Here is a 56,562-nt window from a genome sequence, read left to right as displayed (position 1 = left end):
AGCGCGATGAAGCATGCTGCGCCAGTGCGCAAGGAACTCGGCGTGCGCACGCTGTTCAATATTCTGGGACCGCTCACCAATCCGGCGGGCGCTAAAAACCAGTTACTGGGCGTGTTTCACCACGACCTGGTCGGCATCCAGGCGCGCGTACTGCAAGCCTTGGGCAGCCGGCACGCGCTGGTGGTGCACGGCTTAGACGGCCTCGACGAGATATCCATCAGCGGCGGAACCGAAGTAGCGGAACTTAAAAACGACGCGATAAGTGAATACACTGTCCATCCCGACCGCTTTGGCATCAAGCTTGCGCCGCTGGAAGCAATTCAGGCAAAAAACGCCGACGAATCGAAAAAAATGCTGCTCGCCGTGCTCGACAACCAGCCCAGCCCAGCGCGCGACATTGTGACGCTCAACGCCGGCGCGGCGATTTACGTTTCAGGCTTGGCCTCGAGCATCGAACAAGGCATGCGCAAGGCCGCCGAGGTCATTGCCAGCGGCGCGGCGCGCGCCAAGCTTAATCAACTCATTGAATTTTCCAACCGGTTTAAAACCTCAAAATCCTGAACCGCGGAGGACGCGGAGGACGCAGAGGAAAACCAAATGAATGAGAATAAAATCGGCGACATCGTACTCGGCGGTGCTATGAAGGTTCATTCTGCGCTGGGGCCGGGTTTGTTGGAAAGCGCGTATGAAATCTGCCTGGCTCATGAAATCATCAAGCAAGGACTAAGCATTAAACAGCAGGTTTTACTACCGGTTCACTACGACGGGCTCAAGCTGGATGCAGGTTACCGATTGGATTTGCTTGTCCACAACAAGGTGATTGTGGAACTGAAGGCCGTGGAGAAATTGCTGCCTATTCATACCGCCCAGCTTTTGAGTTACTTGAAGCTCAGTCAGCTAGCTTTGGGCTACCTGCTTAACTGTGGTTCACATGCGCGACGGCATCAAGCGTGTGGTTAATAAATTATAGCTTGTTTTTCCTCTGCGTCCTCTGCGGTGAAAACGATGTCTGACATCCTGCAAAAAATCCTTTTTTTCCTCTGCGTCCTCCGCGTCCTCTGCGGTGAATTAAATGTCTGATATTCTGCAAAAAATCCTGACTGCGAAACGCGAGGAAATCGCCGCCGCTAAAACTGCGAAACCGCTTGCCGCAATCCGCGCTGAAGCGGAAGCGGCAGCACCACCGCGGGATTTTGTCGGGGCCCTACGCGCCAAAATCAAGGCCGGAAAACCTGCGGTGATTGCCGAAATCAAGAAAGCGAGCCCCAGCCAGGGCGTGCTGCGGAAGAATTTCGATCCGGCGGCAATTGCGCGGAGCTACGCCAAACACGGCGCGGCGTGTCTTTCGGTGCTGACCGACCGCGAGTTTTTCCAGGGGAGCGCGGAATTTCTAAAGCAGGCGCGCGCCGCCTGCACGCTACCGGTCCTGCGCAAGGATTTCACACTCGACCTCTATCAGGTTTATGAGGCGCGGGCGATGGGCGCCGACTGCATTTTGCTGATTGTCGCCGCGCTTGATATGCCGCGCATGCAGAAGCTGGAACAACTGGCGCAAAGCCTCAAGATGGTGGTGCTGACTGAAGTGCATGATGCCAAAGAACTTGAGCTCGCCCTGCAACTCAAGACACCGCTTATCGGCATCAACAACCGCAATTTGCGCACGTTTGAAACGCGCCTTGAAACCACTTTGCAATTGCTGAAGAAAATTCCTCAAGACCGTATCGTTATCACCGAAAGCGGGATACTGAAACCGCAAGACGTGCAATTGATGCGCGCGCACGGGACTGATTGTTTTCTGGTCGGCGAGGCGTTCATGCGCGCCCAAGACCCGGGCGCCGAACTGGCCAGGCTGTTTGCTTAAGGAACCTCTGATTAAGTCCCACGCGGTTGCGACGGCGGCTTTCCGGGATGGGATGCGCGAAGCGAGGCGCAGCCAATGGCCAGCCCCCTTGGCAAGCCGAGCGACAAAGCAGACCGCCCGGACAAGCCTCGTCCCATCCGGGTTGCGGTAAAATGCGGCGTCTGCGTCGTGCGCTCCTCGGTGTCGTACTTCGAGTACGACCTTCGTCGCGCGCCTTGCATCCATCCGCATTTTGCCAGCAACGCAATCCGCGGAGGACTTAATCAGAGGTTCCCTACCCTCTGGTTTTGCAATCCCAAACGCTTTATTGTTTGATTACCAGTGCTTAGCGAGCGCTTGGCCAGTTCAACGTGCTTCGGGCAGGATGGCATCAAGAGGCTGGTATAGGCATGACAGTTGCTGACTCGAAGGCCACGCTAAGCCAAAGCACTATAAGCAGTATTAGGATTTAGTGTTTCTTTTTTACAACACTCGCTTGAATATGTCGTTTTTCTTCTTGACACTCTGGCTGCACGTATAGCAGGATTAAACCGTTTTGGAGCTGTGGTTTGTCTGGTGAATTTTTTCAGAGGGATGAGGTAGCGCTCCCTCTCACTTCAGTTCAAGAAGAATGCTCATTTTTCGAGGAGGAATAATGAATAAAACCCTACTTTCTGTAATTACTGCTGCCGGGCTTATGGCGTCCGGCTCCGCGCTCGCCGACACCAGCCTGGTGGAAGTTTACGGTACGTTGAATGTTGATTTCGAGAATGTCCAAGCCAAGTCGGCCACCGTGCCGCTGCCGGCGGCGGGTATAGGGCAATTGGGTTCGGCGGGGGCAGGGGCGGCGGCGCCCAGCCGCAACCGGGTGACCTCGAACTCCTCGAATATCGGGTTCCGAGGCAAGGAAGATTTAGGTATGGGCTGGAATGCGATTTTCCAGATTGAGACAGGCATAGCCATGGACTCGGCCAGTGGTGTCGCGGCCACCAATACCCAGTCCACTGGTTTCCTTGGGACACGCAATACCAATGTCGGCCTCTCGTCACAGAAATTCGGCACGGTCTTCTACGGCAACTGGGATACGCCTTATAAAGCCTTGACGAATACGCTCGCGTTCGATCCCTTCTACGCCACTGGTATCGCGAGTGGTAACGCGATCATCGGCACGCCGGGCTTTGCGGTGGCCACCACCACCGCTGGCGGCCGGGCTACCGTACTCGGCGCCGCCGCCGCCGTCTCCAACGACGCCTCGTTTGACCGGCGTCAGGGCAACAGCGTGCAGTACTGGACCCCGAATATTTTTGGCTTCAGTGGCAGATTGGTCTACTCCGCCAATGAGCAGAGGAGCCCCGAAACGCCGGCTGTGCCTACCGTGAATATCAACCCCGCCATCTACGGCGCGTCTTTGATATACGAATATGGACCGTTCCGCGCCACTGGTGCTTGGGAGCAACACCGCGATTACTTCGGGCTTGCGGTGATGGGTGGTGCCGCGTCCCTGCCAGTTGCCGCGGACAACACTTCCCGCGACAACGGCTACAAGGCCACGCTGAGCTACAAGCTGTTTGGCACCACTACCGCCAACGTGATGTGGGAGCGGCTTTCCTATAACAACAGCGACACCGTAGCGGGCCATTTGATCCACTACCACCGCGACGCGATTTACTTCTCGCTGCTGCATCAGATCGGCGCGGGCACCATCCGCTTGGGCTTCGGTGATGCCCACCAAGGCAGTTGCGACCGCGCGGGCGGCGCAATACCGGCGCCCTGCTCGACTACCGGGCTGGATGCGCGCCAGTACAGCGTAGGCTACAGCTATAGCTTCTCCAAGCGCACCGATTTGTATGCTTTTTGGACCGCGATCAACAACGGCAGCTTCGCCACTTACCAATTGGGCAATGGCGCCGGCATCGGTACTGCACAAAGTGGTGCCACGGGCGCGGGAGGTGGCGCGGGCGGCGGTTCGCACAACCAGGGCTTCGGCTTGGGCATCCGCCACGTATTCTAGAAAAACTCCTCATTATTAATTGTTACGGGCGCTTCGGCGCCCGTTTTTATTTTGAGCGGCGAGAAGGTATGCTTGTATTATGAAACCCGATGATCTGCCGCAACGGGCGCGGGAACTGGCTGATCTCGCCGATCGCTGTGTCGCTTGCGGGCTGTGCCTGCCGCATTGCCCGACCTACCTCAAAACGCTTTCTGAAGCGGATTCGCCGCGCGGGCGCATTCAACTCATGAAAGGTGTGCTGGAAGCGCGCATTCCGCTTAACGCGCGCTTCATTGAGCACATTGACTTATGCCTGACCTGCCGTGCTTGTGAGAACGTTTGCCCCAACAATGTCGCTTACGGTGAGCTGGTGGATGGTACTCGCGTGATAATCGAAGCGCAGCGGCCGCGTAGCAAGCTGCACCAATGGTTGCGCGGTTTCGCCATGAGCGAACTGGCAGCGAAGCCCTGGCGCCTGGAGAAACTCGCCTCGCTTTTGCGTTTTTACCGGCAAAGCGGCTTGCAACGGCTGGCGCGTGGTTTGGGCATATTGCGCGTGCTCGGGCTTAATGAAATGGAGCAACACCTGCCGCCGGTTGCGCGCCATCCGGGCTGGAATGAAATTTATCCGGCAAGTGGTGAGGTGCGCGGTGAGGTCGGACTGTTTCTGGGTTGTGTGGCGCGCGTTGCCGACGCCGCCACGCTGAACGCCGCGATTTTCGTGCTGAATCGGTTGGGTTACATGGTGCATGTGCCGCGCTCGCAAACCTGTTGCGGCGCGCTCTATCAGCATTCAGGCGATTTGGAAGCGGCAAAACAGTTGGCGCGGGAAAATCTCAGGGCTTTTGCTGCGCCAAATCTCGGCGCCGTCATCAGCACGGCATCCGGCTGCGGCGCGACGCTCGCCGAATACAAGCGCATTCTCGGCGATGAGGCGCGCGCGTTTTCCGCGAGAATAACGGACTTGAGCAGCTTTCTCTCGCAAGATGGACAAATGCATAAAATAGATATATTGCAACTTAATGCTAAAATCGCGGTGCAAGATCCTTGCACTCTGCGCAATGTGATGCGCAGTGAAAAATCGCCTTATGCTTTGCTCAAGCTGATACCGCAAGCTGAAGTCGTCGCGCTTACCGGAAATGACCAGTGCTGCGGCGCGGCGGGCACGTATTTCCTGTCGCAGCCGGAAATGGCGGGAACACTCCGTGATGATAAAATCAGAGCATTGCAGCAAAGCGGCGCAAGCTGGCTCGCGACTTCCAACGTCGGCTGCGCCATGCATCTTGCCGAAGGGGTTCGTGCAGCGGGGCTCGCCGTTAAAATCGTTCACCCCGTGACTTTGCTGGCGCGGCAAATGGGATTTGAATGCAATGACGCTTGATGATTTAATCGTTCAGTTTGATAAGGCCTTGCGCACGTTGACGCAGCCTGCGAAAAGTGTACGCGCCATCCCAGGTGAAGGTTTGCAGGAAGCGTCCTTGACTGTGAGCGCTGCGCGTCTGTCCGCGGCGCTGATGCGGGTTAATCACAGCGGCGAGATCTGCGCTCAAGCACTCTACGACGGCCAGGCGCTCACCGCGCGCGACGGTTCGGTGCAGCAGGCGCTGCAAAAAGCGGCGACAGAAGAAACCGAGCATCTGGCCTGGACCGAACAACGCATAGAAGAGCTGGGCGGGCGCAAGAGCCTGCTAAATCTGCTTTGGTATGGCGGTTCTTTCGCCATCGGCGCGCTGGCGGGATTGCTCGGCGACAAATGGAACCTCGGTTTTCTGGCGGAAACGGAACGACAGGTCGAGCGGCATCTGGAAGAACACTTGCAACGATTGCCGAGCGAGGATTTAAAAAGCCACGCGATTCTCGAGCAAATGAAAAACGACGAAGCGCAGCATGCGACCACCGCGATTGCTCAAGGCGCCGCCGAACTGCCGCCGCCGATGAAGCTGGCGATGCAGCTCGCCTCCAAAGTGATGACGCGCACTGCGTTCTGGATTTAGCAGATTGTTGCAAAACTACTCGGAGCCGGTCTGTTGCTCGTCGCTCAAAAGCTCGCCGTACTGCTTTTATGTACTGTCTCGCCTTCTCGCTCCTCGCGTCGCGTATCCCGGCTTCCTCGTGACGTTTTGCAGCAACCTGCTGGGTACCCTTAGCTTACATACCTGAGAACTTGTTTAATCAGCCCTCGACGATTTCTAAATCGTAGGTGATGTTCGCTGTTTTTCCCAGCATGATTGAAGCAGGCAGTATTTTTCCGCGGAAAGGTGAACCGCGCACCCCACCTGGCTCCGATCAAGCCTTTGCGGTGAGTATCGCACCGGTCGCGGCAAGGGGATGCGACCGCTGCATACTGGATCGAGTTTGGTAGCCTGACTAAAACTCTGCCCTGACCAAAGTGGACTGGTTGACCTCCACGTTGACCATGAACGTATATGTGTAGTAGGGACGGATTCTGCTTTTCACCTCAACCAGGTGCTTGCCGGGTGTCACCGCCAGCTTTTTGAGCGGCGGCGAATTGCCCACTTTGTTGCCATCCACATAAATCTCGCCTTTTGGGGTGATATCGAAATTCAGGTAGCCTACCTTACCGACCACTGGTGGTGCTTTGGTTTTTTTACCGCTTTGCCCGGTTTCCGGTGTTTTCTTCCCGGGCTGAGTGGTCGAAGGGAGCAAGGGCTTGGTGTCGCCGCTGTCCGTTTGCACCTCGCCTTTGACAGCGGATGACACATCCGGGTGGACAGTGGCATCTTTCTCGTTGGCTGGTCCCGGTTTGCCGAGGAATACTAATAAGGCCACCGCGATTGTGGCAAGCGAACCTGCTCCGACCCAAACCGTCTTGTTCCTGGAAAGCTTTTTCGGTGCTGGCGTAAGTTTTGGCTGACTTTCCTTGCCCGTCGCGCCCGGCAATTCAATAATGGGATAAGCGCGATCGGCCCGGTTGGCAGCGCTTGTTATTGGAGTCGCCGATAGAGGTTTATTGCCGGCATCAGCCGGTAATTCAAGAGTTGTTTCAAGCGCATCTGTTCTGCGGGCCACTCTTCGCTCTAGGGTTTTCTGGGGGGGCCACTTAATGGCTGCGAGCTGTGCGGGTGCGGGCAGCGGCAGCGTTTTGTAATGCCTGAGATCATGCGCAAGTTCGCTTGCGTTCTGGTATCTATCTACGGGAAGCTTGGCCAGTGCCTTGTGAATTATATAATCGAACGCCACGGGGCACTGTTTGTTGATTGCCCTTATATCGGCCGGGATTTCGTTTAAGATGCGGTACATTATGGTGCTGATGGTTTCCCCGTCGAACGGCGCTTTCCCGGTCACCATTTCATACAGCATCACACCCAGCGAAAAAATGTCGGAACGGCCATCCACCGGCTTGCCTACGATCTGCTCCGGCGACATGTACTTGGGCGAACCGAGGATCGTCCCGGTTGCGGTTTTTGAGCCGGAAGGCAAATGGGCAATGCCGAAATCGGTGATTTTCACCTGGCCGGCGTTCGTGATCATGATATTGGCAGGCTTGATATCACGGTGCACGATGCCATGCTGCTGCGCATAAGCCAGGCCATCCGCGATCTGGGCTGCAATCTCGCTGATTCGGTCATGCGACAGGCTTGCGCCGGATTTGAGAATTTCCCGCAGGGACTCTCCCTCCAGGAATTCCATCGCGATGTAGGCTATGTTATCGGTCTCGCCGACATCATAAATGGTGACGATGTTAGGATGATTCAGGCGGCCGGCGGACTTGGCTTCGCGATAGAAACGTTCTTCAAAGTCTTCGAATTCGTCTTTTGGCAGATCAAGGTTAATAGCCTTGATGGCTACGGTGCGCTCGATGACGGGGTCAACTGCCTTGTATACGGTACCCATGGTGCCGCGCCCCAGTTTCAACACAATCTCGTAGCGCCCTAATTTTTGAATTACCACAGAGATTTCACCACTACTTTTTGTGAAAAATCGGGATTGGGAGAAATTGCAAATGCGAGTTCTAGCAGTATTTATTACACAGCATAATGTCAGGTTGGTTATCGCGCAAGCAAGGCTAATATGAGGAGTCGAGCTAATATAAGGAGTCGGAGTCGAATTTTTTTGAATAAAGTGTCATACCCGGATTGAGCAAAGCCCGAATCGCCGGTTCGGTCAGCCGGCCTCCACGATTTCGAAATCGTGGGTGATGTTCGCTGTTTTTCCCAGCATGATCGAAGCCGAGCAGTATTTTTCCGCGGAAAGGCGAATGGCCTGTTCCACCCGCTTCGGGTTCAGGGCCTTGCCGGTGACGATGTAATGAAAATGAATGCGGGTGAAAACCTTCGGGTCTTGCTGCGCGCGCTCGGCCTCGATGTCCACCACACAGTCGGTCACCGTTTCGCGGCTTTTCTTGAGGATGAGCACCACGTCGTAGGCGGTGCAGCCACCGGTGCCGATCAGCACGGTTTCCATCGGCCGCGGGCCGAGATTGCGTCCGCCGCCTTCCGGCGCCCCGTCCATCAATAGCGCATGCCCGCTTTCCGATTCGCCGAGGAAGCTCACCTGTTCGACCCATTTGATGCGCGTTTTCATGCTTTTCCTCTCAAATGCCGTTGTAGTAATTATCTCAAATTATATTCGCGGCAGAAATATTGATTTGATACCACAGCCATCCGAATACTTCATGCATGAAGACATAACTTGCGAACAATCCTTGCGGATTGGGCAAATAAAGTTCAAGCGGATCCGAGGGCAGGCTGGCAAAACCGGTGGACGCGGGAATCACGCTGAAGCCCGCGGCTTCAAATGCGAGCATGGCCCGGCGCATATGCCAGGCGTGGGTTACCAGATAAATGCGCCCGACACCGGCAGGCTTAAGCATTGCCCGGCTGAGTTTGGCGCTTTCATAAGTGGTGTTGGATGCCGCTTCTTCCCATGTCACCGGAACGTTGAATTCATTGACCAGTACCGCTTGCATTTGCACCGCTTCGGAATGCCGGCCCCCCTGCGGTTTGCCGCCGGAAACCAGAATCGGTTTCTGCGTGGCGCGGTAAAGGCGTGCCGCATAGCGCAACCGCTCAAGCTCCAGACGGTTCACAGTATCGCTGCCATAGTCCGGCGCTTGCAAATAAGTTCCTCCGCCCAGCACCACAATCGCCTGTGCCTTGTCGCGATTTAGTTCTGTGAGTGGCGGCATTTCAATCAGCTTGAGCGCGTGTAAAGCAAACCAGGGTGCGGAGAGGAGATAGAGTAAAACCATAGTCAGGGTAATAAGAAATTTGCCCAAGCGTAGGTGGTTTTTAATGCAGATAAGTCCGATGACGCCTAGCAGCAAAAGATTCAGCGGCGGGAGCAAAAAGGCACTCAGGAATTTAGTAATGGACCAAGCCATTTATTAATAAATAATTGTTTATGGATATATTTTTTTAAACTTAGAAAATTTAGTTGCAACGCACAAAAATACTTGCAAAACCGCTTAAAAATGGGATAATGTGTTGGCGTAAACGCTTACTCTTTAAGCGTTTATGTGTTGTCTCCTCCTCCTTTGGTGGAACTTAGCGCAATCCTTGGGGATTGCGCTTTTTTTCGTGGGGGACAGCTTTTACGTTGTTTCATGCTGCTCGGAAGGACGCCAGTGGTGCAGTGCAATAAAAGATTTCAAACGTGTTGCATAGGGCGCCCAAGCATCACAGTCTGCAACGGCAGGATTTAATTCCGCATTTTCCCTTCGCCGCCCGCCGCCTTGGTTTGACAGTGGCGGTCAATCTAGCATAGAATTCGCGACTTTCTTTGGGTTTTTAAGCAAACAATTCAACTCTGGCCCATGAAAACTTTTTCAGCGAAAGCGCATGAAGTAAAGCGCGGTTGGTACGTGGTGGATGCCAACGGCAAGGTATTGGGGCGTTTGGCGAGCGAGCTTGCACGGCGTCTGCGTGGCAAGCACAAGCCCGAATTCACTCCGCATGTGGATACTGGCGATTACATCGTGGTCATCAATGCCGACAAGCTGCGCGTCACCGGCAACAAGGCGCAAACCAAAATCTATTACCGCCACAGCGGCTATCCGGGCGGTGTCTACAGCGCCAATTTTGCTAAGCTGCACGCGCGTTTCCCCGCCCGCGTTCTGGAGCAAGCGGTGAAAGGCATGCTGCCGAAGGGACCGCTTGGTTACGCCATGCTGAAGAAACTCAAGGTCTACAGCGGTGAACGGCACCCGCACACCGCGCAGCAACCCCGGATACTGGAAATTTAGGGAAGACTCATGATCGGAGAACACAACTATGGCACCGGCCGGCGCAAAAGCGCGGTGGCCCGCGTGTTTCTCAAGCCCGGCAAGGGAGTGATTATCGTGAACGGCAAGCCGGTGGACGAGTTTTTCTCGCGCCAGACCGGACGCATGGTGGTGCGCCAGCCGCTCGCCATCACCAATCATTTGTCGAGCTTCGACATCAAGGTCAACGTGCATGGGGGCGGTGAATCCGGTCAGGCCGGCGCGGTGCGCCACGGTATTACCCGCGCGTTGATCGAGTACGATGCCGCGCTCAAACCCGCCTTACGCAAGGCGGGCCTGGTGACGCGCGATGCGCGCGAAGTTGAGCGCAAGAAAGTGGGCTTGCACAAGGCGCGGCGACGCAAACAGTACTCCAAGCGCTGATTGTGCAGTTTTTTCATCATGAAAAAGCCGCCCACCTGGGCGGCTTTTTCATTGCCTAATCGGGTCAGGCTGATTACCATCAACACCTATGTCAGTGGAAGTGACGGGGAAATTATGCTGAAAGTCGGAGTTGTCGGCGGCACCGGGTACACCGGCGTGGAACTTTTGCGCATTCTTGCTCACCATCCGAAAGTGAGCGTGAGCGCGATTACTTCGCGCGGCGAAGCGGGGATGGAGGTGGCCGAGCTTTTCCCCAGCCTGCGCGGCATTGTGGATTTGAAATTTTCCGACCCGGCCAAGGCCGAGCTCGATTCCTGCGATGTGGTGTTCTTTGCCACGCCCAACGGCATCGCCATGCGGCAGACGAAAGCGCTGCTGGATGCCGGCGTGCGGGTGATTGATCTCGCCGCGGATTTCCGCCTCAAGGACGCAGCTGTCTGGGAAAAATGGCACGGAATGCCGCATGCTTGCCCGGAGCTGCTGAAAGAGGCGGTGTATGGTCTTCCGGAAGTCAATCGCGACAAGATCCGGCAGGCGCGGCTGGTCGCCAACCCCGGCTGTTACCCCACTGCGGTGCAGCTGGGTTTTCTGCCGCTCATCGAAGCTGGCGTGATCGATATCGAGCGCCTGATTGCGGACGCCAAATCCGGCGTCTCGGGTGCCGGGCGCAAGGCGGAGCTGGATACGCTGTTTTCCGAAGCGTCCGACAATTTCAAGGCTTATGGCGTGCCGGGCCACCGCCACCTTCCTGAAATCATTCAGGGCCTCGCGGCAGCGGCGGGCAAGAAAGTCGGGCTGACTTTCGTTGCACATCTCACCCCGATGATACGTGGCATTCACGCCACGCTTTACGCTCGGCTTACGCGCGAAACCGACCTGCAGGCGCTCTATGAGAAACGCTATGCCGCGGAAGAATTCGTGGATGTGCTGCCGGCGGGCAGCCACCCCGACACGCGCTCGGTGCGCGGAGCGAACATGTGCCGCATTGCGGTGCACCGTCCGCAGGGCGGCGACACCGTAGTGGCGCTGTCGGTCATCGACAATCTAGTCAAAGGCGCGGCCGGACAGGCGGTGCAGAACATGAACATCATGTTTGAACTTCCCGAATCGGCCGGTCTGCATCATGCTGCGCTATTACCTTAGAAAATGTACAAAGCGCTGAAACGAAAATTCGGCATTTCGGCACCGCGGATGACGGTGCACACGCATATTCCTTGGTACTGGCGCTGGCTGATGCTGACTGTATTGATCGCGTTGGTCCTTAGCTTGGCCTGGTGGATGTATGACTCGGGCCAAAAATTCGCCGGTTTTGACCGCGTCCAGGTGGAGACTGCCCTTGACCACCAGACCGAACTTAATTCCAGGCTGCAAAAAGAGAACGCTGTGTTGCGTGACCAGGTTGCTATTAGTGAGCGCCAACTTCAAATTGAACGCTCGACCTACGGCGACCTCGCGAAGCAGGTAAAAGCCTTAAGCGATGAAAACAACAGCCTCAAGGAAGATCTCGCGTTTTTTCAGAGCCTGCTCTCCGCTGGCAGCAAGCAGGAGGTGAGCATTTACCGCTTCAACGTCGAACGCGATGCGCTGCCTGGTGAATACCGCTACCGCCTGCTGCTCCTGCAGATGGGGCCGCGACAGAAGGAGTTTCAGGGCAAGCTGCAGTTCATCGTTGACGTGGAGCATGACGGCAAAAGAAGTGTCATCACCATCCCTGCTGAAAACGAAGCCCATCTTCAGGCGTATAATGTGAGCTTCAAGTACTATCAGCGGGTTGAAGGCAGCTTCCAGATGGAGCCCGGCGCCGTGGCGAAAAGCGTGCAGGTGCGCGTGTTCGAAAAAGGCGCGAGCGAAGCCAAGCTCACGCAGAGCGTCGACCTGTCTTGAAATGGAGAATAGCGCATGTTTGGCAAGAAACCGAGTAAACCGCAAAATCGAATCGATTGTCTGATCGGCGTCGGTACCAGCATCGAAGGCAATATCAATTTCAGCGGCGGCCTGCGTGTGGACGGCCATGTCCGCGGCAACGTGGTGGCGAACGGCGAAAACTCCAGCACCCTGGTGTTGAGCGAGCAGGCGCGCATCGAAGGCGAAATCCGCGTTTCGCACGTGGTCATCAACGGCAGCGTAATCGGGCCGGTATACGCCGGTGAATACATTGAATTGCAGTCAAAATCCAATGTCACCGGCGATGTGTATTACAAGACGCTGGAAATTCAGCTCGGCGCGGTGGTGCAGGGACGGCTGGTATATCAGGACGGCGAGAATGCCGAGAAAGTCCTGGTGTTCAAGCCCGCCACCGGCGCTTGACCCGCCCTGGAACGGAAGAGGATAATACGGGTCTTAAAGAATGATGATTAGGAGCAGGTAATGAACACCATGACGGAAATCCCGGCGCCTTTGGTCTTTACCGACAGCGCCGCAAGCAAAGTCAAGCAACTGCTGGAAGAAGAAGGCAATCCCGACCTCAAACTGCGCGTGTTTGTGACGGGCGGCGGCTGCTCGGGCTTCCAGTACGGGTTCACTTTTGACGAAGTAGTGAACGAGGAGGATACCTCGATGCAGAAAAACGGCGTGACGCTGCTGATTGACCCGATGAGCTACCAATATCTGGCCGGCGCTGAAGTCGACTACCAGGAAGGCGCGGAAGGCGCGCAATTCGTCATCAAGAATCCCAACGCCACCTCCACCTGCGGCTGCGGTTCGTCCTTCTCGGCGTAAGAATTTTTTAATGAGTAAACGGGAGCCTTAACGGCTCCCGTTTATTTCTTGTAAATTGCGCCGAGCAGGCGCAGGCCTAGAGCGCCGGTCGCTTGCGGCAGGTTTCCCGGTTTCCCCTGCAGTGTTTGCCAGGCGAGCCAGGCAAACGCATAAGCTTCGAGCGTTTGCGCATTAATCCCCAGTGCGTCGGTGACGTCGGTCCTTACCCCGGGCAGAGCCACGCGCAGATTTTTCACCAGCGCTTTATTGCGCGCGCCGCCGCCGCAAAAATAAATTTCATGCGCTCCCTGGCAGTGTTTTTTAATGGCCTGCGCGATACCTTGCACCGTAAGCGCAAGCAGCGTCGCCTGCACGTCTTGCGGCGCCTCTTTTCCCGACAGGAATCCGTTCAGCCACTGCAAATTGAATTGCTCGCGTCCGCCGCTTTTGGGTGGGGACTCGCCAAAAAAGGGATGAGCCAGCAAGCGCCGCAGCAGTTCTGGAATAATTTTTCCGCTCATCGCCCAGGTACCGTCCGCATCGTAGCGCTGGCCGGTGTGCTTTTGGCACCAGGCGTCGAGCAGCATATTGCCCGGACCGCAGTCGAAACCGGAAGCCGGGCTTTCAGACGGAAGATCGGTGAGATTGGCCATGCCGCCGATATTGACGATGACGCGATGAGCATTCGAACCCAGGCTGAGCGCCGCATGAAACGCCGGCACCAGCGGCGCGCCCTGGCCTGCGGCGGCGATATCGCGGCTGCGGAAATCGCAGACCACGGTAATCGCGGTGAGCTCCGCCAGCAACGCCCCGTTGCAAAGCTGCAAGGTATAACCCAATTGCGGCGCATGACGCACCGTCTGGCCATGACAGCCGATGGCAGTAATCTGTTGCGCCTTCACTCCGGCTTGTGTAAGCAACTCGGCAACCGCCGCCGCATAGCAGCGCGTCAATTCGTTGGCGGCGAGCATGGCTTCATGCAATTCGTTGGTCTGCGGCCGGTGCAGCAGGAGCAGGCGGTTGCGCAAATCGTCGGGATACGAGCGATAGACATGCTCTCTGAGTTGCCAGGGTATGTTGCCGAAATCGGCGAGGACGGCGTCAATGCCGTCCAGGCTGGTGCCGGACATGAGTCCGGCATAAAGTTGCCGGGCGCTCAAGAGCGAAGATGGAAGGACAAATTAATCCAGCTTGGCAAAGTTGACGCCGCGCGCCAGGTTAAGCTGTATCTGCAAGGGCTCGACTGTGCGGTAGAACGCCGGCTTGAGTTGAGCGGTGATCGGCGGTCCTTCGGGGACGGCGATATGCGTCGGGTTGTGCTGCACGCCGTTGATGCGGAATTCATAGTGCACGTGCGGCCCGGTGGCGAGGCCGGTCATGCCGACGTAGCCGATTACATCGCCTTGACTCGCTTTTTGCCCGTGATGCAGGCCCTTGGCGAAAGCCGAAAGATGGCCGTACACCGTGCTGAACACGCCCTGGTGCCGCAAAACCACCATGTTGCCGTAGCCGCCCTGCTTGCCGAAGAAAACCACCGTGCCGCTGGCAGTGGCTTTGATTTTGGTGCCGACCGGCGCGGCATAATCAATCCCCTTGTGCGCACGCCATTCCTTCAGCAGCGGGTGGAAGCGCGAGAAACTAAAGCTCGAAGTGACGCGGGAAAATTCCAGCGGAGAGCGCAAAAACGCTTTGCGCATGTTTTTGCCATCCGGCGTGTAATAACCGCCGTGGCCTTGTTCGTCGTTGAAATATAACGCCTGGTAGGCTTTGCCCTGGTTTACAAATTCCGCCGCAATCACGCGCCCGCTTCCTACCGCCGTGCTCTGGTCGTAGAACATTTCGTAAACCACACTGAAGCGATCGCTCTTGCGTAGGTCGCGATAAAAATCAATGTCGGAGGAAAAAATGTCGGCGATCTGCGTGGCGATGCTGTCGGGAAGGTCCACGGCATCGGTGGCGGCAAACAGCGAGCTCACGATTTCGCCGGATTTGATTAAAACCCGCTTTTCCAGGGCGAGCGGCTCTACGCCGAAAGCGAAACGGTCGCCGGCTTTTTTTGCGACGAAAACGCCGCCGTTGGCGTTGAAATAGCGCAGTAGAAGCAGGTCGCCCTCATCGCTGACTTGGGCTTGCACGGTTTTGCCGGGCTTGAGCTGTTTCAACGGTTTCAGTTCTTTGGGATGGCGCAAGAGCTTGAGTGTTTCCTGCTCGTCCACCTTAAGCCGCGCCAATAGGCTCGCGATGGTGTCGCCGCGTTGGATATACTCTTCGCGCCAGTATTCCCCGGTTTGCGCCTCGTCCTGCGGAAATTCGGGCAGCTGCAGCTCCTCGATCACAGTTTGCTGGGGGATTTTGCTTACCTCGGTTTGCGGCACAATGCCGAACGCCGCCACGCCGAACAGCGGCAAAGTAAGCAGGGCCACCAGCCAGCGCAGCCTGAAACCGGGTGTGAGCCGCGCCGCCTTTTGCGCTAGAATCACGTTTTTATCAAGCATTTGTGCCTTGGGTAGTAAAATCCACGCGCCAGTGTAGCAAAAAACTGGTAGTTGGCAAATGAACTATTCCCGATTTGAGGGCGGAATGAGCACGATCAAGCAAGCCCTGGCAATCATCAAACGCGGCTGCGATGAATTGCTGATCGAAGAAGAGCTGGAGCAGAAGCTCAAGACCGGCAAACCTTTGCGGGTCAAGGCGGGCTTTGATCCCACCGCGCCGGATTTGCATCTGGGGCACACGGTGCTCCTCAACAAGCTGCGCCAGTTGCAGGACCTCGGGCACCACGCGCTGTTTCTGATCGGCGATTTTACCGGCATGATCGGCGATCCCACCGGCAAGAACGCGACCCGACCGCCGCTTTCGCGCGGGGGAATCGCTCAAAACGCCAAGACCTATTCTGCGCAGGTGTTCAAAATCCTCAAGCGCGAGCAAACCGAAGTGGTGTTCAACTCGAGCTGGATGGACAAGCTCAAGGCCGCCGACATGGTCAAGCTCGCGGCGACGTATACGGTGGCGCGCATGCTTGAGCGCGACGATTTTGCGAAGCGTTACAAAGCCAACCAGGCCATTGCCATCCACGAATTCCTTTATCCGCTGGTGCAGGGCTACGATTCGGTGGCGCTGAAGGCGGATCTGGAATTGGGCGGCACCGACCAGAAGTTCAACCTGCTGATGGGGCGCGAACTGCAAAAGCACTTCGGGCAGCCGCCGCAATGCATTCTCACCATGCCGCTCCTAGAGGGACTCGACGGCGTCAACAAGATGTCGAAATCCCTGGGCAACACTGTCGGCATCACCGAGCCGCCGCGGGAAATTTTCGGCAAACTAATGTCGATCTCCGATGAGCTCATGTGGCGTTACATCGAGTTGCTCTCGTTCGAGCCGTTCGAAGCCGTCGCGCGCTGGAAAAAGGAAGTCAGGGAAGGCCGCAACCCGCGCGATATCAAGGTGATCTTCGCCCAGGAAATCGTGGCGCGCTTCCACGGCAAAAAAGCGGCGCAGGATGCGCTCGCCGATTTCGAGGCGCGCTTCAAGCAGGGAGCCATTCCCGATGATGTTCCCGAAACCCGGCTGCACGCCGGAAGCGGCGGGATGCCAATCGTGCAAATCCTGAAACAGACGGGTCTCACCGCCAGTACTTCCGAAGCGCTGCGCCTGATCGAGCAGGGCGGGGTGAAACTCAATGGCGAAAAAGTGGCCGACAAATCGCTTAATCTCCACCAAGGCGAAACCGCGGTGCTGCAAGTGGGCAAACGCAAATTCGCCCGAGTCACTCTAACCTGAAGCGCATTCTTTGCCCGCTGTCCCGCCAGGGCATTCATGAAACCCTTGACCTTTGCCGTGTTACGCTTGCTTGCCGACGGCGAGTTCCATTCCGGCGAGGATTTGGCGCGCGGGCTTGGCATGTCGCGCGCGAGCGTCTGGAACGCATTAAAGGAAGCGGATCAGTTGGGCGTGGCGCTATACAAAATCCGTGGGCGCGGCTATCGCCTGGCACAGCCCCCGCAATGGCTGGATCAAGAAAAAATAGCGGCTGCGCTGGGCGCGCAGGCAAACAGATTCAGCCTGGAAATCATCGACCACACCGATTCCACCAACACGCTGCTGCTGCAAAAAGCCGCGCGGGGCGCGCCGAAGGGCAGCGTGGTGGCGGCGGAATGGCAGACTCACGGCCGCGGCAGGCGCGGGCGCAGCTGGCACATGAACCTGGGCGGCGGGCTGACTTTTTCCGTGCTGTGGCGTTTTGAACAAGGCGCGGGTTTTCTTTCGGGTTTGAGCCTCGCCGTGGGGGTGGCGCTGGCGCGGGCGCTGAAGTCCATGGGCGTGGAAGAAATCGCGTTGAAATGGCCGAATGATGTTCTACATCATTACCGGAAGCTTGCCGGCATTCTCATCGAAGTGCAGGGTGATGTGCTGGGGCCGAGCCTTGCGGTTATCGGCATCGGCATAAACTTGAGGCTTTCCGAAACGGCGAGGAGCAGCATTGACCAGGCGGTGACGGATGTTTATTCCACAACCCGGATTGCGCCCGACAGCAATCGGGTATTGGGAAGCGTGCTTGCGCATCTGGCGCAAGTGCTGGATTTTTTCGAGGCGCGGGGATTTGCCGGGGTGCGCGAAGAGTGGTCAAGCCTGCACGCCTATCATCGCAAGAACGTGCTGGTCATGTTGCCTGATGGCGGCGTCGAGGAAGGCAAGGTGATAGGCGTTGACGACAATGGCTCGCTGCTGCTTTTGGCTGGCGGCGGCGAGCGCCGCTATAACAGCGGCGAAATCAGCCTGCGGGGAAAACGAGCCGCATGATACTCGCAATCGACGCTGGTAACAGCCGCATCAAATGGGGTTGGCACGATGGCCGCGCCTGGCTTAAATCGGGCGCTGCCGCGCATACGGAAATCCTGAGCCTGCGCAAGGCCTGGCAAGCGCTGCCTCCGCCCCAAACCGTCGTGATTGCCAATGTCGCCGGAGAAAAAATCCGTTCGCTGCTGGAACCGGTCCTGTCGGGTTTCAACGCCAAAACACACTGGATTGAATCGCGTGCCGTTCAGTGCGGCGTGCGCAATGGTTACGAGGCACCTGCGCAATTGGGCGCTGACCGCTGGGCGGCCGCCATTGCTGCGTGGCACCTGTGCCGGCAAGCCTGCATTATCGTCAATGCCGGCACGGCGGTGACTGTCGACGCCTTGTCTCATGACGGCGTATTTTTGGGCGGGTTGATTCTTCCCGGGACTTCGCTGATGCGGGAAGCTTTGGCGCAGAACACCGCGCTCAACTTTCCGCGCGGGCGGTTCCGCAGGTTCCCGGCCAATACCGCGGACGCGATTGAGAGCGGCATCCTGCAGGCGCTTTTAGGCGCAGTGGAGCGCATGGGCGCGGCATTGGGCGATGCAGCTTCGTGCTTGTTAAGCGGCGGCGCAGCACTTGAGCTCGCCCCGCATCTTAACCCGCCGCCCAAGGTGGTGGATAATCTAGTACTGGAAGGTTTGGTCCTCATCGCCGGGGAGCTCGATAAAAAATGAAATGGCTGTTTTACCTGTTGCTGGTCGCCAATATCCTCATTTTTACCTACGTCCGGTTGGGCGCAGGCAATGGCGACGCGCAGTCGGCGCACCAGTCGTTCAATGCCGACAAGATCAAGCTGCTCCGGGAAGTGCCGGCCGCGCCGGCTTTGAAGCCCGTCGCGAAGCTGGAAACGGCGATTACCACGATGGCAGCCAAGCCCGCCGTTTGCTTGGAATGGGGAAGCTTTGCCGGCGAGGAACAGGCGCGCGCACAGCAGGCGCTGGAGCAACTGCAGCTGGGAGAAAAACTGGGAAGCCGCAGCGTGGAAGAAGGCGCCACCTACTGGGTGTATATCCCGCCGTTAAAGACCAGAAAGGACGCGGAGAAAAAAATCGCCGAGCTGAAAGCACGCGGCGTGACCGAATATTTCCTGGTGCAGGACGGCCCATCGAAGAACGCCATTTCACTCAATATATTCAAAAATGAGGAATTAGCCAAAAACTACCTCGCCAATTTGCAGACCAAGGGGGTGCTCACGGCCATTATCAGCGAACGCACCCATGCCACGAAGCGCATCCTGTTTCAGATTAGCGATGCGGGCGAGCAGGTCGCAATCAAGCTCGGCGAGTTGCAGCGCGATTTTCCGGGAAGCGAAGTCAGGACTGTCGAATGCCCCAGGCTCGAAGCGGCTGCAGCGGCACGCTAGTTCTAAGGGAAGAGTTTTCCCGGGTTGAGAATATTGTTGGGATCGAACACGCGCTTGATGCTTTTCATCAGCGCGAGCGTCGCCGCATCGATTTCCTTCGCCACGAACGCACGCTTTTCGCTGCCCACGCCATGCTCGCCGGAAAGCGTGCCGTTGAGGCTCAGCACCAGGTCAAAGACTTCGTTCAGGCAGGTTTCGGCACGCCGCATTTGCTCGCGGTCTCCCGGTTCGACCAAAAGGTTCACATGGATGTTGCCGTTGCCGGCGTGGCCGAAATTGACGTTGGCGACTTGATATTTTGTGCTTAGCAGTGATAGACCCTGCAGCAATTCCGGCAATCGGGAAACCGGCACTACAATATCCTCGTTGATTTTCTTCGGCGCGATGTTGCGCAAAAGCGGCGCCAGCGCCTTGCGCGCCGCCCATAATGACGAAGTATCGTTCACGGCCTGCGCTTTAAGCAGGCCGGAGTTTTGGCAAGCCGGCAGCAGGGCTTCCCGCGCCGCGGCGGTTTCCTGCACCGAGCCGTCCACTTCTATCATCAGCATGGCGCGAGTGTCATCCGGCACCAGTTGTGGATGATGCGCGCGAATCAGCTCGAGCGAGCCCGCGTCGAGAAACTCCAGGGCGCTGGGTACCTGCGGCTGCGCCATGATGGCGGTAATCGCCTGCGCGCAGCTTGCGGCATCGCGGTAGTGAGCGGTGAGACCGCCGGTGGCCTGCGGCAGCGGCGTGAGCTTGAGCGTCGCTTCGGTGATGACGGCGAGCGTGCCTTCGGAACCGATGATGAGCCGGGTGAGGTCGTAGCCCACCACGCCCTTGGTGGTGTAGCAGCCGGTTTTGATGATTTCTCCGGTGCCGGTCACCGCCTTGAGGCCGAGCACGTGATCGCGGGTGGTACCGTATTTCACCGCGTGCGGCCCGCCGGCGCCGGTGGCGAGATTGCCGCCCACGCTGCAATAGGCGGCGCTGGAAGGATCCGGCGGCCAGAAGAAACCGTGCGCTTTGACTGCATCCTGCACTTCCTGATTCAGCACGCCGGGCTCAACCACAATGACGCGATTTGCCGGGTCGAGGGAAAGAATGCGGCGCATGCGTTCCAGCGACAGCGCGACCCCCCCTTTTTCCGGCAGGCTGCCGCCGGCGGTGCCGGTGCCGCGCCCGCGCGCCGTCACCGGGATTTTATGTTGATTGCAGAGTTGAATGATTTCCCGGACCTGCGCCGTCTCGCTGGGAAAAGCCACTGCCTCGGGCGGGAAAATCTTACGCGTGTTGTCGTAGGAATAGGCGTAGCAATCCACCGGGTCGGTGTAAAGGCTTTCCGCGGGAAGCAGCGCCTTCAGGCGGCGCAGGAATTCGTCGGGGAGCATCCGGTCTGCCAGCTCAGGAGTCAAGAGAAAATTATAGCAACCACGACAGTGTTTGACCGCCGGAAACGCCCCGCGAAGGTATTATTTTTTGGCATATCTTTTGAAAGGAAAAGGATTTATACTTCGCCTGGCGGAAACCGTAAGGGGGGCTTATGCTGCTTGCTGCGTTCTATGTTTTGGCAATTACGCTGGTTATCCTGCATTACACCGGCTGGCTCGCCAAGCATAACCTGGAATGGTTTCTCTATGTTCTGGCGCTTAGCGTTTTTCCCGCCGTGATTTATCTTTAACCGCGGACGGCCGGCTGCCGCGGATTTTTTCAAGCACAGCGGTAGTGGAAGTTTGGTAGAGAAAAGAAATTGAATGAACTTTCCCGCCCCAGCCTGAAACTTCCCTCGCCCCGACGATATTTTCGGCTTTCCAGTCCCCGCCTTTTACCAGCACATCCGGCTTGCACGCGCGTATCAGCTCGAGCGGTGTGTCTTCATCGAACCAGGTGACCAGGTTTACCGATTCCAGCGCCGCCAGCACCGCCATGCGCTCATGCAGCGTGTTGACCGGGCGTTCGGCTCCTTTGCTCAGGCGTTTTACCGAGGCGTCGGAATTGACGCCGACCACAAGGCCTGCGCCCAAAGCGCGCGCCTGGGCGAGGTAGGTGACATGGCCGCGATGCAGAAGATCGAAGCAGCCGTTGGTGAACACCAGTGGCCGCGGCAGAAGCTTGAGTCGTGAAGCGAGCAACTTAGGCTCGCAAATCTTCTTTTCAAAATCAGGAGCGGGATACATGGCTTAGGGCGTTTTTGGAGCTCTAAGTGTATCATGCCTCTCTGGCGAATTCCTTGCGGCAACGGTTGAGTTCCTGCACCGTGTTGAAGGTCTGGTTAAACAGGATCAAAAGGTTGCGCAAGATCGCGCCCACCGTCTTCCCGTTCCTTCGGCCGCGTTAACTATCACCGCGGCGATTACTGGGACGCAGCAGAAGAGCTGTATGAAAAACTGCTGCTCATTGGCAGCCTGATGCGCTGGCTTAAACGACAGGCGGGCTAGTCGGTATATTCGAATACCTTGACCACTTTTTCCACACCGCTGGTGGTGCTGGCGATGTCGGCGGCGTCGGCCGCTTCCTTGTGATTCACAATGCCCATGAGATATACCACCTTGTTTTCCGTCACTACCTTGACCCAGTTCGGCTGGAATTTTCTCGCTTCAATATACCGCGTTTTCACCTTGGAGGTAATCAGGGTATCATTGCTGCGCGAGCCGAAAGAAGCGGGTTCGCCCACGACAAGTTCGTTGGTGACGTTGCGCACGTTCGGAACTTCCCTGGCGATTTTTTCGGCGCCGGCCTTGACCTCATCGGAAGGCACTTCGCCGGTAATCAGCACGTTGCGGTTGTAGCTCGTGACATTGAGGTGGAGTTTGTCGCGCTGGCTGTTGTATTTTTCGATAATGCGTCCGCCCACCTTGAATTCGAGGCTTTCGTCTTCGAACATCGCGGGGTTGGTGCGGCGGTCTTCGGCGACCAGCACGCCGCCGCCGGCGGCGGTGGCGATTACCGCAACACAGCCTTGCAAAGCGGGAATAATCAAAACCAGAGAAATAAATGGTAAGTAGCGCATCATTCAACTCCCATGAGTAAACAATCGATCGCATCGCACAGGCAATGCAAGGTTAAAAGGTGAACTTCCTGAATGCGCGCCGTGTTGTTGGCCGGCACGCAGACATGGATGTCGTCGGATCTAAGTATTTCCGCCACCTGGCCTCCGGATTTTCCGGTGAGGGCGACCACGTGCATCTGCCGCTCGTGCGCGGCGCGCACCGCTTCAATCACGTTGCGTGAATTGCCGGAGGTGGAGATGGCGAGCAGGATGTCGTTGGCCTGCCCCAGCGCCAGTACCTGCTTGGAGAACACCAGGTCGTAGCTGTAATCATTGGCAATCGAGGTGAGCGTGGAGGTATCAGTGGTCAGCGCCAGGGCGGCCAGCCCCGGCCGCTCCATTTCGAAGCGGTTCAGCATTTCCGCCGCGAAGTGCTGCGCATCCGCCGCCGAACCGCCGTTGCCGCAACTCAGGATTTTCCCGTCGTGCATGAGACATTGCGCCATGCGCTCCGCCGCACTGGCAATCGGCGCCGCCAACGCGTCCATCGCCTGAAGTTTCAAGTGGGCGCTGTCGGAGAAGTGGCCGTTGATTCTGGCGATTAAATCCATTTATTTTCCGTTATCGGCAAGTTTCAAAGTCCGAAACAGCGTCTATTGTGCGGCATATCACGGTTATTCTTCAAATGCGTTTTTAATCCATTCGATCTCGCGCCCGCCGGTCCCGCTCAACAGGACCGCATCGAAACGGCAGGCCGGGGGCGTTTTCAGCGACGACAAGTAATGCCGCGCTGCCTTGACCAGCCGCGCCTGCTTTTGCGCCGTAATGCTCGCCGCGGCGCCACCGAAATTCTGGCTCTTGCGCAGCCTGACTTCGGCAAACACCAGCGTGTCACCATCGCGCATTATCAGATCGATTTCGCCGAAGCGGCAGCGGTAATTGGTTTCAAGAAGCTTGAGACCTTGTTTTTGCAGAAAGGTTGCGGCATGTTTTTCCGCCGCGACACCCTCAGCGCTTCGGTTCATAGAGGACGACCGCCTGGCCTTGATAGAACATGGCGGGGAGGAGTTCGCGCACGAATTGATTCTCGGCGTTCAAGGTGATTTGTCCCGTTACTCCGTCGAGAGTATAACCCAGGCCCGGGCGTGCATTGAGCAGATCCTGCGTGATGCGGTAAGCATCAATCCCCAGTGCGTAGAGGCGCTCGAGGTCCACAATCACCGGACTATTCGGGCGCGGGTAAATCATGACGGCCGGATGGTCGGATTGCAAAACCCAGGGCATGTCCACGAAGCGGATGCCGTTCAAATCGAAATTGAGCGGCCCCTGGGTGTTGCCGCTGAAAATCTGTGACGTGGCGTAGATATTGGCGTTGGCGTCAAGATACGGTCGCACCAGCCGCGCGCGTCTGGCGTCCAGCGCCAGAAAAATCGTATCCGCCCCGCTGATGGTCACGGCCTGCCTGAGTGTTTGCAGGCCTCCCGGGTCGCTGATATACACCAATTGCCGCAGGATCACGCCGCCAAGTTTTTGCCACGCATCGGCGAAAGCTTGCTGCATGCGTTGGCTTAATGGCGTATCAGTGGTGATGATAAGCGCCTTGCGCCGGCCTTCCTGAGCGGCGAGCGACGCAGCCTGCTGCGCTTCATTTTCCACATGCAGACTGAGGGTGAACAGATTTGCGGGCAGCGCCGTGAAGTCATCGGGAAGATTGAGGGCAAGCGTGGGCACGCGCACCATGCCGCTTCTGGCCAGCGCGGACACGCCGTCGCGCGTGAGCGGCCCTACCACGACTTGCGCTCCCGCCGCCAGCGCCAGCTGGTAGGCGGAGAGAATTTCATCGATTTGCTCGGTGGTCGCGTAGGTTTTGATGGGCAGCGTCGTATTGCCCTGATGGCCGGCGGCGGCGAGAAAACCCTGGCGCGTAAGCTCCGCGGCATTGCCGAACCCTTCGGATTTGAGCGGCAGAATCAGCGCGATGTGCGGCTTGGGCGGATTGGTCTGGAGATTGGCTTCCGGTTTTGCCGCGGTCGCGGCTTGTGCCGGCAGCGGCCTGGCTGCGACCGGGGGTGCAATGCTTTGCGCGCGGGTGGCAAAGGTGACGGTGGCACCGTATAGTAGCGCCAACAGCGTCAGCAGAAAGGCCGGGAAACGTTGCATCGAGGACAAAATGACAAAGGGGAGCCCCTATTATATGTAGTCGCCACCCCGATTGGAAATTTGCAGGACATCAGCCTGCGCGCGCTGGACGTGCTGAAGCGGGTCGACGTGGTGGCGGCCGAAGATACGCGCAACACTTCGCGCCTGCTCAAACGTTTTGCGATTGCCGTGAAGCTCATCGCGCTTCATCAGCACAATGAGAAAAGCGCGGCGGCCAGGATCGTTGCGCTTTTGCGATCGGGTAAATCCGTGGCGGTGGTGAGCGATGCCGGGACGCCGGCAATCAGCGATCCCGGAGCGCTGGTGGTGGAGCGAGTGCGACTCGCGGGTTTTCGCGTGGTGCCCGTGCCGGGTGCGAATGCCGCCGTCACCGCGCTTTCCGCAGCGGGGCTCGAATCGCCGCATTTCCTGTTCTACGGGTTCCTGCCGAGCAAACCTTCTGCGCGTTTGCGAGTGTTGCAGAATATCAAAACGCTGCCCTATACGCTGGTGTTTTATGAGGCGCCGCATCGCATCATTGAATGTGTAAGCGACATGCAACAGGCATTGGGCGGCGAGCGGCGTGTCGTCATCGCGCGCGAGCTTACCAAGCTCTTCGAGACCATCCACAGCTGTACGCTTGGCGAGGCGGCAGAGTGGCTCAACGCTGACCCAAACCGGCTCAAAGGCGAATTCGTGCTTTTGGTTTCCGGCGTCGAGCTTGTTCCTGCCAGTACAAATACCACGGGCGCAGAGCGGATCTTGAAGCTATTGCTTGCCGAATTGCCGCTCAAGCAGGCAGTGAAGCTCACCGCCGAAATCAGTGGCGCAAACAAAAAAACACTCTACGCACATGCGCTGCGAATTAAGGGCGCAGCCAAGCAGGTATAATGGCGCGAAGATGGCCTTGCAAAAAATAACCATCACCCGCCCCGACGACTGGCACGTGCATTTGCGCGATGGCGCACAAATGCGTGCGGTGCTTGCCGATACCGCGCGGCGTTTCGGGCGTGCTATTGTCATGCCCAACCTCAAGCCGCCGGTCACCACGACTAAGGCTGCGCTGGCGTATCGCAAGCGGATTCTCACCGCGTTGCCCAAGGGCGTAAAGTTTGAGCCGCTGATGACCTTGTATCTCACCGACAAAACCTCTCCGCAGCAAATCATCAAGGCCGGACACAGCAGCATCGTTCATGCCGCGAAATATTATCCTGCCGGAGCCACTACGCATTCCGATGCGGGTGTGACCGATATCAATAAATGTTCTGCCGCGCTGGAGGAGATGCAAAAGCAGGATCTGCCGTTGTTGGTACATGGCGAAGTAGTGGATTCCGAGGTGGACGTGTTTGACCGCGAGAGGGTTTTTATCGAGCGCGTGCTGACGCCGCTGCTCCTGCGCTTTCCAAAATTGCGCATTGTGTTCGAGCACATCACGACTCGCGAAGCGGTCGAGTTTGTCAGAAGCACTCCCGCGAATATCGGAGCCACGATCACCGCCCACCATTTGCTTTTAAACCGCGGCGGAATCTTTTCCGGCGGCATCCGCCCGCATCACTATTGCCTGCCGGTGTTAAAGCGTGAAACCCACCGTCTTGCGCTGGTTGAAGCCGCAATCGGCGGCAGCCCGAAATTTTTTCTCGGCACCGACAGTGCCCCGCATGCCCAAAGCGCCAAGGAATCCGCCTGTGGTTGCGCGGGAATCTACACCGCGCATACGGCGATCGAGCTTTATGCGGAAGTGTTTGAGCAGGCGAACGCTCTCGACAAACTGGAAGGGTTCGCCAGTTTCCACGGCGCGGATTTTTACCGGCTGCCGCGAAACACCGGCACGATTACGCTGGTAAAACGAGAGTGGCGTATACCTAAAACACTGCGCTTCGGCAGACAAACGCTAGTCCCGCTGCGCGCAGGTGAAAAAATGACTTGGAAAATGCTATAGGCCAACCTATCCGTACCCACAGTAATGTCCTAAATTTCTTCCTGTAACCTCTGCAGCATAGATCGATGATTATCACTGGATGTTTTAATGCAATACCTTATAAAAATATTTAGACTTAATATAAATAATTAATATAATCCAATTTCAAGTCATGGCAAGGAATCGGGGCTCATTTCTATCAACGCGGTATTGCTTAATTATTGAAGACAGACTATGGAAGGCAAAAAATCAGGGACGACATTCCAAGAGTTCCGGAGCTTTGGACGGACATCAGCCAAATTAAAGACGCTGTCGCTGTGTAAAAATCAAAGCCCCGCCTCAGCGGGGCTTTTCCTTTTCGGTTTGGAGAGTCACACGCCTGCGGCGCAATCAGGACTCTGTCCACTTTGAGTTTATGGAAATGCAGGTATCGTCGGTTCCACACCTCCCGGCGCCGCTTCAGGATGGCGTCTTTCAACGAGTTGACGAATCTGCTCCACCTTGCGCGCGGGTACATCCACCATCATCAGGATTTTGCCTTCCTCGACGTCCTTGGCGAAAATCAAGAGCTTCGAATTCGGCACTGCGCTTGCAACCAAGCTCGACACCCAGGCGCCGAGCAGCGCGCCTATCAGCGCGGTGAACAGGATGGTCACGAGTTGCAGGGTAATTCCCTCCGGCGGCGACATCACGGCGATGACGCCGAGCACCGCGCCGCCGACGCCGCCCAGGATTAATCCCAGTTCCGCGCCGTGCACGATGTCGGTCTTTTGCAAGACGTTGGCTTCATGGAGATCCCCCAGCGGCGTACCGCGCCGGGCGAGGAAGTAGATGTGGCGTTCTTCAATGCGCGCCAGCAAGAGATCATCCATGGTCTGCCGGGCGCTAGCGAGGTCGGGCAGCACGAAATACAGTCTTCGCCTCATTTCAACCTCCTTTCAATCAGAAGGCAATGCCCAAGACTTGTGTGGTTGGAGCGCTTTAGACGGACGGAAGTTGCAGACTCGAGAGCTCCTTAATTTGGCTTTAGTCCACACCAGAGTACAAGTCAAGTGCTACAATTAATCCCTAGAGAAGCTGGCCAGACAGTCGCTATGCACTTCTGTGTATAGAGGAAAGTCCGGGCTCCAGAGAGCAGGATGCCGGCTAACCGCCGGACGCCGTGAGGCGATGAACAGGGCCACAGAGACGAGTCGCAGTAGACGCGCAAACACGCGCACCGCTGTGGGTGAAACGCGGTAACCTCCATCCGGAGCAAGACCAAGTAGGCAAGCGTTGACGTTGCTCGCCGAGCTTGCGGGTAGGTCGCTTGAGCGTGTGAGCAATCGCACGCCCAGAGGAATGGCTGTCATGGGGTGCAAGCCCTAAACAGAACCCGGCTTATCGGCCAGCTTCTTTACCTTCCATTTCTTTACCTTCCATGTTACGCGCGCAAAAGTTTTTCTTGCGCTGCAATGCCATTAGGCTGTTCCCCAGTCTTTTTAAAGCCCTATCCCGTTATTTTTAAAAGAATAATTTACGCTGTTGCAGGCGTCGTCGTCATAATGAGACTTAAGTCTTTGTCACAAATAAAGAAAAGTCCCGTTTTAGGCTTGACCCGCTGATTTTTTTTATCTATAGTGGGGGTTAGTGGTAAAAAGTGGGAAAAATTTCCCAACTAAAAAGGGGACAGCGCTTGTTTCGCGGCGTAGCACAACTCAGTCTTGATAACAAAGGACGGCTCGCGATTCCCACCAAATACCGGGAGGGACTGGCTACGCGCGGCAACGGGCGTTTGGTGATTACCGCCGATCCGGATGCGTGCCTGCTCCTCTACGCCCAGCCCGACTGGGAACCCATCCAGCAAAAACTCAACAGCCTTTCCAGTTTCAATCCCAAGCTCAGGAATCTGCAGCGCGTCATCGTGGGTTATGCCGAAGACATCGAAATGGATGGAACGGGGCGCATCCTGATTTCACCATCGCTCAGGGAATTCGCCGCGCTCGACAAGCGCGTGGTGCTGGTAGGCCAGGGCATGAAATTCGAATTATGGGACGCGAAGAAATGGAACGAGCAGCGCAATCTGGCGCAATCGTTCCGCAACCAGCCGTTGCCGCCGGAGCTGGAAGGATTTTCGCTGTAAGCGTGAGCTCACAGCACGCAATCGTTCTGTTGAACGAGGCAGTTGAAGCGTTGAAGGTGCGGCCAAACGGCGTGTACGTGGATTGCACGTTCGGGCGCGGCGGCCACAGCCGCCTGTTGTTGGAGAAGCTGGGGAAAAACGGCCGTCTGGTCGCGCTGGATAAGGACCCGGCGGCGGTTGAGGCGGCGCGCACGCTGAAAGATGCACGTTTTTGCATATTGCATCGGCGCTTTGGTGCGCTGCGCGAGGCGCTGTACGAGCTGGGCGTCAAGCGTACGGACGGTGTGCTGATGGATTTGGGCGTGTCTTCACCGCAGCTAGAAGACGCGGCACGGGGTTTCAGCTTTCGGCGCGACGGGCCGCTTGATATGCGCATGGACGTAAGCCGCGGCGAAACGGCGGCGGAGTGGCTTGAGCGGGCGAATGAAGAGGAGATCGGGGAGGTCATAAAAAAATATGGCGAAGAACGGTTTGCTAAACAGATTGCAAGAGCGATTGTTGCGGCTCGAAAGGCAGGACCTGTTGACACCACACGGCAACTTGCCCAGATCGTGGCAGCGGCCGTGCGCACGCGCGAGCCAAACCAGGACCCGGCGACGCGCACGTTTCAGGCTTTACGGATTTACCTCAATCAGGAGCTTGAGGAATTGTCGCTAGTGCTGCCGCAAACGATGGACGCGCTCAAGCCCGGCGGACGGCTGGTGGTAATCAGCTTCCACTCGCTGGAAGACCGGATGGTGAAGCGCTTTATGCGCGATGAGACGCGCGCGGACGATTTGCCGGCCAGGTTGCCGCTGCGGGCGAGCGAGATGCGCAGGCCGAAATTGCGTGTGATCGGCAAGGCTGTGCGGCCGGGCGCGCGAGAAATCGCGGCCAATCCGCGTGCACGAAGCGCAGTGATGCGGGTGGCGGAACGTACCGAGGAGGTATGAGAAAAAAGCGGGCGAGATGCAGGTGTGACTTACGAACGATCAAGGGTATGCCATGACGCGGCTCAACCTGATTTTGGTGCTGATTTTGATTGGCTGCGCGCTGGGTGTTGTGACCTCACAGCATAGGGCGCGCAAGCTGTTTGTGGAACTGCAGAAAGAACAGGAATGGGCACAGCAGCTGGAAGTGGAATGGGGGCAATTGCAGCTCGAGCAAAGCACCTGGGCGACGCAGGCGCGCATCGAAAGAATCGCGGGGAAAAGCCTGCAAATGCGTGTGCCCGACGCCGCGCGCACCCAGCTGGTGACCCCGCTAGTGGAGAAAGCGCATGAATAGTCGTGTCAATCCCGCGCTCACGCTGCGGCTGCCGGTGTGGCGCTCGCGGGTGGTGCTGCTCGCGCTCCTGCTGTGGTTTATCGGGCTGGGGGCGCGCGCCGTGTATCTGCAGGGTATGCACAACGATTTCCTGCAGCAGAAGGGCGATGCGCGCTACAGCCGAGTGATTGAAATCAGCGCGCACCGCGGCATGATTACCGATAGGAACGGCGAGCCGTTCGCCATCAGCACGCCGGTGGAATCGGTGTGGGCGAGCCCCGCCGACTTGGAAATCACTCCGGAGAAACAGAAGCAGCTCGCCGGTCTTTTGGAATTGGACAAGGTGGAAGTGGGCAAGCGGTTCAAGGAGAGCAACAAGGAGTTTGTCTACCTTAAACGGCAGATTTCTCCGGAACTTGCAGCCAGGGTGGTGCAACTCGGCATACCCGGAGTATTTTTGCAGCGCGAATACCGTCGCTATTATCCGGCGGGCGAAGTGATGGCGCATCTTTTAGGCTTCACCGGCATGGACGACAACGGCCAGGAAGGCCTGGAACTCGCCTACCAGGATTGGCTTGCCGGCAAACCCGGCAGCCGGCGCGTCATCAAGGACCGCCTCGGACGCATCGTCGAGGACGTGGAGAGTATCAGTGTGCCACAGGAAGGGCGCACGCTCACTTTGAGCATCGACAGCAAGATCCAGTATCTCGCCTATCGCGAACTCAAGCAGGCAGTGGAAGCAAACCACGCCAAGGCCGGCGGCATCGTGGTGCTGGATGCGAAGAGCGGCGAAGTGCTGGCGCTCGCCAATGTGCCTTCGTACAACCCCAACAACCGCACCAGGCTCAATCTTCAGCGCACGCGCAACCGCGCAATTACTGATTTGTTTGAGCCCGGCTCCACATTGAAACCCTTTACCATCGCCGCGGCGCTGGAAAGCGGGCGGTACACGCCGGAGAGCGTGATCGAAATCGCACCGGGACAATTTTCAGTCGGCAACGCCACCATTCACGACACGCACCGCGAAGCGGCGCTCACAGTGGCGCAAATCATCCAGAAATCCAGCAACATCGGTGCGGCGAAAATTGCGCTCTCGCTCAGTTCGCATACGCTGTGGAACCTGTTCAGCCGCGTCGGCTTTGGCGTGGTCCCGCATTCCGGCTTTCCAGGCGAGGTATCCGGAAAACTCCGACCTTACAAAAGCTGGCGGCCGATTGAGCAGGCGACCATGTCTTACGGCCATGGCATTTCAGTGAGTTTGTTGCAGCTTGCGCGCGCCTACACCGTGTTCGCCGCTGACGGCGAATTGAAATCGCTATCGTTGACGAAACTCGATGCGCCGCAAAGCGGCAGCCAGGTGATTTCACCCGCCACCGCGCGTGCGGTGCGGGACATGCTGGAAATGGTGGTGGAGCCCGGCGGCACGGCGCCGCGTGCGCAAATTGCGGGTTACCGAGTCGCCGGCAAGACCGGCACCGCGCACAAGCTGGAAAATGGCAGCTACGCGGCCGATCGTTATGTGTCCTCGTTTGTCGGCATGGCACCGGCATCCGACCCGCGTCTTATTGTAGCGGTGATGCTGGATGAGCCTTCCGCCGGCCAATACTACGGCGGCAGAGTGGCGGCGCCGGTGTTCAGCCAGGTAATGGCAGGGAGCTTGCGCATACTGGGAGTCGCGCCCGATGCGCCGACCAATAACGTAGTGCTGCCTGCCGATTTTCCCGAAATCAAGGAAGAAGTATGACCAGAAGATCTGCAAGCAGAAAAGTCGCAGCAAAACCAGGCGTACCGCGTTTTGACGCGCGAGTGCTGAATCGCCTTGGCGTCAAAACGGAACGGCTGGCCACCGACAGCCGGCAAATCAAGCCCGGTGATACGTTCATCGCCTATCCCGGCGAAAAACTCGATGGCCGTAATTACATCCCGCAGGCGATTGCCGCGCGCGCCGGCGCCGTGCTGTGGGAAAAGCGTGATTTCAAATGGAACCCACAATGGAAAACCGCCAATCTGGGTGTGAACGGCTTGCGAGAAAAAGCCGGTGTCATCGCGAACCGGGTTTATGGCAAACCTTCGCACCAGCTGTGGGTGATAGGCGTGACCGGCACTAACGGCAAGACTTCATGCAGCCACTGGATTGCTCAGTGCCTGACTCGCTTGGGCAAGAAGACCGCGGTGGTGGGCACGCTCGGCAACGGTTTCCCCAGCCGGCTTGAGCCCACCGTCAATACCACGCCGGACGCGGTGCTGCTGCAGGAGCTTCTCGCCGGCTATGTGCAGTGCGGCGCGCAATGCGTGGTGATTGAAGTCTCCTCGCACAGCCTCACACAGGGACGGGTGAACGGCGTGGCGTTCGACGTCGCGGTGTTAACCAATCTCTCGCGCGACCATCTCGATTATCACGGCAGCATGCAAGCCTACGCTGCGGCCAAGGCGAAACTTTTCCACTGGCCCGGCTTGCGCTGCGCCATCGTCAATCTCGACGACCGTTTTGGGCGGGAACTGGCGCGGCAGCTCGAAAAACGCAGAGTCAAAGTGGTGGGTTATGGATTTGGCAAGGGCGATATCGCCGGGTACCGTCTGGACTTAGCGCGCCGCGGCTTGTCTCTGGAAATCAGGACGCGTTGGGGCGACGCGCGATTGCAAAGCCGGATGCTGGGTAAGTTCAACGCCGCCAATCTGCTGGCGGTATTGGGCGTGCTCCTGGTGAGCGGCGTTAAGCTCGAACCGGCCGCGCGTGTGCTGCAGGAAATAAAACCGCCTTCCGGTCGCCTGCAAATGGTGAATGATCAGCCTCTGGTGGTGGTGGATTACGCACACACCCCGGATGCGCTGAAAAAAGTCCTGCAAAGCCTGCGTTCTATTGCGCAGGAAAGCAACGGCAAGCTCGTCTGCGTGTTCGGCTGCGGCGGCGACCGCGACCGCGGCAAGCGTCCGCAGATGGGCAGGGTGGCGGTGAGCCTGGCCGATCAGGTGGTGGTGACCAGCGACAACCCGCGCAGCGAAGATCCGCTCGCCATCATCGCCGACATTGCGCGCGGCTGGCGGCTCGGATTTAAAGACCCGGAACGTGCGCCAGTGGTCGAGCCGGATCGTGCCAAAGCGATACGGCTCGCAATTAGCGGCGCAGCGGAAAACGATGTGGTGCTGATTGCCGGCAAAGGTCATGAGGATTACCAGGAGATTGGTGGCGAAAAAATGCCGTTCTCGGACGTACGGACGGCGCAGACAGTCTTGCAGGAAAGCGCCGGATGATGAGCCTGAGCGAGGCCGTACAGGGGATTGGAGCGCTGATGCGGGGAAACGATGTACGGTTCACTGCAGTAAGCACCGACAGCCGCAAAGCAGCGACCGGCGATTTGTTCGTCGCGCTGCGCGGCGAGCGCTTTGACGGCCACGATTACATCAACGCCGCGCGCAGACAAGGAGCCGTTGCGGTGATGGTGGATAAAGCGGAGCGCGCTGAAAACTGCCCCGCCCTGGTGGTGGAAGACACGCGGCAGGGATTGGTGGGACTCGCCGGTTACTGGCGCTCCAAATTCAATTTGCGGCTTGCCGCGATTACCGGCAGCAACGGCAAGACCACAGTGAAAGAAATGCTCGCTGCCATCTTGAGAAAACACGCCGGAGCGGACGCGGTGCTGGCGACGCAAGGCAATCTCAACAACGACATCGGCGTGCCGCTCACGCTGCTCAGACTGCGGCCACCGCACCGCTATGCGGTGGTGGAAATGGGGATGAACCGGCCCGGCGAAATCGCTAATCTCGCGCGAATCGCGAAACCGGATGTGGCGCTGGTCAACAACGCCGCGTCGGCGCACCTGCTGGGATTGGGTTCGGTGGAGGCGGTGGCGCGCGCCAAGGGCGAAATTTTCGAGGGACTGTCGGATAACGGGGTAGCGGTGATTAACGCCGATGATGCGCATGCAGATCTGTGGCGCCAGTTGTGCCAGGGCAGGCGCGTGCTGGACTTCGGTTTCGAGCATCCGGCAGCAATCAATGGGCGCTGCAAGCTGAAAAACGACAGCAGCGAAATCGCGCTGCAAACCGATGCCGGCGGAATTTGTCTGAAACTGCAAGTGCCGGGCCTGCACAATGCGCGCAACGCGCTGGCCGCCGCTGCTTGCGCGCGGGCTCTCGGGGTGCAGCGCGAAGCAATTGCCGCAGGGCTCGCGGAATTCGCCGGAATAAAAGGCCGGCAGCAGCGCAAGGCCGGAAAAAACGGCGCGGTGGTGATCGACGACTCCTACAACGCGAATCCGGATTCGGTTAAAGCGGCAATTGACATGCTCGCGGGTTTATCAGGCATTCGCGTCCTGGTGCTGGGCGACATGGGCGAGCTCGGGAAACAAGCGCCACAGTTCCATGCGCAAATCGGCGCGCAGGCGAAAGCCGCCGGCATCGATAGGTTGTACGCGCTGGGCGCGCTTTCCGCGGAAGCCGCGAAACAATTTGGCGAAGGAGCCGGACATTTTACGCAAATAAATGATTTGATTAGCGAGGTGGAAAAAAGGATGGCGCCGAATGTCACGGTGCTGGTGAAGGGTTCGCGCTTCATGCAGATGGAACGCGTGGTGGAGCGGATTGTTGCTGGCCAGGAGGCGGCGCGCTGATGCTGCTCGCTCTTGCACAGTGGCTGGCGCAGGACATCCGCACTTTCAATGTGTTCAATTACATCACCTTGCGCGCGGTGCTGGCGACGCTTACCGCGCTGCTGATTTCGTTTATGGTCGGCCCGGCCATGATCAGAAAGCTCGCCGTGTACAAAATCGGGCAGGCGGTGCGTGACAACGGCCCCAAGTCGCATCTGTCCAAAGCCGGCACGCCGACCATGGGCGGCGCGCTGATTCTGGTTTCCATCGGACTCACCACTTTGCTGTGGGCAGATTTGCGCAACCGCTTCGTGTGGGTGGTGCTGGTAGTGACCTTGGGTTTCGGTCTGATCGGCTGGGTGGATGATTACCGCAAGGTGGTGCGGCGCGATCCTAAGGGCCTGTCGCCGCGCACCAAATTTTTCTGGCAGTCGGTCATCGGTTTTGCGGCGGCGCTGTTTCTCGCCTTCAGCACCACGCTACCGGCGCAGACCACCTTTATCGTGCCGTTCTTCAAGCACGTGGTCTATCCGCTCGGAATTTTCGGCTTCGTCGGCATGACTTATTTTGTCATCGTGGGCTCGAGCAACGCGGTGAATCTCACCGACGGATTGGACGGCCTTGCCATTATGCCAACGGTCATGGTGGGCAGCGCGCTCGGCGTGTTCGCTTATGTCGCCGGCCACGCGGTGTTTTCCAAATATCTCGGTTTTCCCTACATACCCGGCGCGGGAGAGCTCACGGTATTTTGCGCGGCGCTGGCGGGCGCGGGCCTCGCTTTTCTGTGGTTCAACGCCTATCCGGCCGAGGTGTTCATGGGCGATGTCGGTGCACTCGCATTGGGCGCGGCGCTTGGCACTATCGCCGTCATCGTGCGCCAGGAAATCGTGCTGTTCATCATGGGCGGCGTGTTTGTGGTCGAGACACTGTCGGTGATGCTGCAAGTGGCGTCGTTCAGGCTTACTGGAAAACGTATTTTCCGCATGGCGCCCTTGCACCATCACTACGAATTGAAAGGATGGAAGGAGACGCAGGTAGTGGTCCGGTTTTGGATTATCACCATGATGCTGGTTCTGGTCGGGTTGTCGACGTTGAAGCTGAGATAAATGGAAATAGAACTTAAAGGCAAAAAGGCGCTGGTGGTGGGGCTGGGCGACACCGGGCTTTCGCTCGCGCGCTGGCTCACGCGCAAGGGCGCGGCCGTGCGCGTGGCCGACAGCCGCGAAACGCCGCCGCGCGCAGCGCAATTGAAAGCGGAACTGCCGCAGCTTGCGCTGGATACCGGACCGTTTCACGAGGAGAGTTTCCGCGACATTGACATGATTGCCCTAAGCCCCGGCGTTGCCCTCCGGGAGCCTCGGATTTCCGAGGCTCTTAACGCCGGGGTCTTTGTTTGCGGCGATGTGGAGCTGTTCGCGCAGGCGCTGAAGAAAATGCCGCTGACCAGGGTGCTGGCGATTACCGGCTCCAACGGCAAGAGCACGGTGACCAGCATGACAGGCGAAATGTGCCGCGCCGCCGGACTGAATACAGTGGTGGCAGGCAACATCGGCCTGCCGGTGCTGGATGCGCTCACCCAGGTGGAAAACGAAATGCAGCGGGGGAAAAAGCCGGACGTGTTCGTGCTGGAGTTGTCAAGCTTTCAATTGGAAACGACTTACGCCTTGGAGCCCAGCGCGGCGGCGGTGCTGAATCTGAGCGAGGATCACCTAGATCGTTACTCGAACATGAATGAATACGCGCAAGCCAAGCAGCGCATATTCGCGGGCGGCGGCGTGCAAGTGCTTAACCGCGACGATCGCCAGAGTTTCGCCATGGCGGGCAAGGAGCGCCGCGTTTTCAGCTTTGGCCTGGGCCGGCCGCTTAGAGAAATGGAATGGGGACTGCTCGAAGTGGCGGGTGAAAAATGGCTGGCGCAGGGCGAAACAAAGCTCATGCCGGTCAAGGAATTGCCGCTTACCGGTTTGCATAATGCGGCGAACGCGCTGGCCGCGCTCGCGCTGTGCCGAGCGATCGGTATCAAATATGCGCCGCTTCTGCATGCGCTGAAAAAATTCAGGGGACTGCCGCACCGCGTGCAGAAAATCGCCGATATCGGCGGCGTGGGGTTTTACGACGATTCCAAAGGCACCAATGTCGGCGCCACGGTGGCGGCGCTGAACGGCATGCAGCAAATAGTGGTGCTGATCGCCGGCGGCGATGGCAAGGGCCAGGATTTTTCGCCGCTTAAAACCGCCATCGCCGGGCATGCGCGCGCGTTGGTATTAATAGGCCGCGACGGTGAAAAAATCGCGCAAGCGGTCGCCGGTGGCAATGTGCCGATGCGGCGCGCGACCAGCATGCAGGAAGCGGTTGCCTTGAGTTTCAGTCTGGCGCAGCGGGGCGATGCGGTGCTGCTTTCGCCCGCATGCGCAAGCTTCGACATGTTTCGCAATTACGAGCACCGCGCCGAAGCGTTTGCTCAAGCCGTGCGCGAACTGCAAAAACAGCCGCGCGTGGGAGCGAACTGAATGTTCTATGCTGTACCCGCCGGCCGCGCGCCGCTACCCGCCTACGATCAGTCGCTGCTGTGGGCGACGCTGGCGCTGCTCGGGCTGGGACTGGTGATGGTGTATTCGGCCTCGATTGCCATTGCCGAAGCGGGGCGCTGGCAGCAGCCGGCGTATTTCCTGATTCGTCACACCGTGTTTCTGGGAATCAGCGTCGTGCTCGGCGCGATCGCGTTCCAATTTCCCATGCGTTTATGGCAGCGCGTCTCGCCCTGGCTGTTCGTGCTGGGCGCCGGCCTGCTCGTCCTGGTCCTCATTCCCGGCGTGGGACGCGAAGTGAGCGGCAGCCAGCGCTGGCTGCCGCTGGGGCTCGTCCACCTGCAGCCTTCCGAATTTATGAAGCTCATCGTAGTGATATACGCCGCGGATTACACCGTGCGCAAGGCGGCTTACATGCACAGCTTCCGCAAGGGTTTTCTGCCGATGCTGATGGTGATGCTGTTGATCGGCGGATTGCTCTTGCGCGAACCGGATTTCGGCGCGTTTGCGGTGATCACCACGATTGCCATGGCGATTCTGTTTTTGGGCGGCATGAACTGGCGGCTGTTCGCCCTGCTCATCGTGCTGCTGATGGTCGGCTTCCTGATCCTGATCTGGACTTCACCCTACCGCATGCAGCGCATCATCGGCTTTATGGATCCCTGGTCCGATCCGTTCGGCAAAGGCTATCAACTTTCGCACGCCCTGATCGCTTTCGGCCGCGGCGAATGGCTGGGAGTGGGCTTGGGCGGCAGCGTGGAAAAACTGTTTTATCTCCCGGAAGCGCACACCGATTTTCTGCTGGCGGTGGTTGCGGAAGAACTCGGATTTGCCGGCGTGGCGGCGGTGATTGCGCTTTTTACCTGGCTGGTGGCGCGCGCGTTTGCGATCGGCCGCCAGGCGGCGTATCTCGAGCGCTATTTTTCGGCGCTGGTGGCACAGGGCGTGGGCGTGTGGCTGGGCGTGCAGGCGGTCATCAACATCGGCGTCAACATGGGCGTGCTGCCGACCAAGGGTTTGACCCTGCCTTTGATGAGTTTCGGCGGCAGCGGCATCGCCGCGAACTGCATCGCGATCGCCTTGTTACTGAGGGTTGATTGGGAGAGCAGGCAGTTGAAGAAAGGGAAGCCTTTATAGATGGGCCGCACGATTTTGATTATGGCGGGAGGCACGGGCGGCCACGTGTTTCCCGGTTTGGCTGTGGCGGAGTATTTCAAAAAACAGGGATGGCGCGTGGTGTGGCTGGGAACGCGCGATGGCATGGAGGCGAAACTGGTGCCGCAACAAGGTTATGACATGGCGTGGGTGAACTTCTCCGGCGTGAGGGGCAAGGGCGTTTTGCGCCTGGTGTTGCTGCCGCTGCAGCTGATCATCGCTTTCTGGCAGAGCGCGCAGGCGATATTCAGGCATCGCCCTGAGGTGGTTTTGGGACTCGGCGGCTACACCGCTTTCCCCGGCGGCATGATGGCTGTGCTGTTGAACAAGCCGCTGGCGATACACGAACAGAATTCGATCGCGGGGTTGACCAACAAAGTGCTGGCGAAACTCGCCGACAAGGTGCTGGTGGCGTTTCCCGAGGCGTTCGGCGCGGCGGCACCGCGCAACCAAATCTGGACCGGTAACCCGGTGCGCGAAGCAATTGCGCAATTGGCGCCGCCGCAAGCGCGTTATGCCAATCGCAGCGGGCGGTTGCGCCTGATGGTGGTGGGTGGAAGCCTGGGCGCGCAGGCGTTGAATGAAAACGTGCCGCAGGCGCTCGCGCTCTTGCCAAAAGATGAGCGACCACTCGTTACTCACCAATCAGGCGCCCGGCATGTCGACGCGCTCAAGCAAGCGTACCGGCGTGCTGGCCTCGAGGCGCGCATCGAAGCGTTTATCGACAACGTGGCGCAGTGCTACGCCGAATCGGATTTGGTAATTTGCCGCGCCGGTGCGCTCACCATCGCCGAAATCGCCGCGGCGGGCCTCGCCAGCATTCTGGTTCCCTATCCGCACGCGGTGGATGACCATCAGACTCACAACGCGCGCTTTCTCGCCGATCAAGGCGCGGCAATATTGTTGCCGCAAACAGAATTGAACCCGAATTCGCTTGCCGATCTGATCAAAAGCTTGTCGCGGGGGAAACTGCTGGCCATGGCCAGCCGCGCCCGCGAACTCGGCAAGCCGGACGCCACCCGCAAGGTGGCGGAAATCTGCATGGAGCTTGCGCATGCGGCATAAAGTGAAACGCGTGCATTTCGTCGGCAGAGGCGGGGCATGCCAGAGCCACCCGGCGAGGGACCCGCATTGCGGGATCGACGGCAAGGCGATGGCTGCCTGCCGCCTTTTGGGCCATCTCTCACGCAGAGCGAGGGCATGAGACACAAAGTAAAACACGTCCACTTCGTTGGGATTGGCGGCTCGGGCATGAGCGGGATCGCTGAAGTGCTGTTCAATCTCGGCTTTGTGGTGAGCGGCTCGGACCTTTCCGAAAATGCCGTGACGCAACGGCTGAAAAGCCTGGGCGCGACGGTTTACAAGGGGCACGATGCGGCGCATATCGAGCGCGCCGACGCGGTGGTGTTTTCCACCGCGGTGAAAGCTGACAATCCGGAGGTGACGGCAGCGAGGAATCGCAAGATCCCGGTGGTGCCGCGCGCCCTGATGCTGGCCGAGCTGATGCGCCTGCGTCAAGGCATTGCAGTAGCCGGCACGCACGGCAAGACCACGACGACCAGCCTGATTGCGAGCGTGCTGGCGGAAGCAGGAATGGATCCGACTTTTGTGATTGGCGGCAGGCTCGAAGCCGCCGGCTCGCACGCCAAACTCGGCGGCGGCGAGTTCATCGTGGTGGAAGCGGACGAATCCGACGCTTCGTTTCTTTACCTGCAGCCGGTGCTGGCGGTGGTGACCAACATCGATGCCGACCACATGGAAACCTACGCGCATGATTTCCGGAAGCTCATCCAGGCCTTTGTTGATTTTCTCCAGCATTTGCCGTTTTACGGCACCGCGGTGTTGTGCAGCGACGACGCGCGGGTGCGCGAAATCATCCCGCGCCTGACCAAGCCGGTCACTACCTATGGCTTGTCGCAAAGCGCGCAAATCCGCGCGGTGGACGTCAAGCACCACGGCGGACAGATGCAGTTCCGGGTGGTGCGCGCCAGCGGCAAGGATCTGCAGATCACGCTTAACATGCCGGGCGTGCACAACGTGCAAAACGCCCTGGCGGCGATTGCCGTCGGCAGCGAACTGGGCGTGGCCGATTCGGCGATGGTCAAGGCGCTTGCGAAGTTCAAGGGCGTGGGGCGGCGTTTCCAGCGGTACGGTGAAGTTCCACTGCCGCGTGGCGGCAGCTTCACCCTGATCGACGATTACGGTCATCATCCGGCGGAAATGGCGGCAACACTGGCGGCGGTGCGCGGCGCATTCCCGGGAAAGCGCGTGGTGCTGGCGTTCCAGCCGCATCGCTACAGCCGCACGCGCGATCTGTTTGAAGACTTCGTGAAAGTGCTTTCCGCCGTGAATGTGCTGCTGCTGTGCGAAGTCTATCCGGCGGGCGAGGCGGCGATTCCCGCGGCCGACGGCAGGACGCTGGCGCGCGCCATACGCGTGCACGGAAAAGTCGAGCCGATTTTCGTGGAAAACATCGCCGAGCTGCCGCAGGCGATATTCAACGCGGCGCAAGCCGGCGATGTGGTGGTGACCATGGGCGCGGGCTCGATTGGCGGCGTGCCGGGCGTGCTGGCAAGACCAACCGTGAGTGGCAGTGCATGAACATGGCGGAAACGAACCATCTGGCGGGTTTGCGCGGTGAGCTACGGTTCAACGAACCGATGGCGGAGCACGTAAGCTGGCGCGCCGGCGGCAGGGCCGCGCGCGCCTACATCCCCGCGGATCTTGCCGATCTCGTCGCGTTTTTCGAGACCTGCGGCAAGAACGAACCGGTTTACATGGTGGGACTGGGCAGCAATCTTCTGGTGCGCGACGGCGGCGTGTGCGGCACGGTGGTGTTGCTGCATTCGGCGCTCAAGCAATTGCGCCTCGAATCCCGGGAAGCGGGCTGCGCAATGATTTATGCCGAAGCCGGCGTGGCCTGCCCCAAGGTGGCGCGCTTTGCCGCGACGCATGACCTGCAGGGCGCGGAGTTTCTCGCCGGCATTCCCGGCACCGTCGGCGGCGCACTGGCGATGAACGCCGGTTGCTATGGGTCGGAAACCTGGGAAATCGTGGCGCAGGTGCTGACACTGCGCCGCGACGGAACCTTGAGTATGCGCACTCCGGCGGACTACCGCATCAGCTACCGCAGCGTGGCGCCGCATTCGGAATTGGAAGAGTGGTTTGCTGCCGCCTGGTTTCGGTTGCCGCAAGGCGACAGCCACGTGGCGAAAGAAAAAATCCGCGATTTATTGAAACGCCGCAGCGCTAGCCAGCCGCTAGAGCTCCCCAACGCCGGCTCGGTGTTTCGCAACCCGCAAGGCGTGTACGCGGCGCGGCTCATCGAGCAATGCGGCTTGAAAGAGTTGCGCTTCGGCGGCGCGGAAGTATCGGCCAAGCACGCCAATTTCATCGTCAACACCGGCGGCGCGACCGCGGCCGACATCGAGGCGCTGATTCAAAAAATTCAGCTTACGGTGGCACAGGAGTGCGGCATTAAGCTGGAAACCGAAGTGCGGATTATTGGTGAGGCGTGAGGAGTAAGGAGTGAAGGGTGAGGGGTTTGGAAAAGTGGCAGTACTAATGGGCGGCTCCTCCGCTGAGCGGGAAATTTCGTTCAAAAGCGGCACAGCTGTACTTAACGCGCTCCGCAAGCGCCGGGTCAACGCACACGCTTTCGATCCAAGCGCACGGCGATTGGAGGATTTACGAAGCGGAGGATTCGAGCGCGTGTTCATCGCGCTGCACGGCAGGCAGGGCGAAGACGGCACGGTGCAGGGCGCGCTGCAGCTCATGGACATCCCGTACACCGGGAGCGGCGTGCTGGGGAGTGCGCTGGCGATGGACAAATGGCGCACCAAACTGGTTTGGCGCGCTGCCGGAGTCGGCACGCCGCGCTACGAATTGCTGGATGAAAAAAGTGATTTCAGGAAAATCGCGAAAAAACTGGGTTTGCCCATCATGGTGAAGCCCGTGTGCGAAGGCTCGAGCATCGGCATGAGCAAGGTGATGAAAGCGGAGAAATTGTGCGCCGCCTGGCGCCTGGCGGCGAAGTATGACCCGGTGGTCATCGCCGAGCAATTTATCAAGGGCGTGGAATTGACCGTTTCGATTCTCGACGATGAAGCGCTGCCGCTGATTCGTCTTGAGACGCCGCGCACTTTTTACGACTATCAGGCGAAATATTTTGCCCGCACCACGCGCTATATTCTCCCGTGCGGCCTTTCCGCGCCGCAGGAAAAAAAAATTCAGCAAAAAGCGCTGCACGCGTTCCGCATTCTGGGTTGCAGCGGCTGGGGCCGGGTGGACTTGATGCTCGACAAGAGAGGACGGCCGTATTTTCTCGAAGCCAATACCGTGCCGGGGATGACCGACCACAGCCTGGTGCCGATGGCAGCGCGCGGCGCCGGTTTGAGTTTCGAGGACCTGGTGTTGCGCATTCTGGAGCAGGCGCATGTGGAATAAACCATACGCGATGCTCTGGCTCGCCAATTTGCTGTACACGCTGGCGGGACTGCTCGCGCTTTATTGCGCGCTTTATTTCGCGCTTCGGCTGCCGTGGTTTGAGCTTAAGACCGTGCAGGTAAAAGGCGGACTCACGCATGTCACGCAGGAGCAGTTGTTTGCGGCGGTGCGCAGCCTCAAGGGGAATTTTTTCACCGTCAATTTGGACGAAGCGCGCAGCCGCTTCGAGAAATTGCCGTGGGTGAGAGGCGTGAGCCTGCGCCGGCAATGGCCGGACCGGCTGGAGGTCGCGTTTGTGGAGCAGGTGCCGGTAGCGCGCTGGGGCAACGGCGGGCTGGTGAACACCTACGGTGAAGTGTATGCGGCTGAAGCCGATGCGGGTTTGCCGCTTTTTTCCGGACCTGCCGGCACCAGCCAGGACCTCGCCAAAGCTTACGCCGCCTTCAAGCAGATGCTGGAGCCGATCCAGCGCGCACCGGTGCAGGTGCGCATGACGGCGCGCCGCGCGTGGCAAATCCAGCTGGATGACGGCTCGACTCTGGTGCTGGGAAGGGAACGGATGGACGCGCGCTTGAAGCGCTTCGTCGCGGCGTATGACCGCACTTTGGGCGGGCTGCAATGGCAGCCGGATTATGTTGATCTGCGCTATGACAGCGGTTTTGCGTTGCGCGTGCCTGAAGCGGTTAGAGAGCAGAACGAGTCCGCCAAACGGGAAAAACACAAGGCAGCCTGAGAGGATTTACAGAAGATGGTAATGGGCAGGGGCAAGGAAAACAAGGAGCTGATCGTCGGCCTGGATATCGGGACGTCGAAAATTGCCGCCATCGTCGCCGAAATGCGCCCGGAAGGAGGGCTGGAAATCATCGGCATGGGGAGCCACCTCTCGCGCGGGCTGAAGAAAGGCGTGGTGGTCAACATCGAGTCCACGGTAAACGCCATCCAGCGCGCACTCGAGGAAGCGGAGCTGATGGCCGATTGCAAGATCCGCGAGGTGTACACAGGAATTGCCGGCAGCCACATCAAGAGTTTCAACTCGCACGGCATGGTCGGCATCAAGGACAGGGAAGTGTCGCAGATGGACGTGGATCGAGTGATCGAGACGGCGAAGGCGGTGAACATCCCCACCGACCAGCAGATCCTGCACATCCTCAACCAGGAATTCATCATCGACGGGCAGGAGGACGTGCGCGAGCCCTTGGGCATGAGCGGGGTGCGCCTGGAGGTGAAAGTGCATATCGTCACCGGCGCAGTCTCGGCGGCGCAGAACATCCTGAAGTGCGTGCGGCGCTGCGGGCTTTCGGTGCGCGATCTGATCCTGCAGCCGCTGGCTTCCGCGATTGCGGTGCTTTCCGAAGACGAAAAGGATTTGGGCGTGTGCCTGGCGGACATCGGCGGTGGCACTGCCGACATCGCGGTATTCCATCACGGGGCGATTCGCCACACTGCGGTGATTCCGATTGCCGGCGATCAAATCACCAACGACATCGCGGTGGCGTTGAGAACGCCGACCAAGGATGCGGAAGACATCAAGCGCCGTTACGGCTGCGCGTTGCGACAGCTCGCCGATCCGCAGCAAATGGTGGAAGTGCCGGGAGTGGGCGAACGCGGTCCGCGGCAGCTTTCAAGACAGACACTCGCCGAAGTGATCGAGCCGCGGGTGGAGGAGCTGTATTCGCTGGTGCAGGCGGAACTGCGCCGCAGCGGCTTCGAGGAGCTGCTTTCTTCCGGCATCGTGATTACCGGCGGCAGCAGCGCCATGCAGGGCATGGTGGAGCTGGGCGAGGAAGTGTTCCACATGCCGGTGCGTCTGGGCTTGCCGCATTACCTCGGGGGCCTGGTGGAAGTGGTGCGTCATCCGCGCTTCGCCACTGGCGTCGGCCTTCTGCTGCTCGGCATGCAGCAGCAGCAGCGGCAGGAGCTGGTGAAGCTGCAAAGCGGCTCGCTCAAGCAGGTTTTCGAGCGCATGAAGCGTTGGTTTCAGGGAAATTTCTGACGGATTTTGATTGGGTAAATCAGGGGAAAAATGCAGGAACAGATGAAATTTGGGATTAACCGATGGCGGTTTTACGGAAACAGCATCTACTTAGATAAAGGAGGTCAACATGTTTGAAATCGTGGATAGCGAAGCGAAGGAAGCGCAAATCAAGGTAGTCGGTGTGGGCGGCTGCGGCGGCAACGCGGTGGACCATATGATCTACCGTGGCGTGAAAGGCGTGGAGTTTATCAGCGCCAACACCGACGTGCAGGCGTTGCGGCGCAACCAGGCGAAAATCCAGTTACAACTGGGGAACTCGATTACCAAGGGCCTGGGCGCGGGGGCGAATCCTGACATCGGGCGCGAAGCGGCACTTGAAGACCGCGAGCGCATCACCGAACTGATTCAGGGGGCCGACATGCTGTTTCTCACCGCCGGGATGGGCGGCGGTACCGGCACCGGCGCCGCCCCGGTGATGGCGGAAATCGCCAGGGACCTCGGCATCCTCACCGTGGCGGTAGTGACCAAGCCGTTCGCCTTCGAAGGCAAGCGCATGGGCATCGCACAGCAGGGCATCGAGGCGCTCTCGCAGTTCGTGGATTCGCTGATCGTGGTGCCGAACGACAAGCTGATGCAGGTGCTGGGCAACGGGGTCACGCTGGATGCGGCGTTCCAGGCGGCAAATGACGTGCTGCACGGCGCGGTGGCGGGGATCGCCGAAATCATCAGCTGCCCGGGCATGATCAACGTCGATTTCGCCGACGTGCGGACGGTGATGTCGGAAATGGGCATGGCTATGATGGGCTCGGCCAAAGCCGCCGGCGCCGACCGCGCCAAGCTCGCCGCGGAACAGGCGGTGGCCTGCCCGCTTTTGGAAGACATCAACATCTTGGATGCGCGCGGCGTGCTGATCAACATTTCCGCCAGTCGGGACAGCTTCCAGTTGCAGGAGATGTACGACGTGATGGACACCATCAAGACCTTTGCCGCGGAAAGCGCGACGGTGATTGTCGGCGCAGTTTACGATGAAGAGCTGAAGGACAGCCTGCGCGTCACCATCGTCGCCACCGGCCTGAACGGACCGGTCAACCGCAAGCAGGAAAAGCCGTTGAGCGTGGTGAAGACCGGGACCCACAATGCGCCGGTGGAAATGGTGAATTACGCCGAACTCGAAACGCCGGCGGTGGTGAGAAGGCGCAACCGTGACGCCACCATCGAGGCGATGCGCCAGTCCGGCGTGGAGATGCTCGATATCCCGGCGTTTCTGCGCAAACAGGCGGATTGAGCCGGCTTAAACGGCGCAAACCAGGGGGCGGGGGTAGCTTGTCACAATCGGTATGTGATAGAATTAACCCTTCCGCTTCAAGATGATAACTTACTAGAACGCACTACTCATAAATTATGATTAAGCAGCGCACGCTGAAAAATATTATTCGTGCGACCGGTGTCGGCCTGCACACCGGCGAAAAAGTCTATCTCACTTTGCGTCCCGCCGCGCCCAACACCGGTATCGTGTTCCGCCGCATCGATCTCAAGCAACCGGTGGAAATCAAGGCCAACCCGCATTCGATCGGTGACACCCGGCTTTCTTCGTGCCTGGAAAAAAACGGTGTCAGGGTGGCCACGGTTGAACACTTGATGTCGGCGTTCGCCGGCTTGGGGATCGACAATGCTTATGTAGACCTCACCGCGCCGGAAGTGCCGATCATGGACGGCTCGGCCTCGCCTTTCGTGTTCCTGCTGCAATCGGCCGGCATCGAGGAGCAGCGCGTGCCGAAAGAATTCATCCGCATCAAGAAGATGGTCGAGGTGGTGGACGGCGACAAATGGGTGCGCTTTGAACCGTACAACGGCTTCCGCGTCAACTTCAGCATCGACTTCGATCATCCGGTGTTTGAACCGTCCGGCCAGTCGGTGACGGTGGACTTTGCCAACACGTCCTATATAAAAGAAGTCAGCCGCGCCCGCACCTTCGGCTTCATGCAGGAAGTCGAAACCCTGCGCTCGATGGGTCTGGCTTTGGGTGGCAGCCTCGACAATGCCATCGTCATGGACGAATACCGCGTGCTCAACAGCGACGGTCTGCGCTACGAGGACGAGTTCGTCAAGCACAAGGTGCTGGACGCGATTGGCGACCTGTACCTGCTGGGGCATCCGCTGATTGGCGCGTTCACCGGCCACAAGTCCGGCCACACCCAGAACAACGCACTGCTGCGCGCGCTGCTCGCCGACGCCCAGGCTTGGGAGTTCGTGAGCTTCGAAAGCAGCGAGGAAGCGCCAGCGTTCCTCAGGCTGCAAACGCAGTTTGCCTGAGGCTTCATTCTCCTGCGTTGAGTTCTCGCGGGATGCAGTTCAAGTCCGGCCGCTTCCGGGCGTTTCCCGTCTCTTCGAGGCGCCGCCATGCCGGTAGTCGTGCTGAGATTGGTCGCCTATATAGCGCTGATCGCGATAGGGCTGGCACTGGCACTGTGGCTGTTCACCCGAAACCGCCGCTACCTCAATTTCGCCTGGCAGTTATTCAGGTTTTTCGTGGTTTTGGCCGCCCTGGTCTTGGGACTCTTTGTCCTGGAACGGCTGATCATCATCATCTGAGGGCCGCGCCGCCATTTTTTCCAGCGCGGTCCGCAGGGGGGTGACGGGAAGATTTGCCGCGAGCTCGCGCAAATACCCGCTGGCTTTGCGGCTTAACCTGATGTTTTTATGCGGCACTGCGGCACGACCCGGGGGTTGCACTGCAACCCGAATTGCAGTAATCTCGTATCCCCGCTTCTGGAATGTAACTAACAAGTTAGGCACCAGCTGCCTCAGTTTTGCGGCGACTGCCCCGTTGTCCGCAAGCAGCAGTAGCGACCCGTGCGCAAACCGGCCCACCCGTCCGGAGCGTGCGAGGGGGGGCGGTGCAATCTCGGCAAACACCTTTTGCATTTCGATCAGGCGCGAAGCCTCTTTAACCAGTGACTGCAGCGCAGGGTTAGTGTCGAAATAGAAACCGAGTTTGCGCGCGGGCATGCGAAGCCGGGTAAAGTGAGGGAGACAATGAATATTATTCTAGTTTCCGGAAACCTGGGAAAGTCCAGAACGATAACACTTAGCCATTCCCAGATCGTTTTCATCGCGGTGCTGCTGCTTATCGGCATCGCAGCGTTCGCTATTGCCCTGCATTACCTGACGCTGCGCCACGCGGCGGAAATCAAGAGTCCTTATCTGCAATCGCTGCTGGTTTCGGTACAGGAGCAGGAACTGCGCAAGCAGCAGGCCTATCTGCGCGAAAATCTCAACGCCATGGCGGTGAAGCTGGGACAGATGCAGGCGCAATTGCTGCGGCTCGACGCGCTCGGCGACCGCCTCGCCAAGCAGGCGGGTTTCAAGCCGCAGGAATTCATGTTTGACCAGCTGCCCGGCCGCGGCGGTGCGGTCTCCGGCACTCCGCAACGCGATCTCACGCTGAACGAGTTCAACCAGCAAATGGAACGCCTGTCCAAGGAGCTCAACGACCGTACCGACAAGCTAGGCATTCTGGAAACCGCGCTGATGCAAGACCGCCTGAAGCAAAAACTGGTGCCTTCGGTGCCGCCGGTAAATACCGGCTGGTTCTCCTCGAATTTCGGCTGGCGGATTGACCCCTTCACCGGCAGCAACGCCTTCCACGAAGGCGTCGATTTCATGTCCGAAGGCGGCTCCACGGTGGTAGCCGCCGGCGGCGGCGTGGTGGTGTATTCGGCGGACAACCACACCGAGTATGGTAATATGATCGAGGTTGACCACGGCAACGGTCTGGTGACGCGCTACGCCCATCTGTCCAAGCGCCTGGTCAAGGTTGGCGACGTGGTGCTGCGCGAGGGCAAGATTGGTGAAGTGGGAAACACCGGCCGCTCGACCGGCCCGCATCTCCATTTTGAAGTGCGCTTCAAGGGCGCCCCGCAAAATCCGGTGCGGTTTCTGCATAAGCCCGGCTGACGACAGACTGCGAAGCGTAAGGGGTGAGGGGCGAGGCAAAACTCCTCGCCCCTTACGTTTTCTAACGTCGCAATAATTACCAGTTTCGTGACCTCATGCTTGCCAGCCTGCTGAAAAAAATCTTCGGCAGCCGCAACGAACGGCTGCTCAAGCAATACACGCACATAGTGCGGGCGATCAACGTGCTGGAACCCGCCATCGAAAAACTTTCCGACGCCGGGCTGCGCGCCAAGACCGACGAGTTCAAGGGACGCATCCGCGAGCGGCTCGCGACTATTCCCGACCATGCCGACGGCAACCTCGAGCGGGCGCAGGCGCTGGAGGAAGAGCGCAGCCGCGCGCGCAAGACGATTGTCGAGGAACTGCTGCCCGAAGCGTTCGCCGTGGTCAGGGAAGCGAGCAAACGCACCCTGCAAATGCGCCATTTCGATGTGCAGTTGATCGGCGGTATGGTCTTGCATTATGGAAAGATCGCGGAAATGCGCACCGGAGAGGGCAAGACTTTGGTGGCCACGCTGCCGGCGTATCTCAACGCGCTCACCGGCCGGGGTGTGCATGTGGTGACGGTCAACGATTACCTGGCCAGCCGCGACGCCGAATGGATGGGCAAAATCTACAATTTCCTCGGCCTTACGGTGGGGGTCATTGTTTCGCAGCAGGCGGATGCCGCCAAACGGGCCGCCTATGCCGCCGACATCACCTACGGCACCAATAACGAATTTGGCTTTGACTATCTGCGCGACAACATGAAGTACGCCGTCGAGGAACGCGCACAGCACGGCCTGCACTACGCCATCGTTGACGAGGTGGATTCGATACTGATTGACGAAGCGCGCACCCCGCTCATCATTTCCGGCCAGGCCGATGACACTACCGATTTGTATCACCACATCAACGATCTGGTGCCGAAGCTGACCCGCCAGCAGCAGGAAAACGGGCCGGGCGATTACAGCGTGGATGAAAAAACCAACCAGGTGCTGCTCACCGAAACCGGGCACGAGCGCGCCGAACAATTGTTAAGCCAGGCCGGGCTCCTGCCACCGAACGGCAGTCTTTATGACTCCGCGCACATCAATCTGGTGCATCATTTGTATGCCGCGTTGAAAGCCCATGCGCTGTTTCACCGCGACCAGCACTACGTGGTGCAAAACGGCGAAGTTGTTATTGTCGACGAGTTCACCGGCCGATTGATGGCGGGGCGGCGCTGGTCGGACGGCCTGCACCAGGCGGTGGAAGCGAAGGAGGCAGTGAAGATCCAGCGCGAGAACCAGACGCTCGCTTCCATCACTTTCCAGAATTATTTCCGCATGTATAGGAAGCTCGCCGGCATGACCGGCACGGCGGATACCGAGGCTTACGAATTCCAGCAAATCTACGGCCTGGAAACGGTAGTGATTCCCACCCACCAACCGATGATCCGTGAAGAACGTCAGGACCAGGTGTACCGCACCACCAAGGAAAAATACGTGGCGGTCATCAACGACATCCGCGATTGCTGCGAGCGCGGGCAGCCGGTACTGGTCGGCACCACCTCGATTGAAAACTCGGAACTGCTTTCTGGTTTGCTGAACCGGGAAAAACTGCCGCACCAGGTGCTGAATGCCAAGCAGCATGCGCGCGAGGCGGAAATCGTGGTGCAGGCCGGACGGCCGAAATGGATTACAATCGCCACCAATATGGCGGGGCGCGGCACTGACATCGTACTCGGTGGCAACCCCGAGCCGGAAATCAATAAAATCCGCAACGACGCAAGCCTCGACGACGCGTCTAAGGCAGCGCGCATTGCGGAAATCCGCACGCAGTGGCAGAAGCTGCACCAACAGGTGGTGGCGGCCGGGGGGCTGCACATCATCGGCACCGAGCGCCATGAATCGCGGCGGGTGGACAACCAGTTGCGCGGCCGCTCCGGTCGCCAGGGCGACCCGGGCTCCAGCCGCTTTTATCTCGCGCTGGAAGATCCGCTGCTCAGGATTTTCGCCTCCGACCGGGTTTCCGCCATCATGCAGAGGCTCAACATGCCCGAAGGCGAGGCGATCGAGCATCCGTGGGTCACGCGCGCCATTGAAAACGCGCAGCGCAAGGTGGAAGCGCGCAACTTCGACATCCGCAAGCAGCTGCTCGAATATGACGACGTCGCCAATGACCAACGGCGGGTGATTTACCAGCAGCGCAACGAACTGCTGGAAAGCACCGATATTTCCGACACCATCCGCGCCATGCGCGGAGACGTAGTGAACGATCTAATCAGCCTGCACATCGCGCCGGAAAGCGTGGAAGAGCAATGGGACGTTCCTGGGCTGGGGAAAACCCTGGCTGCGGAATTGCAGCTCGACCTGCCGCTGCAGCTCTGGCTCAAGCAGGATCCCGAGTTGCACGAGGAAACATTGCGCAGCCGCATCATCGAAGCGGCGCATGCGCAATACCAGGGCAAGCTGGAGCAGGTCGGGGCCGAAGTGATGCACCAGTACGAGCGCGCGGTGATGCTGCAAAGCCTGGACTCCGACTGGCGCGAACATCTGGCGGCGCTCGATCATCTGCGCCAGGGCATACACCTGCGCGGCTATGCGGCGAAGAACCCCAAGCAGGAATACAAGCGCGAGGCGTTCGAGCTTTTTGCCGGCATGCTTGAATTGATCAAGGCTGAAGTCACGAAAATCATCATGACGGTGCAGATCAGGAGCCGGGAAGAAGTGGAGGCGGTGGAACCGCCGCCGCAGCCGGAAAATGTGCAATACCATCATGCCGATTATGACGAGGCACTGGCGCAGGCCGGCGACGCCGAGCAAAAGCCATTTGTGCGTCAGGGACAGAAAATCGGGCGCAACGATCCCTGCCCGTGCGGTTCGGGCAGGAAGTACAAGCACTGCCACGGCAAGTTGAGTTGATTCCGCGCTACCCGATGTAATCGCAAAGCGCCGGCAAGGAGGTGGAAAATGCAGACTCGGAATTTACACCTGTACCAGTTCATGAACGATTGGGGGCTGTTCCGTCGCAGTTATCTGCTCAAGTTCATGCTGGTCGCGTTTCTCGGCACCCATGTGCCGCTCATCGTTCTGGTGCTGTATATCGCGCTGTCGCAGTCCTACAGCCTGATGGGCGCGCTGCCGATCGTGATTGCGACCCTGCTCGCTACCCTCATCGGCGCCGCCATCACGCTGTCGTTTCTAGGCAGTCTGCTGCTGCCGGTGCGCCAGACTTCGGAAAGCCTCAAACAATATCTGGCCGAACGCAACCTGCCGAGTCTTCCCACAGTTTACGATGACGAGGCGGGGCAGCTGATGGCCGATGCGCAGTATGTCGTGACGCGTCTCGATAATGCGTTGCGCGAGCTCGAGAATATTTCGCTTACCGATCATCTGACCGGCGTCTACAATCGCCGCGCCGGCGAGCAGCGCCTCAATGAGGAAATCGCGCGAGCGGAACGCGAAAACAAGCATTTCCTGCTGGCCTTCATCGATATCAATTCGTTGAAGAAGATCAACGATCAATACGGCCATGATGCGGGCGACGCCTGCGTCATCCATGTCGCCACGCTGCTGGCCGAAAACGTCCGCCGCGGTGACTGGTGCGCGCGCTGGGCCGGAGATGAATTCATCCTGGCGGTGTATCACCCCGATATCAGTACCGAGCTGGTGTTCAACCGCGTGCTGGCGGAGCTTCAAGCCAAACCTTGCCCGGTGCGTCATGACGTCACGCTCAATCTCAGCGTGAGCATCGGGGTGGCGGTGTACCAGCGCGGCATTGCGGTTGAAACCTTGGTCCAGCAGGCTGACCAGGCGATGTACCAGGCCAAGCAATTAGGCCAGGACCAGTCGCATGTGGCCTTTTATGGCAAGTAAGGCTTGAAAATTGCGTAGGGTTTGAAAATTTCAAAAGGCAGTATAAGGAAAAATAGATGCCGGTGAATTTGCATCCACCCCAACCTGAACAAGTGCTGCCGGTAAAAGGCGTTGCCCTCGGCGTGGCGGAGGCGGCAATCAAAAAACCCGGGTGCAAGGATTTGCTGGTGATGGCGTTTGAGCCGGGCGCAAAAGTCGCCGGGGTGTTTACCCAAAATCGTTTTTGCGCGGCCCCGGTGCTGCTGGCAAAAGAACACTTGAGTTCCGGTCTGCCGGTTAAGGCGCTGGTGGTGAACACCGGCAACGCCAATGCCGGCACCGGTAAAGACGGAATTAAACACGCGCGCCGGATCTGTGCAGAGCTGGCCAAATCTCGGGGTTGCGAGACGGAGCAAATCCTGCCGTTTTCCACCGGCGTCATCATGGAGCCTTTGCCGGTGGAGCGCATTGTGGCCGCCCTGCCGCAATGCCTTGCCGGTTTGCGCGCAGACAATTGGCTGGCGGCGGCGCAGGCCATCATGACCACCGACACCGTGCCCAAGGCAAGATCAAAACAAATCAGCATCAAGGGCACGACGGTGACGATCACCGGCATCGCCAAGGGGGCGGGCATGATACGCCCCAACTTGGCCACCATGCTCGCTTTCATCGCCAGCGACGCGAGGGTAAGCCAGGCGGCGCTGCAAACCGTGGTGAACCATGCCGCGGCGCATTCGTTTAATTGCATTACAGTGGATGGCGATACTTCCACCAACGATGCGTTCATGCTGATCGCTTCCGGCCAGGCGCCGATGCCAGAAATTGCGGATGCGACAGGCCGCGAATTCATCGCCTATCGCGATGCGGTCACCGGAGTGGCGCAGTGGCTGGCGCAGTCCATTGTGCGCGACGGCGAGGGCGCCACCAAATTCATCACCGTCCGGGTGGAGCAGGGAAAAGACGCGGCGGAATGCGCTAGGGTGGCATATGCCATCGCGCATTCGCCGCTGGTGAAGACCGCTTTTTTCGCCGCGGATCCAAACCTGGGCCGGATCCTCGCGGCGATCGGTTATGCCGGCATCGCCGACCTGGATGTGGACAAGGTGAGCCTGTATCTGGATGAAGTTCTGGTGGCGGAAAACGGCGGACGCGCGGCGAGCTACAATGAAGCAGCGGGACGGAAAGCGATGAGCAGGCCGGAGATCGCCCTGCGGGTAAAGCTTGGCCGCGGACAGGCGGATTATACGGTGTGGACCTGCGATCTGTCTCACGATTATGTGACCATCAACGCTGAATATCGTACTTAGGCGGGCGCAATAATGAAAAACCGCTCACGGCAGACCCCGATGAACGAACTGCACGACATGCTGCGGCGGGTCGGAGATTTACTGGGCAGGCTGGAACTGGTGCTTCCGGCGGCGCCACGGCCGCCGGACTGGCAGGCTTCGATCGCGTTCCGCTGGCGCAAGCGCTACGGCAGGGGATTCCTGGAGCCGGTTTCTCACCCGCACCGCATCCGGCTCTCGGATTTGCTCGGCATCGAGCAGCAAAAGCGGCTCATCGATCAAAATACCCGCCAGTTCATTCAAGGCTTCCCCGCCAACAACGTCCTGCTCACCGGCGCGCGCGGCACGGGGAAATCCTCGCTGGTGAAGGCGGTACTCAACAAATATGCAGGCAAGGGCCTGCGCTTGATCGAGGTCGAAAAACACGCCCTCATCGATTTGCCTGACATCGTCGAGCCGGTGTACCGGCGGCCCGAGCGCTTCATCCTGTTTTGCGACGATCTGTCGTTCGAAGCGGATGAACCCGGCTACAAGGCGCTGAAAGCGGCGCTGGAGGGATCGATCACCGCGGCTTCGGAGAACATGCTGGTTTACGCCACGTCCAACCGCCGCCACCTGATGCCGGAATACATGGAGGAAAACCTGGCGACCCGCCATGTCGGGGAAGAAGTGCATCCGGCGGAAGCGGTGGAGGAGAAAATCTCCTTTTCCGAGCGCTTCGGCCTGTGGCTTTCGTTCTATCCCTTCAGCCAGGATGATTATCTCGGCATCGTGGACCATTGGCTTGGTTTTCTCGGTGTGCGTCGCGCCGATACCGATGGAGTGCGGCAGGCCGCCGTGCAGTGGGCGCTCACGCGCGGCTCGCGCTCGGGCCGCGCGGCGTGGCAATTCGCCCGCGACTGGGCGGGACGGCACGCCCTCAAAGGCAAATGAAGCCAGCTGCAGGAAGAAGCAATGCACCGGCATATCCTCGCCAGCTGGTCAAAGTGGCTGCGGCGGTGATTCTGCGTCCGGACGGCCAGTTCCTGCTGGCGCAGCGCCCGGCAGGCAAACCTTATCCCGGTTACTGGGAATTTCCCGGCGGCAAGATGGAAGCGCAGGAAAGCAGCGAGCAGGCGCTCGAGCGCGAGCTAAAGGAAGAGCTGGGCATCCACATCGAGGAAATTTATCCGTGGATCACGCGCATCTACCATTACAGGCACGCCAGCGTGGAGCTGCATTTTCATCGGGTCGTGCGCTGGACGGGACCACTCCACGGCAGGGAAAGTCAGCAGCTCGCCTGGCAAAGCGTGAAGGCCGTCAGGGTCGCGCCGCTGTTGCCGGCGAACGGCGCGGTGCTCCGGGCGCTGGCTCTTCCCGAACATTATGCCATCAGCAATGTGGCGGAACTGGGCCGGGAGAAATTCATGCGCCGCCTCGAGCAGTTCTTGCAAGGAGGCTTGCGCATGGTTCAGGTGAGAGAAAAAAACCTGCCGCATGCCGAACTAAAGGAACTGGCTGCGGAAGTGATTGCGCTGGCGCACCGCCATCAAGCGCTGGTGCTGCTTAACAGCGAGTTCCCGCTGGCGCAGGAACTGGCCGCCGACGGCGTGCATCTCACCTCGGCACGGCTGATGCGGCTGGACCAGCGGCCGCTGCTGCCCTGGTGCGGCGCGTCCTGCCACAACCGCGAAGAATTGCAGCGCGCGGCCGAAATGGGGGTTGATTTCGTGGTGCTGGGTCCGGTATTGCCCACGCCCGGCCACAAGAGCCCGCCCGCGATGGGCTGGGATGAGTTTGGCAAGCTGGTTGCCGGCTTCAGCCTACCGGTGTACGCGTTGGGCGGAATGCGCTCACCCCACTTGCGCACTGCGTGGCAGCATGGCGCGCACGGCATCGCCATGCTGCGCGGCGCGTGGGCCTAGTCATTTTCCTTGAGATCGGTGCCGGAAGGGCTGCTTTCTTCCACGGGAACGCGATAGCTTTCAGAAGCCCACTGCCCGAGGTCAATCAGTTTGCAGCGTTCCGAACAAAACGGACGGAAGGGGTTGGCGGTGTTCCACGCCACGCTTTTCCCGCATTGCGGGCAAGGCACCAGGCGCGGTTTGGTGGACATTACAGATTGCAGAAGGTGAGTTCGAACTCGACATCCGTTTCACTCGCGCGCGGGCGCTGTATGCCTTCCTGGGTGGTGAAGCGGATGTTGAGCGCATAGCGGTTGGCGGAAATTTCCGGAATGCACGGCAGGCTGTCGTGCACGCGGATGCGCAGCATTTGCGCGAGCTTGCCGGTGAGGATTTGCTGGAACGTGCCCTGATAGGCGATGTGGGTGCTGGATTTGCCGTTCTCGCGCAGAATCTTCAGCAGAATCGCCAGAGCGTCACGGATCGGGGAAAAAGGCGCAAGCCACTGCTCAAGATGCTGCCGGCGCACCGCCGCGTCCTGGTGCAGCCAGTAATGATAGGACGGCAAATCGAACTCGCAGGCGCCGCCGGGAATGATGGTGCGCTGCTTGATGCTCATCAGCCATTCGTTGTCGCGCAAATCCTGGCCAATCTTGCCCGTCATCTCGCGCAACTGTTTTATCGCCCGGTCGATGTCGCGCAATACCGCAACCAGCGCCTGCTCTGAAATCGCCGGATTGCCGCGCAGCGCTTCCAGATTCTGACGCTGCCGTTCCAGTTCCTGCAGCATGTCGGATTTGAGATCGGCGCGGCTTGCCACTTCTAGCATTTCGAACAGGAACAGCAGCGAGGCGTGGTTTTCCATCGCTTCGGGCCGGGTTGCGAAATGCTCGACCTTGCGATACAAATCCTCCAGCCGCAGCAGGGTCCGGATACGCTCGCTGAGTGGATATTCGTAGTTAATCACGGTGCGCAAACCAAGTGGGGAAGTTTAATTTTGACCGATTGAGGTAAATTTGACAAACCACGACCTTTAACAGGGTGTTGAAGAACTCCACGGGGCCGCGGCGTCGGCTTTCCGGGATGGGATGCGCGAAGCGAGCCGCGTCGAATAGCCGTTGCCTATTCGCAAGGCGAGCGACAAAGCAGACCGCCCGGAAAGCCACGCCCCATCCGGGTTTGCACGAAAAATGC

General features: G+C 58.8%; 57 protein-coding genes, 1 other RNA gene and 1 pseudogene (1 of these 59 only partly in view). 45 read left to right on the top strand and 14 right to left on the bottom strand.

The window, feature by feature from the left end; translation table 11 throughout:
• The 6 genes from trpD to coq7 all read left to right on the top strand — a co-directional run.
• Positions 1-561: the 3' portion of an anthranilate phosphoribosyltransferase gene (trpD, locus tag VHE58_03780; protein ID HVS26403.1), read on the top strand. Its footprint begins 474 nt before the window's first position; only the last 561 of its 1,035 coding nucleotides appear in the window; its start codon lies off the left edge, out of view; its stop codon occupies positions 559-561.
• Positions 562-597: 36 nt separating this feature from the next.
• Positions 598-960 (top strand): GxxExxY protein, encoded by a 363-nt coding sequence (locus VHE58_03775; protein HVS26402.1) that lies wholly within the window; start codon positions 598-600, stop codon positions 958-960.
• 112 nt (positions 961-1,072) lie between these two features.
• Positions 1,073-1,861 (top strand): indole-3-glycerol phosphate synthase TrpC, encoded by a 789-nt coding sequence (gene trpC, locus VHE58_03770; protein ID HVS26401.1) that lies wholly within the window; start codon positions 1,073-1,075, stop codon positions 1,859-1,861.
• A gap of 634 nt (positions 1,862-2,495) precedes the next feature.
• Positions 2,496-3,851: a porin gene (locus tag VHE58_03765; protein HVS26400.1), complete on the top strand. Its 1,356-nt coding sequence runs from the start codon at positions 2,496-2,498 to the stop codon at positions 3,849-3,851.
• Positions 3,852-3,930: 79 nt separating this feature from the next.
• Positions 3,931-5,211, top strand: a complete 1,281-nt coding sequence (locus VHE58_03760; GenBank protein ID HVS26399.1) for a (Fe-S)-binding protein — start codon at positions 3,931-3,933, stop codon at positions 5,209-5,211.
• Positions 5,192-5,824 carry a 2-polyprenyl-3-methyl-6-methoxy-1,4-benzoquinone monooxygenase gene (gene coq7, locus VHE58_03755; GenBank protein ID HVS26398.1) on the top strand — a complete coding sequence of 211 codons (633 nt, stop codon included), beginning with the start codon at positions 5,192-5,194 and terminating at the stop codon, positions 5,822-5,824. Before VHE58_03760 ends, coq7 begins: the two co-directional genes overlap by 20 nt.
• Before the next feature lie 373 nt (positions 5,825-6,197).
• Here the strand turns inward: coq7 and VHE58_03750 are convergent, their stop codons facing one another.
• The 3 genes from VHE58_03750 to VHE58_03740 all read right to left on the bottom strand — a co-directional run bounded on the left by VHE58_03750 (position 6,198) and on the right by VHE58_03740 (position 9,174).
• Complete coding sequence (locus tag VHE58_03750) at positions 6,198-7,709, bottom strand: serine/threonine-protein kinase (protein ID HVS26397.1); 1,512 nt, start codon at positions 7,707-7,709, stop codon at positions 6,198-6,200.
• A gap of 246 nt (positions 7,710-7,955) precedes the next feature.
• Entirely contained in the window at positions 7,956-8,375 is a 420-nt protein-coding gene (locus tag VHE58_03745) for an OsmC family protein (GenBank protein HVS26396.1), read from the bottom strand.
• A gap of 34 nt (positions 8,376-8,409) precedes the next feature.
• Positions 8,410-9,174 carry a YdcF family protein gene (locus VHE58_03740; GenBank protein ID HVS26395.1) on the bottom strand — a complete coding sequence of 255 codons (765 nt, stop codon included), beginning with the start codon at positions 9,172-9,174 and terminating at the stop codon, positions 8,410-8,412.
• Between the two features lie 432 nt (positions 9,175-9,606).
• Here VHE58_03740 and rplM point away from each other — a divergent pair, with 432 nt between their 5' ends.
• The 6 genes from rplM to erpA all read left to right on the top strand — a co-directional run bounded on the left by rplM (position 9,607) and on the right by erpA (position 13,155).
• Complete coding sequence (gene rplM / locus VHE58_03735; GenBank protein HVS26394.1) at positions 9,607-10,035, top strand: 50S ribosomal protein L13; 429 nt, start codon at positions 9,607-9,609, stop codon at positions 10,033-10,035.
• Positions 10,036-10,044: 9 nt separating this feature from the next.
• Entirely contained in the window at positions 10,045-10,437 is a 393-nt protein-coding gene (gene rpsI / locus VHE58_03730) for a 30S ribosomal protein S9 (GenBank protein ID HVS26393.1), read from the top strand.
• 114 nt (positions 10,438-10,551) lie between these two features.
• The gene (argC, locus tag VHE58_03725) at positions 10,552-11,580 is read left to right on the top strand and encodes an N-acetyl-gamma-glutamyl-phosphate reductase (protein ID HVS26392.1); all 1,029 of its coding nucleotides are present in this window, start codon (positions 10,552-10,554) and stop codon (positions 11,578-11,580) included.
• Positions 11,581-11,583: 3 nt separating this feature from the next.
• Positions 11,584-12,321: a DUF6776 family protein gene (locus tag VHE58_03720; GenBank protein ID HVS26391.1), complete on the top strand. Its 738-nt coding sequence runs from the start codon at positions 11,584-11,586 to the stop codon at positions 12,319-12,321.
• Positions 12,322-12,336: 15 nt separating this feature from the next.
• Positions 12,337-12,744, top strand: a complete 408-nt coding sequence (locus tag VHE58_03715; protein ID HVS26390.1) for a polymer-forming cytoskeletal protein — start codon at positions 12,337-12,339, stop codon at positions 12,742-12,744.
• A 60-nt stretch (positions 12,745-12,804) separates the two neighbouring features.
• Positions 12,805-13,155 carry an iron-sulfur cluster insertion protein ErpA gene (gene erpA, locus VHE58_03710; protein HVS26389.1) on the top strand — a complete coding sequence of 117 codons (351 nt, stop codon included), beginning with the start codon at positions 12,805-12,807 and terminating at the stop codon, positions 13,153-13,155.
• Positions 13,156-13,196: 41 nt separating this feature from the next.
• Here erpA and VHE58_03705 read toward each other — a convergent pair whose 3' ends face one another.
• Positions 13,197-14,294: an anhydro-N-acetylmuramic acid kinase gene (locus tag VHE58_03705; GenBank protein HVS26388.1), complete on the bottom strand. Its 1,098-nt coding sequence runs from the start codon at positions 14,292-14,294 to the stop codon at positions 13,197-13,199.
• 21 nt (positions 14,295-14,315) lie between these two features.
• Positions 14,316-15,629 (bottom strand): M23 family metallopeptidase, encoded by a 1,314-nt coding sequence (locus VHE58_03700; protein HVS26387.1) that lies wholly within the window; start codon positions 15,627-15,629, stop codon positions 14,316-14,318.
• A gap of 58 nt (positions 15,630-15,687) precedes the next feature.
• Here VHE58_03700 and tyrS point away from each other — a divergent pair, with 58 nt between their 5' ends.
• The 4 genes from tyrS to VHE58_03680 are packed head-to-tail and all read left to right on the top strand — an operon-like array spanning position 15,688 to position 19,339.
• A complete protein-coding gene (tyrS, locus tag VHE58_03695) occupies positions 15,688-16,914 on the top strand; it encodes a tyrosine--tRNA ligase (protein HVS26386.1) in 1,227 nt (408 codons plus the stop codon).
• Positions 16,915-16,950: 36 nt separating this feature from the next.
• On the top strand, positions 16,951-17,934 hold the full coding sequence (locus tag VHE58_03690; protein ID HVS26385.1) for a biotin--[acetyl-CoA-carboxylase] ligase: 984 nt from the start codon (positions 16,951-16,953) through the stop codon (positions 17,932-17,934).
• Positions 17,931-18,650: a type III pantothenate kinase gene (locus tag VHE58_03685; protein HVS26384.1), complete on the top strand. Its 720-nt coding sequence runs from the start codon at positions 17,931-17,933 to the stop codon at positions 18,648-18,650. Before VHE58_03690 ends, VHE58_03685 begins: the two co-directional genes overlap by 4 nt.
• Entirely contained in the window at positions 18,647-19,339 is a 693-nt protein-coding gene (locus tag VHE58_03680; protein HVS26383.1) for an SPOR domain-containing protein, read from the top strand. Before VHE58_03685 ends, VHE58_03680 begins: the two co-directional genes overlap by 4 nt.
• A gap of 2 nt (positions 19,340-19,341) precedes the next feature.
• Here VHE58_03680 and VHE58_03675 read toward each other — a convergent pair whose 3' ends face one another.
• The gene (locus VHE58_03675; protein HVS26382.1) at positions 19,342-20,733 is read right to left on the bottom strand and encodes an FAD-linked oxidase C-terminal domain-containing protein; all 1,392 of its coding nucleotides are present in this window, start codon (positions 20,731-20,733) and stop codon (positions 19,342-19,344) included.
• Between the two features lie 128 nt (positions 20,734-20,861).
• Between VHE58_03675 and VHE58_03670 the strand changes: the two genes are divergently transcribed.
• Positions 20,862-20,999, top strand: coding sequence for a hypothetical protein (locus tag VHE58_03670; GenBank protein ID HVS26381.1), 138 nt, complete (start codon positions 20,862-20,864; stop codon positions 20,997-20,999).
• On the opposite strand, the gene rfaE2 is transcribed toward VHE58_03670, so the two are convergent.
• Entirely contained in the window at positions 20,968-21,495 is a 528-nt protein-coding gene (gene rfaE2 / locus VHE58_03665; protein HVS26380.1) for a D-glycero-beta-D-manno-heptose 1-phosphate adenylyltransferase, read from the bottom strand. The genes VHE58_03670 and rfaE2 overlap by 32 nt on opposite strands.
• Positions 21,496-21,645: 150 nt before the next feature.
• Here rfaE2 and VHE58_03660 point away from each other — a divergent pair.
• Positions 21,646-21,756: pseudogene (locus tag VHE58_03660) on the top strand (nuclear transport factor 2 family protein).
• On the opposite strand, the gene VHE58_03655 reads toward VHE58_03660, so the two are convergent.
• The 4 genes from VHE58_03655 to VHE58_03640 form a co-directional block, all read right to left on the bottom strand.
• Complete coding sequence (locus VHE58_03655) at positions 21,753-22,331, bottom strand: BON domain-containing protein (GenBank protein HVS26379.1); 579 nt, start codon at positions 22,329-22,331, stop codon at positions 21,753-21,755. The pseudogene VHE58_03660 and the gene VHE58_03655 overlap by 4 nt on opposite strands.
• Positions 22,328-22,918, bottom strand: a complete 591-nt coding sequence (locus tag VHE58_03650) for a phosphoheptose isomerase (protein ID HVS26378.1) — start codon at positions 22,916-22,918, stop codon at positions 22,328-22,330. Before VHE58_03650 ends, VHE58_03655 begins: the two co-directional genes overlap by 4 nt.
• A gap of 63 nt (positions 22,919-22,981) precedes the next feature.
• Positions 22,982-23,332, bottom strand: a complete 351-nt coding sequence (locus VHE58_03645) for a YraN family protein (GenBank protein ID HVS26377.1) — start codon at positions 23,330-23,332, stop codon at positions 22,982-22,984.
• A complete protein-coding gene (locus VHE58_03640) occupies positions 23,316-24,467 on the bottom strand; it encodes a penicillin-binding protein activator (protein ID HVS26376.1) in 1,152 nt (383 codons plus the stop codon). The genes VHE58_03645 and VHE58_03640 overlap by 17 nt, the downstream gene beginning before the upstream one ends.
• 60 nt (positions 24,468-24,527) lie before the next feature.
• On the opposite strand from VHE58_03640, the gene rsmI reads away from it, so the two are divergent.
• On the top strand, positions 24,528-25,337 hold the full coding sequence (gene rsmI / locus VHE58_03635) for a 16S rRNA (cytidine(1402)-2'-O)-methyltransferase (GenBank protein ID HVS26375.1): 810 nt from the start codon (positions 24,528-24,530) through the stop codon (positions 25,335-25,337).
• Between the two features lie 10 nt (positions 25,338-25,347).
• Positions 25,348-26,385 carry a dihydroorotase gene (pyrC, locus tag VHE58_03630; GenBank protein HVS26374.1) on the top strand — a complete coding sequence of 346 codons (1,038 nt, stop codon included), beginning with the start codon at positions 25,348-25,350 and terminating at the stop codon, positions 26,383-26,385.
• Between the two features lie 392 nt (positions 26,386-26,777).
• On the opposite strand, the gene VHE58_03625 is transcribed toward pyrC, so the two are convergent.
• The gene (locus VHE58_03625; GenBank protein ID HVS26373.1) at positions 26,778-27,290 is read right to left on the bottom strand and encodes a DUF1269 domain-containing protein; all 513 of its coding nucleotides are present in this window, start codon (positions 27,288-27,290) and stop codon (positions 26,778-26,780) included.
• A gap of 147 nt (positions 27,291-27,437) precedes the next feature.
• Here VHE58_03625 and rnpB point away from each other — a divergent pair.
• From rnpB to VHE58_03500, 25 genes are all read left to right on the top strand, one after another.
• Positions 27,438-27,763, top strand: an RNA gene (rnpB, locus tag VHE58_03620) — RNase P RNA component class A.
• 276 nt (positions 27,764-28,039) lie between these two features.
• Positions 28,040-28,486: a division/cell wall cluster transcriptional repressor MraZ gene (mraZ, locus tag VHE58_03615; GenBank protein HVS26372.1), complete on the top strand. Its 447-nt coding sequence runs from the start codon at positions 28,040-28,042 to the stop codon at positions 28,484-28,486.
• Between the two features lie 2 nt (positions 28,487-28,488).
• Positions 28,489-29,418, top strand: coding sequence for a 16S rRNA (cytosine(1402)-N(4))-methyltransferase RsmH (rsmH, locus tag VHE58_03610; GenBank protein ID HVS26371.1), 930 nt, complete (start codon positions 28,489-28,491; stop codon positions 29,416-29,418).
• A gap of 52 nt (positions 29,419-29,470) precedes the next feature.
• Positions 29,471-29,752 (top strand): cell division protein FtsL, encoded by a 282-nt coding sequence (gene ftsL / locus VHE58_03605; GenBank protein ID HVS26370.1) that lies wholly within the window; start codon positions 29,471-29,473, stop codon positions 29,750-29,752.
• A complete protein-coding gene (locus VHE58_03600) occupies positions 29,745-31,475 on the top strand; it encodes a penicillin-binding protein 2 (protein ID HVS26369.1) in 1,731 nt (576 codons plus the stop codon). Before ftsL ends, VHE58_03600 begins: the two co-directional genes overlap by 8 nt.
• Entirely contained in the window at positions 31,472-32,983 is a 1,512-nt protein-coding gene (locus tag VHE58_03595; GenBank protein HVS26368.1) for a UDP-N-acetylmuramoyl-L-alanyl-D-glutamate--2,6-diaminopimelate ligase, read from the top strand. Before VHE58_03600 ends, VHE58_03595 begins: the two co-directional genes overlap by 4 nt.
• On the top strand, positions 32,980-34,341 hold the full coding sequence (gene murF / locus VHE58_03590) for a UDP-N-acetylmuramoyl-tripeptide--D-alanyl-D-alanine ligase (protein HVS26367.1): 1,362 nt from the start codon (positions 32,980-32,982) through the stop codon (positions 34,339-34,341). The genes VHE58_03595 and murF overlap by 4 nt, the downstream gene beginning before the upstream one ends.
• Positions 34,341-35,426: a phospho-N-acetylmuramoyl-pentapeptide-transferase gene (mraY, locus tag VHE58_03585; GenBank protein ID HVS26366.1), complete on the top strand. Its 1,086-nt coding sequence runs from the start codon at positions 34,341-34,343 to the stop codon at positions 35,424-35,426. Before murF ends, mraY begins: the two co-directional genes overlap by 1 nt.
• On the top strand, positions 35,427-36,830 hold the full coding sequence (gene murD, locus VHE58_03580) for a UDP-N-acetylmuramoyl-L-alanine--D-glutamate ligase (protein ID HVS26365.1): 1,404 nt from the start codon (positions 35,427-35,429) through the stop codon (positions 36,828-36,830). It abuts the gene before it with no gap.
• Entirely contained in the window at positions 36,831-37,985 is a 1,155-nt protein-coding gene (gene ftsW, locus VHE58_03575; protein ID HVS26364.1) for a putative lipid II flippase FtsW, read from the top strand.
• Positions 37,986-39,068 carry an undecaprenyldiphospho-muramoylpentapeptide beta-N-acetylglucosaminyltransferase gene (gene murG / locus VHE58_03570; protein HVS26363.1) on the top strand — a complete coding sequence of 361 codons (1,083 nt, stop codon included), beginning with the start codon at positions 37,986-37,988 and terminating at the stop codon, positions 39,066-39,068.
• Between the two features lie 135 nt (positions 39,069-39,203).
• The gene (murC, locus tag VHE58_03565; GenBank protein HVS26362.1) at positions 39,204-40,604 is read left to right on the top strand and encodes a UDP-N-acetylmuramate--L-alanine ligase; all 1,401 of its coding nucleotides are present in this window, start codon (positions 39,204-39,206) and stop codon (positions 40,602-40,604) included.
• Positions 40,605-40,606: 2 nt separating this feature from the next.
• Positions 40,607-41,521 carry a UDP-N-acetylmuramate dehydrogenase gene (gene murB, locus VHE58_03560; protein ID HVS26361.1) on the top strand — a complete coding sequence of 305 codons (915 nt, stop codon included), beginning with the start codon at positions 40,607-40,609 and terminating at the stop codon, positions 41,519-41,521.
• 10 nt (positions 41,522-41,531) lie between these two features.
• Positions 41,532-42,449, top strand: coding sequence for a D-alanine--D-alanine ligase (locus tag VHE58_03555; GenBank protein HVS26360.1), 918 nt, complete (start codon positions 41,532-41,534; stop codon positions 42,447-42,449).
• On the top strand, positions 42,439-43,182 hold the full coding sequence (locus VHE58_03550) for a cell division protein FtsQ/DivIB (GenBank protein ID HVS26359.1): 744 nt from the start codon (positions 42,439-42,441) through the stop codon (positions 43,180-43,182). The genes VHE58_03555 and VHE58_03550 overlap by 11 nt, the downstream gene beginning before the upstream one ends.
• A gap of 21 nt (positions 43,183-43,203) precedes the next feature.
• Positions 43,204-44,442 (top strand): cell division protein FtsA, encoded by a 1,239-nt coding sequence (ftsA, locus tag VHE58_03545; GenBank protein HVS26358.1) that lies wholly within the window; start codon positions 43,204-43,206, stop codon positions 44,440-44,442.
• A 109-nt stretch (positions 44,443-44,551) separates the two neighbouring features.
• Entirely contained in the window at positions 44,552-45,709 is a 1,158-nt protein-coding gene (ftsZ, locus tag VHE58_03540; protein ID HVS26357.1) for a cell division protein FtsZ, read from the top strand.
• Positions 45,710-45,825: 116 nt separating this feature from the next.
• Positions 45,826-46,737: a UDP-3-O-acyl-N-acetylglucosamine deacetylase gene (lpxC, locus tag VHE58_03535; protein HVS26356.1), complete on the top strand. Its 912-nt coding sequence runs from the start codon at positions 45,826-45,828 to the stop codon at positions 46,735-46,737.
• Between the two features lie 87 nt (positions 46,738-46,824).
• Positions 46,825-47,016 carry a hypothetical protein gene (locus VHE58_03530; GenBank protein HVS26355.1) on the top strand — a complete coding sequence of 64 codons (192 nt, stop codon included), beginning with the start codon at positions 46,825-46,827 and terminating at the stop codon, positions 47,014-47,016.
• 444 nt (positions 47,017-47,460) lie between these two features.
• A complete protein-coding gene (locus tag VHE58_03525; GenBank protein HVS26354.1) occupies positions 47,461-48,381 on the top strand; it encodes a M23 family metallopeptidase in 921 nt (306 codons plus the stop codon).
• Positions 48,382-48,476: 95 nt separating this feature from the next.
• Positions 48,477-51,266, top strand: coding sequence for a preprotein translocase subunit SecA (secA, locus tag VHE58_03520; GenBank protein ID HVS26353.1), 2,790 nt, complete (start codon positions 48,477-48,479; stop codon positions 51,264-51,266).
• Positions 51,267-51,314: 48 nt separating this feature from the next.
• A complete protein-coding gene (locus VHE58_03515) occupies positions 51,315-52,220 on the top strand; it encodes a diguanylate cyclase (GenBank protein HVS26352.1) in 906 nt (301 codons plus the stop codon).
• Between the two features lie 56 nt (positions 52,221-52,276).
• Positions 52,277-53,506, top strand: a complete 1,230-nt coding sequence (gene argJ / locus VHE58_03510) for a bifunctional glutamate N-acetyltransferase/amino-acid acetyltransferase ArgJ (GenBank protein ID HVS26351.1) — start codon at positions 52,277-52,279, stop codon at positions 53,504-53,506.
• Positions 53,507-53,545: 39 nt separating this feature from the next.
• The gene (locus VHE58_03505) at positions 53,546-54,418 is read left to right on the top strand and encodes an ATP-binding protein (GenBank protein HVS26350.1); all 873 of its coding nucleotides are present in this window, start codon (positions 53,546-53,548) and stop codon (positions 54,416-54,418) included.
• Positions 54,415-55,389: a Nudix family hydrolase gene (locus VHE58_03500; GenBank protein ID HVS26349.1), complete on the top strand. Its 975-nt coding sequence runs from the start codon at positions 54,415-54,417 to the stop codon at positions 55,387-55,389. Before VHE58_03505 ends, VHE58_03500 begins: the two co-directional genes overlap by 4 nt.
• On the opposite strand, the gene yacG is transcribed toward VHE58_03500, so the two are convergent.
• Positions 55,386-55,580, bottom strand: coding sequence for a DNA gyrase inhibitor YacG (gene yacG, locus VHE58_03495; GenBank protein HVS26348.1), 195 nt, complete (start codon positions 55,578-55,580; stop codon positions 55,386-55,388). The genes VHE58_03500 and yacG overlap by 4 nt on opposite strands.
• Positions 55,580-56,335, bottom strand: coding sequence for a cell division protein ZapD (zapD, locus tag VHE58_03490; GenBank protein HVS26347.1), 756 nt, complete (start codon positions 56,333-56,335; stop codon positions 55,580-55,582). Before zapD ends, yacG begins: the two co-directional genes overlap by 1 nt.
• Positions 56,336-56,562: the final 227 nt, after the last annotated feature.

The sequence above is a fragment of the Burkholderiales bacterium genome, assembly GCA_035543335.1.
Classification (GTDB): Bacteria; Pseudomonadota; Gammaproteobacteria; order Burkholderiales; family JAHFRG01; genus JAHFRG01.
The sequence above is the reverse complement of the archived record's forward strand: the minus strand, read 5'-3'. Positions and strand labels throughout refer to the sequence as shown.

Coding starts and splice junctions, on each gene's coding strand:
- VHE58_03775 (HVS26402.1), top strand. CDS start 598: ATGAATGAGAATAAAATCGGCGACATCGTACTCGGCGGTGCTATGAAG.
- trpC (HVS26401.1), top strand. CDS start 1,073: ATGTCTGATATTCTGCAAAAAATCCTGACTGCGAAACGCGAGGAAATC.
- VHE58_03765 (HVS26400.1), top strand. CDS start 2,496: ATGAATAAAACCCTACTTTCTGTAATTACTGCTGCCGGGCTTATGGCG.
- VHE58_03760 (HVS26399.1), top strand. CDS start 3,931: ATGAAACCCGATGATCTGCCGCAACGGGCGCGGGAACTGGCTGATCTC.
- VHE58_03745 (HVS26396.1), bottom strand. CDS start 8,375: ATGAAAACGCGCATCAAATGGGTCGAACAGGTGAGCTTCCTCGGCGAA.
- VHE58_03740 (HVS26395.1), bottom strand. CDS start 9,174: ATGGCTTGGTCCATTACTAAATTCCTGAGTGCCTTTTTGCTCCCGCCG.
- rplM (HVS26394.1), top strand. CDS start 9,607: ATGAAAACTTTTTCAGCGAAAGCGCATGAAGTAAAGCGCGGTTGGTAC.
- rpsI (HVS26393.1), top strand. CDS start 10,045: ATGATCGGAGAACACAACTATGGCACCGGCCGGCGCAAAAGCGCGGTG.
- argC (HVS26392.1), top strand. CDS start 10,552: ATGCTGAAAGTCGGAGTTGTCGGCGGCACCGGGTACACCGGCGTGGAA.
- VHE58_03720 (HVS26391.1), top strand. CDS start 11,584: ATGTACAAAGCGCTGAAACGAAAATTCGGCATTTCGGCACCGCGGATG.
- VHE58_03715 (HVS26390.1), top strand. CDS start 12,337: ATGTTTGGCAAGAAACCGAGTAAACCGCAAAATCGAATCGATTGTCTG.
- erpA (HVS26389.1), top strand. CDS start 12,805: ATGAACACCATGACGGAAATCCCGGCGCCTTTGGTCTTTACCGACAGC.
- VHE58_03700 (HVS26387.1), bottom strand. CDS start 15,629: ATGCTTGATAAAAACGTGATTCTAGCGCAAAAGGCGGCGCGGCTCACA.
- tyrS (HVS26386.1), top strand. CDS start 15,688: ATGAACTATTCCCGATTTGAGGGCGGAATGAGCACGATCAAGCAAGCC.
- VHE58_03690 (HVS26385.1), top strand. CDS start 16,951: ATGAAACCCTTGACCTTTGCCGTGTTACGCTTGCTTGCCGACGGCGAG.
- VHE58_03685 (HVS26384.1), top strand. CDS start 17,931: ATGATACTCGCAATCGACGCTGGTAACAGCCGCATCAAATGGGGTTGG.
- VHE58_03680 (HVS26383.1), top strand. CDS start 18,647: ATGAAATGGCTGTTTTACCTGTTGCTGGTCGCCAATATCCTCATTTTT.
- VHE58_03670 (HVS26381.1), top strand. CDS start 20,862: ATGCTGCTTGCTGCGTTCTATGTTTTGGCAATTACGCTGGTTATCCTG.
- rfaE2 (HVS26380.1), bottom strand. CDS start 21,495: ATGTATCCCGCTCCTGATTTTGAAAAGAAGATTTGCGAGCCTAAGTTG.
- VHE58_03655 (HVS26379.1), bottom strand. CDS start 22,331: ATGATGCGCTACTTACCATTTATTTCTCTGGTTTTGATTATTCCCGCT.
- VHE58_03650 (HVS26378.1), bottom strand. CDS start 22,918: ATGGATTTAATCGCCAGAATCAACGGCCACTTCTCCGACAGCGCCCAC.
- VHE58_03645 (HVS26377.1), bottom strand. CDS start 23,332: ATGAACCGAAGCGCTGAGGGTGTCGCGGCGGAAAAACATGCCGCAACC.
- VHE58_03640 (HVS26376.1), bottom strand. CDS start 24,467: ATGCAACGTTTCCCGGCCTTTCTGCTGACGCTGTTGGCGCTACTATAC.
- pyrC (HVS26374.1), top strand. CDS start 25,348: ATGGCCTTGCAAAAAATAACCATCACCCGCCCCGACGACTGGCACGTG.
- VHE58_03625 (HVS26373.1), bottom strand. CDS start 27,290: ATGAGGCGAAGACTGTATTTCGTGCTGCCCGACCTCGCTAGCGCCCGG.
- ftsL (HVS26370.1), top strand. CDS start 29,471: ATGACGCGGCTCAACCTGATTTTGGTGCTGATTTTGATTGGCTGCGCG.
- VHE58_03600 (HVS26369.1), top strand. CDS start 29,745: ATGAATAGTCGTGTCAATCCCGCGCTCACGCTGCGGCTGCCGGTGTGG.
- VHE58_03595 (HVS26368.1), top strand. CDS start 31,472: ATGACCAGAAGATCTGCAAGCAGAAAAGTCGCAGCAAAACCAGGCGTA.
- murF (HVS26367.1), top strand. CDS start 32,980: ATGATGAGCCTGAGCGAGGCCGTACAGGGGATTGGAGCGCTGATGCGG.
- mraY (HVS26366.1), top strand. CDS start 34,341: ATGCTGCTCGCTCTTGCACAGTGGCTGGCGCAGGACATCCGCACTTTC.
- murD (HVS26365.1), top strand. CDS start 35,427: ATGGAAATAGAACTTAAAGGCAAAAAGGCGCTGGTGGTGGGGCTGGGC.
- ftsW (HVS26364.1), top strand. CDS start 36,831: ATGTTCTATGCTGTACCCGCCGGCCGCGCGCCGCTACCCGCCTACGAT.
- murG (HVS26363.1), top strand. CDS start 37,986: ATGGGCCGCACGATTTTGATTATGGCGGGAGGCACGGGCGGCCACGTG.
- murC (HVS26362.1), top strand. CDS start 39,204: ATGAGACACAAAGTAAAACACGTCCACTTCGTTGGGATTGGCGGCTCG.
- murB (HVS26361.1), top strand. CDS start 40,607: ATGGCGGAAACGAACCATCTGGCGGGTTTGCGCGGTGAGCTACGGTTC.
- VHE58_03550 (HVS26359.1), top strand. CDS start 42,439: ATGTGGAATAAACCATACGCGATGCTCTGGCTCGCCAATTTGCTGTAC.
- ftsA (HVS26358.1), top strand. CDS start 43,204: ATGGGCAGGGGCAAGGAAAACAAGGAGCTGATCGTCGGCCTGGATATC.
- ftsZ (HVS26357.1), top strand. CDS start 44,552: ATGTTTGAAATCGTGGATAGCGAAGCGAAGGAAGCGCAAATCAAGGTA.
- lpxC (HVS26356.1), top strand. CDS start 45,826: ATGATTAAGCAGCGCACGCTGAAAAATATTATTCGTGCGACCGGTGTC.
- VHE58_03530 (HVS26355.1), top strand. CDS start 46,825: ATGCCGGTAGTCGTGCTGAGATTGGTCGCCTATATAGCGCTGATCGCG.
- VHE58_03525 (HVS26354.1), top strand. CDS start 47,461: ATGAATATTATTCTAGTTTCCGGAAACCTGGGAAAGTCCAGAACGATA.
- secA (HVS26353.1), top strand. CDS start 48,477: ATGCTTGCCAGCCTGCTGAAAAAAATCTTCGGCAGCCGCAACGAACGG.
- VHE58_03515 (HVS26352.1), top strand. CDS start 51,315: ATGCAGACTCGGAATTTACACCTGTACCAGTTCATGAACGATTGGGGG.
- argJ (HVS26351.1), top strand. CDS start 52,277: ATGCCGGTGAATTTGCATCCACCCCAACCTGAACAAGTGCTGCCGGTA.
- VHE58_03505 (HVS26350.1), top strand. CDS start 53,546: ATGAACGAACTGCACGACATGCTGCGGCGGGTCGGAGATTTACTGGGC.
- VHE58_03500 (HVS26349.1), top strand. CDS start 54,415: ATGAAGCCAGCTGCAGGAAGAAGCAATGCACCGGCATATCCTCGCCAG.
- yacG (HVS26348.1), bottom strand. CDS start 55,580: ATGTCCACCAAACCGCGCCTGGTGCCTTGCCCGCAATGCGGGAAAAGC.